Origin of the sequence: Micromonospora sp. WMMD1155, assembly GCF_029581275.1 — a bacterium.
Classification (GTDB): Bacteria; Actinomycetota; Actinomycetes; order Mycobacteriales; family Micromonosporaceae; genus Micromonospora.
This window is the reverse complement of the sequence record NZ_CP120742.1, coordinates 1706061-1763731: the sequence shown is the minus strand read 5'-3', so window position 1 is coordinate 1763731 and position 57671 is coordinate 1706061. Positions and strand designations below refer to the sequence as shown.

49 protein-coding genes and 1 pseudogene (2 of these 50 cut by a window edge) are annotated in these 57671 nt (G+C 72.0%); 35 read left to right on the top strand and 15 right to left on the bottom strand.

Annotated elements, in window-relative coordinates; genetic code table 11:
• The 3 genes from O7617_RS07750 to purE form a co-directional block, all read left to right on the top strand.
• Positions 1-1593, top strand: partial view of a thioredoxin domain-containing protein gene (locus tag O7617_RS07750; protein WP_282262483.1) — the 3' portion only. 462 nt of this gene lie to the left of the window's left edge; 1593 of the gene's 2055 nt are visible here — the last part of the coding sequence; its start codon lies beyond the left edge, outside the window; it ends in the stop codon at positions 1591-1593.
• Between the two features lie 100 nt (positions 1594-1693).
• The gene (locus tag O7617_RS07745) at positions 1694-2869 is read left to right on the top strand and encodes a 5-(carboxyamino)imidazole ribonucleotide synthase (RefSeq protein ID WP_282262481.1); all 1176 of its coding nucleotides are present in this window, start codon (positions 1694-1696) and stop codon (positions 2867-2869) included.
• Positions 2870-2892: 23 nt separating this feature from the next.
• Complete coding sequence (purE, locus tag O7617_RS07740; protein ID WP_282262480.1) at positions 2893-3384, top strand: 5-(carboxyamino)imidazole ribonucleotide mutase; 492 nt, start codon at positions 2893-2895, stop codon at positions 3382-3384.
• A gap of 161 nt (positions 3385-3545) precedes the next feature.
• Here purE and O7617_RS07735 read toward each other — a convergent pair whose 3' ends face one another.
• Positions 3546-8438 carry a permease gene (locus tag O7617_RS07735; protein ID WP_282262479.1) on the bottom strand — a complete coding sequence of 1631 codons (4893 nt, stop codon included), beginning with the start codon at positions 8436-8438 and terminating at the stop codon, positions 3546-3548.
• Between the two features lie 148 nt (positions 8439-8586).
• Entirely contained in the window at positions 8587-10014 is a 1428-nt protein-coding gene (locus O7617_RS07730; protein WP_282262478.1) for a UDP-glucose/GDP-mannose dehydrogenase family protein, read from the bottom strand.
• A gap of 256 nt (positions 10015-10270) precedes the next feature.
• Between O7617_RS07730 and O7617_RS07725 the strand changes: the two genes are divergently transcribed.
• Positions 10271-11440, top strand: coding sequence for an acyl-CoA dehydrogenase family protein (locus O7617_RS07725; protein WP_282262477.1), 1170 nt, complete (start codon positions 10271-10273; stop codon positions 11438-11440).
• 156 nt (positions 11441-11596) lie between these two features.
• Here O7617_RS07725 and O7617_RS07720 read toward each other — a convergent pair whose 3' ends face one another.
• From O7617_RS07720 to O7617_RS07700, 5 genes are read right to left on the bottom strand one after another with little or no spacing between them, the layout of a single operon-like run.
• Complete coding sequence (locus tag O7617_RS07720) at positions 11597-12211, bottom strand: hypothetical protein (protein WP_282262476.1); 615 nt, start codon at positions 12209-12211, stop codon at positions 11597-11599.
• Positions 12208-13596, bottom strand: coding sequence for a hypothetical protein (locus O7617_RS07715; protein ID WP_282262475.1), 1389 nt, complete (start codon positions 13594-13596; stop codon positions 12208-12210). The genes O7617_RS07720 and O7617_RS07715 overlap by 4 nt, the downstream gene beginning before the upstream one ends.
• On the bottom strand, positions 13593-14393 hold the full coding sequence (locus O7617_RS07710) for an ABC transporter ATP-binding protein (protein ID WP_282264668.1): 801 nt from the start codon (positions 14391-14393) through the stop codon (positions 13593-13595). The genes O7617_RS07715 and O7617_RS07710 overlap by 4 nt, the downstream gene beginning before the upstream one ends.
• Before the next feature lie 20 nt (positions 14394-14413).
• Positions 14414-15211 carry a zf-HC2 domain-containing protein gene (locus O7617_RS07705; protein WP_282262474.1) on the bottom strand — a complete coding sequence of 266 codons (798 nt, stop codon included), beginning with the start codon at positions 15209-15211 and terminating at the stop codon, positions 14414-14416.
• Positions 15208-15762, bottom strand: coding sequence for an RNA polymerase sigma factor (locus tag O7617_RS07700; protein ID WP_282262473.1), 555 nt, complete (start codon positions 15760-15762; stop codon positions 15208-15210). The genes O7617_RS07705 and O7617_RS07700 overlap by 4 nt, the downstream gene beginning before the upstream one ends.
• 247 nt (positions 15763-16009) lie before the next feature.
• Here O7617_RS07700 and O7617_RS07695 point away from each other — a divergent pair, with 247 nt between their 5' ends.
• Positions 16010-17230, top strand: a complete 1221-nt coding sequence (locus tag O7617_RS07695; protein WP_282264667.1) for a multidrug effflux MFS transporter — start codon at positions 16010-16012, stop codon at positions 17228-17230.
• A gap of 48 nt (positions 17231-17278) precedes the next feature.
• On the opposite strand, the gene O7617_RS07690 is transcribed toward O7617_RS07695, so the two are convergent.
• Complete coding sequence (locus tag O7617_RS07690) at positions 17279-17950, bottom strand: hypothetical protein (RefSeq protein ID WP_282262472.1); 672 nt, start codon at positions 17948-17950, stop codon at positions 17279-17281.
• A gap of 23 nt (positions 17951-17973) precedes the next feature.
• On the opposite strand from O7617_RS07690, the gene O7617_RS07685 reads away from it, so the two are divergent.
• Positions 17974-18492: a hotdog domain-containing protein gene (locus O7617_RS07685; protein ID WP_088946282.1), complete on the top strand. Its 519-nt coding sequence runs from the start codon at positions 17974-17976 to the stop codon at positions 18490-18492.
• 142 nt (positions 18493-18634) lie between these two features.
• Positions 18635-20605, top strand: coding sequence for an acetoacetate--CoA ligase (locus O7617_RS07680; protein ID WP_282262471.1), 1971 nt, complete (start codon positions 18635-18637; stop codon positions 20603-20605).
• 572 nt (positions 20606-21177) lie between these two features.
• On the opposite strand, the gene O7617_RS07675 is transcribed toward O7617_RS07680, so the two are convergent.
• Positions 21178-21867 (bottom strand): TIGR03089 family protein, encoded by a 690-nt coding sequence (locus tag O7617_RS07675; protein ID WP_282262470.1) that lies wholly within the window; start codon positions 21865-21867, stop codon positions 21178-21180.
• 154 nt (positions 21868-22021) lie between these two features.
• Between O7617_RS07675 and O7617_RS07670 the strand changes: the two genes are divergently transcribed.
• Entirely contained in the window at positions 22022-23167 is a 1146-nt protein-coding gene (locus O7617_RS07670; protein ID WP_282262469.1) for a glycosyltransferase family 1 protein, read from the top strand.
• A gap of 61 nt (positions 23168-23228) precedes the next feature.
• Entirely contained in the window at positions 23229-24320 is a 1092-nt protein-coding gene (locus O7617_RS07665) for a sugar phosphate nucleotidyltransferase (RefSeq protein ID WP_282262468.1), read from the top strand.
• Here the strand turns inward: O7617_RS07665 and O7617_RS07660 are convergent.
• Positions 24289-24891, bottom strand: a complete 603-nt coding sequence (locus O7617_RS07660; protein WP_282264666.1) for an NUDIX domain-containing protein — start codon at positions 24889-24891, stop codon at positions 24289-24291. The two genes, O7617_RS07665 and O7617_RS07660, sit on opposite strands and share 32 nt — an antisense overlap.
• Before the next feature lie 373 nt (positions 24892-25264).
• Here O7617_RS07660 and O7617_RS07655 point away from each other — a divergent pair, with 373 nt between their 5' ends.
• Entirely contained in the window at positions 25265-26263 is a 999-nt protein-coding gene (locus O7617_RS07655; protein ID WP_282262467.1) for a winged helix-turn-helix domain-containing protein, read from the top strand.
• A 12-nt stretch (positions 26264-26275) separates the two neighbouring features.
• Here the strand turns inward: O7617_RS07655 and O7617_RS07650 are convergent, their stop codons facing one another.
• Both O7617_RS07650 and cofD read right to left on the bottom strand, forming a co-directional pair.
• Positions 26276-27361 carry a coenzyme F420-0:L-glutamate ligase gene (locus O7617_RS07650; protein WP_282262466.1) on the bottom strand — a complete coding sequence of 362 codons (1086 nt, stop codon included), beginning with the start codon at positions 27359-27361 and terminating at the stop codon, positions 26276-26278.
• Entirely contained in the window at positions 27358-28305 is a 948-nt protein-coding gene (gene cofD / locus O7617_RS07645; protein WP_282262465.1) for a 2-phospho-L-lactate transferase, read from the bottom strand. The genes O7617_RS07650 and cofD overlap by 4 nt, the downstream gene beginning before the upstream one ends.
• A gap of 98 nt (positions 28306-28403) precedes the next feature.
• Between cofD and O7617_RS07640 the strand changes: the two genes are divergently transcribed.
• The 6 genes and pseudogenes from O7617_RS07640 to O7617_RS07615 all read left to right on the top strand — a co-directional run bounded on the left by O7617_RS07640 (position 28404) and on the right by O7617_RS07615 (position 35325).
• Complete coding sequence (locus O7617_RS07640) at positions 28404-29501, top strand: hypothetical protein (RefSeq protein WP_282262464.1); 1098 nt, start codon at positions 28404-28406, stop codon at positions 29499-29501.
• A 226-nt stretch (positions 29502-29727) separates the two neighbouring features.
• Entirely contained in the window at positions 29728-32388 is a 2661-nt protein-coding gene (locus O7617_RS07635) for a bifunctional FO biosynthesis protein CofGH (RefSeq protein ID WP_282262463.1), read from the top strand.
• Positions 32389-32547: 159 nt separating this feature from the next.
• Entirely contained in the window at positions 32548-32826 is a 279-nt protein-coding gene (locus tag O7617_RS07630) for a hypothetical protein (RefSeq protein ID WP_282262462.1), read from the top strand.
• Between the two features lie 50 nt (positions 32827-32876).
• Positions 32877-34270 (top strand): annotated as a pseudogene (locus tag O7617_RS07625) (DUF4331 domain-containing protein).
• A 20-nt stretch (positions 34271-34290) separates the two neighbouring features.
• A complete protein-coding gene (locus O7617_RS07620) occupies positions 34291-34620 on the top strand; it encodes a phospholipase (protein WP_282262461.1) in 330 nt (109 codons plus the stop codon).
• Between the two features lie 447 nt (positions 34621-35067).
• Positions 35068-35325, top strand: coding sequence for a WhiB family transcriptional regulator (locus O7617_RS07615; protein ID WP_088986255.1), 258 nt, complete (start codon positions 35068-35070; stop codon positions 35323-35325).
• Positions 35326-35646: 321 nt separating this feature from the next.
• Here O7617_RS07615 and O7617_RS07610 read toward each other — a convergent pair whose 3' ends face one another.
• Entirely contained in the window at positions 35647-36096 is a 450-nt protein-coding gene (locus O7617_RS07610; RefSeq protein ID WP_074316962.1) for a metallopeptidase family protein, read from the bottom strand.
• Positions 36097-36248: 152 nt separating this feature from the next.
• Here O7617_RS07610 and O7617_RS07605 point away from each other — a divergent pair, with 152 nt between their 5' ends.
• The 14 genes from O7617_RS07605 to O7617_RS07540 all read left to right on the top strand — a co-directional run bounded on the left by O7617_RS07605 (position 36249) and on the right by O7617_RS07540 (position 49244).
• Entirely contained in the window at positions 36249-36623 is a 375-nt protein-coding gene (locus O7617_RS07605) for a DUF3499 domain-containing protein (RefSeq protein ID WP_282262460.1), read from the top strand.
• Between the two features lie 622 nt (positions 36624-37245).
• Entirely contained in the window at positions 37246-37989 is a 744-nt protein-coding gene (locus O7617_RS07600) for a DUF5753 domain-containing protein (protein ID WP_282264665.1), read from the top strand.
• Entirely contained in the window at positions 37980-38174 is a 195-nt protein-coding gene (locus O7617_RS07595; protein ID WP_282262459.1) for a DUF397 domain-containing protein, read from the top strand. Before O7617_RS07600 ends, O7617_RS07595 begins: the two co-directional genes overlap by 10 nt.
• 369 nt (positions 38175-38543) lie before the next feature.
• Complete coding sequence (locus O7617_RS07590) at positions 38544-39728, top strand: spermidine/putrescine ABC transporter substrate-binding protein (RefSeq protein WP_282262458.1); 1185 nt, start codon at positions 38544-38546, stop codon at positions 39726-39728.
• A gap of 5 nt (positions 39729-39733) precedes the next feature.
• On the top strand, positions 39734-40831 hold the full coding sequence (locus O7617_RS07585) for an ABC transporter ATP-binding protein (RefSeq protein ID WP_282262457.1): 1098 nt from the start codon (positions 39734-39736) through the stop codon (positions 40829-40831).
• The gene (locus tag O7617_RS07580) at positions 40828-41685 is read left to right on the top strand and encodes an ABC transporter permease (RefSeq protein WP_282262456.1); all 858 of its coding nucleotides are present in this window, start codon (positions 40828-40830) and stop codon (positions 41683-41685) included. The genes O7617_RS07585 and O7617_RS07580 overlap by 4 nt, the downstream gene beginning before the upstream one ends.
• Positions 41682-42488 carry an ABC transporter permease gene (locus O7617_RS07575; protein WP_282262455.1) on the top strand — a complete coding sequence of 269 codons (807 nt, stop codon included), beginning with the start codon at positions 41682-41684 and terminating at the stop codon, positions 42486-42488. Before O7617_RS07580 ends, O7617_RS07575 begins: the two co-directional genes overlap by 4 nt.
• A 396-nt stretch (positions 42489-42884) precedes the next feature.
• The gene (locus tag O7617_RS07570; RefSeq protein ID WP_282262453.1) at positions 42885-43538 is read left to right on the top strand and encodes a G5 domain-containing protein; all 654 of its coding nucleotides are present in this window, start codon (positions 42885-42887) and stop codon (positions 43536-43538) included.
• Between the two features lie 350 nt (positions 43539-43888).
• Positions 43889-44554: a response regulator transcription factor gene (locus tag O7617_RS07565; protein WP_282262452.1), complete on the top strand. Its 666-nt coding sequence runs from the start codon at positions 43889-43891 to the stop codon at positions 44552-44554.
• Entirely contained in the window at positions 44551-45615 is a 1065-nt protein-coding gene (locus O7617_RS07560; protein ID WP_282262450.1) for an ATP-binding protein, read from the top strand. The genes O7617_RS07565 and O7617_RS07560 overlap by 4 nt, the downstream gene beginning before the upstream one ends.
• Before the next feature lie 71 nt (positions 45616-45686).
• Complete coding sequence (locus tag O7617_RS07555) at positions 45687-46712, top strand: pyridoxal-phosphate dependent enzyme (RefSeq protein WP_282262449.1); 1026 nt, start codon at positions 45687-45689, stop codon at positions 46710-46712.
• Positions 46709-47839 carry a D-alanine--D-alanine ligase family protein gene (locus O7617_RS07550; RefSeq protein WP_282262448.1) on the top strand — a complete coding sequence of 377 codons (1131 nt, stop codon included), beginning with the start codon at positions 46709-46711 and terminating at the stop codon, positions 47837-47839. Before O7617_RS07555 ends, O7617_RS07550 begins: the two co-directional genes overlap by 4 nt.
• On the top strand, positions 47836-48513 hold the full coding sequence (locus O7617_RS07545) for a M15 family metallopeptidase (RefSeq protein WP_282262447.1): 678 nt from the start codon (positions 47836-47838) through the stop codon (positions 48511-48513). The genes O7617_RS07550 and O7617_RS07545 overlap by 4 nt, the downstream gene beginning before the upstream one ends.
• A gap of 56 nt (positions 48514-48569) precedes the next feature.
• The gene (locus O7617_RS07540) at positions 48570-49244 is read left to right on the top strand and encodes a hypothetical protein (protein WP_282262446.1); all 675 of its coding nucleotides are present in this window, start codon (positions 48570-48572) and stop codon (positions 49242-49244) included.
• Positions 49245-49346: 102 nt separating this feature from the next.
• Here O7617_RS07540 and O7617_RS07535 read toward each other — a convergent pair whose 3' ends face one another.
• Entirely contained in the window at positions 49347-50054 is a 708-nt protein-coding gene (locus O7617_RS07535) for a DUF899 family protein (RefSeq protein ID WP_282262444.1), read from the bottom strand.
• A 138-nt stretch (positions 50055-50192) separates the two neighbouring features.
• Here O7617_RS07535 and O7617_RS07530 point away from each other — a divergent pair, with 138 nt between their 5' ends.
• Positions 50193-51113, top strand: coding sequence for an RNA polymerase subunit sigma-70 (locus tag O7617_RS07530; protein ID WP_282262442.1), 921 nt, complete (start codon positions 50193-50195; stop codon positions 51111-51113).
• On the opposite strand, the gene O7617_RS07525 is transcribed toward O7617_RS07530, so the two are convergent.
• Entirely contained in the window at positions 51110-52351 is a 1242-nt protein-coding gene (locus O7617_RS07525; RefSeq protein ID WP_282262440.1) for an SUKH-3 domain-containing protein, read from the bottom strand. The genes O7617_RS07530 and O7617_RS07525 overlap by 4 nt on opposite strands.
• 79 nt (positions 52352-52430) lie before the next feature.
• On the opposite strand from O7617_RS07525, the gene O7617_RS07520 reads away from it, so the two are divergent.
• The 4 genes in view from O7617_RS07520 to O7617_RS07505 are tightly spaced (at most 50 nt apart) and all read left to right on the top strand, a layout consistent with a single transcriptional unit that may run on beyond the window.
• The gene (locus O7617_RS07520; RefSeq protein ID WP_282262439.1) at positions 52431-52853 is read left to right on the top strand and encodes a YbaB/EbfC family nucleoid-associated protein; all 423 of its coding nucleotides are present in this window, start codon (positions 52431-52433) and stop codon (positions 52851-52853) included.
• Positions 52850-53182, top strand: a complete 333-nt coding sequence (locus O7617_RS07515) for a hypothetical protein (RefSeq protein ID WP_282262437.1) — start codon at positions 52850-52852, stop codon at positions 53180-53182. Before O7617_RS07520 ends, O7617_RS07515 begins: the two co-directional genes overlap by 4 nt.
• 15 nt (positions 53183-53197) lie before the next feature.
• The gene (locus tag O7617_RS07510; protein WP_282262435.1) at positions 53198-57514 is read left to right on the top strand and encodes a toxin glutamine deamidase domain-containing protein; all 4317 of its coding nucleotides are present in this window, start codon (positions 53198-53200) and stop codon (positions 57512-57514) included.
• 50 nt (positions 57515-57564) lie between these two features.
• Positions 57565-57671, top strand: partial view of a hypothetical protein gene (locus tag O7617_RS07505; RefSeq protein WP_282262433.1) — the 5' portion only. Its footprint extends 277 nt past the window's final position; 107 of the gene's 384 nt are visible here — the first part of the coding sequence; its start codon is at positions 57565-57567; the stop codon falls past the right edge of the window.

Below are 57671 nucleotides of genomic sequence, written 5' to 3'. Positions count from 1 at the left end.
GCGATCGGCGGCGCGCAGGCCGTGGGCGGCCCCACCGCGTCGCTGGACGCGTCGCTGCTCGACGCCGCAGCCGGCCAACTGGCCAAGGAGTACGACGCGACGAACGGCGGCTTCGGCGGTGCCCCGAAGTTCCCACCGCACATGAACCTGCTCTTCCTGCTGCGCCACCACCAGCGCACCGGCGACCCGCAGAGCTTGGAGATCTGCCGGCACACCGCCGAGGCGATGGCCCGTGGCGGCATCTACGACCAGCTCGCCGGGGGCTTCGCCCGGTATTCGGTGGACGCGCACTGGACGGTGCCGCACTTCGAGAAGATGCTCTACGACAACGCGCTCCTGCTGCGCCTCTACACCCAGCTGTGGCGGCTCACCGGTGACCCGCTGGCCCGCCGGGTCGCCCGGGACACCGCCCGGTTCCTCGCCGACGAGCTGCACCGACCGGGCGAGGGGTTCGCCTCGGCGCTGGACGCCGACACCGAGGGCGTCGAGGGCCTCACCTACGCCTGGACGCCCGCACAGCTCGTGGAGGCGCTGGGCGAGGAGGACGGTAGGTGGGCCGCCGACCTCTTCACGGTGACGGATGAAGGCACCTTTGAGTACGGCACGAGCGTGCTGCGGCTCGCCCGGGACGTGGACGATGCCGCGCCCGAGGTCCGGGCCCGCTGGCAGCAGGTGGTGGGACGGCTCCTCGCGGCCCGGGACACCCGCCCGCAGCCGGCCCGCGACGACAAGGTGGTGGCCGCCTGGAACGGGCTGGCGATCACCGCTATCGCCGAGTTCCAGCAGGTCGCCGCCCTGTACGCGTCTCCGCAGGACGAGGACGCCAACCTGATGGACGGTGTGACGATCGTCGCCGACGGGGCGATGCGTCAGGCCGCCGAGCACCTGGCCACCGTGCACCTGGTCGACGGGCGGCTGCGCCGGGTCTCCCGGGACGGCACTGTCGGCGAACCGGCCGGTGTGCTGGAGGACTACGGCAACGTGGCCGAGGCCTTCTGCGCGCTGCACCAGCTCACCGGCGAGGGGCGCTGGCTCACACTGGCCGGCGAATTGCTGGACACCGCCCTGGCACGCTTCGCCGCACCCGGCGGTGCCTTCTACGACACCGCCGACGACGCGGAACGGCTGGTCGCCCGACCCGCCGACCCGACCGACAACGCCACCCCGTCCGGCCGGTCCGCGTTGGTCGCCGGGCTGGTCGCGTACTCGGCGCTGACCGGGCAGACCCGCTACCGGGAGGCCGCCGAGGCCGCGCTCGCCACCGTCGCGCCGATCGTCGGGCGGCACGCCCGGTTCACCGGGTACGCGGCCATGGCCGGCGAGGCGTTGCTCTCCGGGCCGTACGAGATCGCCGTGGCGACCGAGGACCCGGAGGGCGACCCCCTGGTGGCCGCGGCCCGTCGCCACGCCCCGCCCGGGGCGGTGGTCGTCGCCGGACGTCCGGACCAGCCGGGTGTGCCACTGCTCGCCGACCGCCCACTGGTCGACGGGCGGTCCGCCGCGTACGTCTGCCGGGGTTTCGTCTGTCAGCGGCCGGTCACCTCGGTCGAGGAACTGGTCGCCGAGCTGCGGGACGCCGGTAGCACCCAGTAGTCGTCGGTGGGCGGGGCCGGTGCTGCCACACGGTGCGCGGCCCGGGGTCACCGGCCCTCCCGGGGAGGCGCGCCGGGGGCCCGGATAGGCTGGCCGCGCTATGGATTCCCGTACCGGTCTGCCTGTTGTCGGCATGGTGGGTGGCGGCCAGTTGGCCCGGATGACCCACCAGGCCGCGATCGCCCTCGGCCAGTCACTGCGTGTGCTCGCCACCGCCCCCGACGACGGCGCGGCGCTGGTCGCCGCCGACGTCCAGTACGGCGACCACACCGACCTGGCCGCCCTGCGCACCTTCGCCAAGGGCTGCGACGTCGTCACCTTCGACCACGAGCATGTGCCCTCCGAGCACATCCGCACGCTGGCGGCGGAAGGGGTGACCCTCTACCCGCCGGCGGACGCGCTGCTGCACGCCCAGGACAAGCAGGTGATGCGGGAGCGCCTCACCGAGCTGGGTGCGCCCAACCCGGCGTGGCGGCCGGTCGGCGAGCCCGCCGACCTGGTCGGCTTCGGCGAGCAGGTCGGGTGGCCGGTGGTGCTCAAGGCGGCGCGTGGCGGCTACGACGGTCGGGGCGTCTGGATGGTCGACGACGCCGCCCAGGCAGCCGAGCTGGCGGCCACGCTGCTGGCCGGTGGCACCCGGCTGATCGTCGAGGAGCGGGTGCCGCTGCGTCGCGAGTTGGCCGTGCAGGTGGCCCGGTCGCCGTTCGGTCAGGTGGCCGCGTACCCGGTGGTCGAGACCGTGCAGCGCGACGGCATCAACGTCGAGGTGCTGGCACCGGCACCGGACCTGGACGAGGAGCTGGCGGTCTCCGCCCAGCAGCTCGCCATCGACCTGGCCACCGCGCTGGGTGTGATCGGCCTGCTGGCGGTGGAGCTGTTCGAGGTGCGTGACGACGCCGGTCGTCCCGCCATCGTCGTCAACGAGCTGGCGATGCGTCCGCACAACTCCGGGCACTGGACCATCGAGGGTGCCCGGACCTCCCAGTTCGAGCAGCACGTGCGGGCGGTGCTGGACTACCCGATGGGCGACACGGCGCTGACCGCGCCGGTGGTGGTGTCGGCGAACGTGCTCGGCGGCGAGCCCGGCGGGATGTCGATCGACGAGCGGCTGCACCACCTCTTCGCCGCCGAGCCGGGCGCCAAGGTGCACCTCTACGGCAAACAGGTGCGACCGGGCCGGAAGATCGGGCACGTCACGGTGCTCGGGGACGACCTGGACGACCTTCGGGCACGGGCGGCACGAGCCGCGCGCTGGTTGCGCGAGGGCCACGAGTGAGCGGGAACGAGGAGAGGGCCGCAGTGAGCACGGTCGGGTTGATCATGGGCAGCGACTCGGACTGGCCGACCATGCGGGCCGCCGCCGAGGTCCTGGACGACTTCGGTGTGTCGTACGAGGTGCGGGTGGTCTCGGCGCACCGGACTCCGGTCGCGATGATCGAGTACGGCCGCGACGCCGCCGACCGTGGCCTCAAGGTGATCATCGCCGGGGCGGGCGGGGCCGCCGCGCTGCCGGGCATGGTGGCCTCGGTGACACCGCTGCCGGTGATCGGTGTGCCGGTGCCGCTGAAGCACCTCGACGGCATGGACTCGCTGCTGTCCATCGTGCAGATGCCGGCCGGAGTCCCGGTCGCCACCGTGTCCATCGGCAACGCCCGCAACGCCGGCCTGCTGGCCGTACGAATCCTCGGCGCAACCGACGAAGGGCTGCGCACCAGGATGGTGGCCTACCAGCGGGATCTGGAGGAGCTGGTAGCCGCCAAGGAAGCCGCCCTCCACGAAACCCTCCGCTGACCCAACGGCCCCGCGAACCACGCCGGCCGACCGCAGCGGGCCCGCGAACCACGCCGGCCGACCGCAGCGGGCCCGCAAACCGTGCCCGCCGACCGCAGCGGGACCGCAAACCGTGCCCGCTCAGCCTGCGTCGTCGCCCACCCGGCCGTGACCCTCCGGTTTCACCTCATGCCGCGCAGCGCGGTCTGCAGGCGCTCCTGGGCGCGGCGGCGGCGTTCGTTGCTCGCCCCGAGCACGAGCAGCAGGATGCCGACCGGGATGAGTGCCAGCCAGGGGCCGAGGCTGACCAGTGCGTGGATGGCCGCGATCGCGGTGACCGACGCGCCGACGATCACCGGGGCCTGCTGCCTGGTGGACGAGCCGAAGATCAGCACCGCGACCGCGCCGAGCAGCAACAGCATCTGCCGTAAGGTGCTGGACTCAGTGGCCAGGACGATCGCCAGGGTCGGGACGAAGGCGGTGACCAGCGCCGGCCCGTACGCCACCCAGCTGCTCAGATCAGGTCGGTGACGCAGTTCGAGCACACCGACGAGGAGCGCCAGCGCGGCGAACGGCAGCGTGTACGCCTCGGGCAGCGCGACGTCGGCGACCCGCATCAGGATCCACCAGGCGGTGATCTCGCAGACCACCACCGCCCAGAACAGGATCCGGCGTTCCACCGGGCGTCGACCGGGCCGGGTCGCCGCCACCCCGAGGACCGCGCCCCAGGCGGCCAGCAGCGCGGCGATGTGTCGGGGCGAGTCGAAGGCGAGAGCCAGCGCGATGAGCGCCGCAGCGTACCCGGTCCATTCCACGGTGGAGGCTTCGCGTTGCGCCTCGGGGCGGCGTAGCCGGGGCAGGGTCGCGGCGAGGACCTGCAGGACCGCCCCGACGGCGAGCACACCGAACGCGGACCAGACCGCGGCCAGCCCGGCGACCAGGCCGAGGGTGAGCACGAAGAGCTGCGCCATGAGTGAGGCGAACAGCCAGCCGAGGATGCGCGCCCGCTGGGTGGCGCCGAACAGCGCCGCCACCGCGCCCACCCCGACCGCGCTGCCGAGCGTGAACAGGGTCATCTGCCGGTCGGCGAGACTGCCGGCGAGTCCGGCGCTGCCGCCGGCCAACCCGATGACGAATACCAGGACCCGGGCCAGTCGCAGCGAGCGGGCCCGTTCGACCAGCGGCGGCGGTGGGGTCAGCGCGAGGCCGAGCATCGCGATGGTGAAGACGGAGAGCGCCGCGACGGTGCTCGCCGGCCATCCGCTGCCCAGCGCGATGGGTGTGATCAACAGCGTGACGGCGGCCCCGGGCAGCACCACCGGCACGGCGCGGGAACGTCGGCCACCACTGAAGCCGGTGGCCGCGAGCGCCGCGGTCGCGGTGAGCAGGAGCGCCGTCAGCACGTGGGTGGGGTCGACCACGTCCGGGGGCGGGGTGAGCAGCTCCGGCGGCGGGCCCTCCCAGATCCGGGTCAGGGTGCGGTGCGGCTCGACCAGGGCGGCGACCAGCGCGGGGGCGATCGAGGCGAGTGCCAGGGCGGTCGGGAGGGCCGCTGCGGCCAGAGCACCGGCGGCGGGGTTGAACCGCCACCGCCGTCGCTCCGGGTCGTCCGGCAGCCGCCGTAGGGCGCCGTCGAGTCGTACCGCCCACCGCCGGACCGGCTGGGCGGCGCCGGTGGGCGGCACGGTGGCCGCTCGGATCAGCTCGGCCAGCACGCCGAGCAGGGCCGCCGCAGCGGCGTAGACGCCCGCGGCGAGGCCGGTGGGGATGGCGGCGAGGGCACTGATGGTGGCCCCGCCGACCACCGCGGCGCTGACCCAGGGCAGATATTGCGGCACCTCGCGGCGGACCGCGGCCACGGCGGCGAGGCCGAGGCTGGACGCGGCGAGCGCCGCGGTCAGCACCACCTGAGCCGAGTGTTGGAACTCGGCGGCCAACGCCGCCACCGCGCCGGGCAGGGCCAGCAGCGCTGCGCCCAGGGCAGCGCCGCCGATCTGCGCCAGGTGCGGTGGCATCCCCTCGGTGTCGATGTCGGTCACCTGCGGACCGGCCAGGACGCGGGCCAGCGTGGCCACCACCACGCCGATGAGCGCGATGCTGCCCAGGGCCAGCGCGGTGGTCCACGGTCGGACCAACCCGGCTCCGGCGGCGTGCAACGCGACCACCCCGGCCACGGTGGCGCGGGACAGCCCGGCGCGGGCCTCCTCGGTGGCGACCGCCGCGATGCCGTACACGGTGGCGACCATCCCGCCGATCAGGACCGGCGACCACCAGGCCAGGTCGAACGCCGCGGGCGCGCCGATCGTGGCGAGCACCGCCGCCGCACCTGACACGTCCCAGCGCCAGGGCGGGGGGAGCAGGATGGCGGCGGCGAGAGCCAACAGTGCCAACGCGACAGGTGCCTGCCAGGTGGAACCACCGACCGGGGCGGCGGGCCAGCCGCTCAGGTCGCCTCTCCAGATCGGGCCGGGGGTGGCGAGCACGCCGAGACCGCCGCGTACCGCCGACCAGCCGGCGAGCACCCCGATGAGCAGACCACCGACGGCGAGGCCGAGGACCGGCCCGCGTCGCCACTCCTCCGGCATGCTGCGGGCACCCACCGCGACGACCAGGACGAGAGCGGCGGCCACCGCCAACTGCCCGCCCGGCGCTAGCACCGCCCCGATCCGGACCAGCGTGGCGACCAGGGCGGTGGTGACCGCGGCGGCGGCCAGGTCCGAGCCGTCGAGGCTGAGGTCGGCGCGCCGCCCGGCGTCGATGGAGGGTGCCAGGAAGAGCAACACCGCCGCGACCAGCAGGAGCGCGCCGACCCAGGCGTCGGCGACGGTGGCGCCGGGCGCGCCGAACGCGGCGGCGGTGACCAGCAGCGCGCCCAACCCGGCGCCGACCGACAGCGGAACGGGGATGCGACGTTGGGAGACCTGCACGACGGCGGCGTACCCGAGGGTCACACAGACGGCCAGGAAGCTGGCGGCCAGGACCGGGACGGTCACCTCCCGCAGGCTGGCCGGGGTGGGGGTCGGATCTTTCGGCATGGTGGCGGTCACGAACGCGGCCACCGCCCCGGGCAGGGCGAACGCGGCACCACCGGCGGCCCAGGCGGTGACCGTGTCGGAGGCGGCCGAGGCGATCCGGATTCGGGGTGCCGACGCGACGAGCGCGCCGGCCACGAACAGGGCGATCAGGACCGCAGCGGTGAGGGTGGGGCGGGCCAGGCTCGCGCCGGCGCCGAAGAGGCCCACCACCGCCGCGCCGACGGCGTGCGCCACGGCGGCGCGGTCGCTGCGGGCGGAGAGCCCGATGACACCGATCCCGATCGCGGTGATCACCATCGGCCACGGTGCCGCCGCCCAGCCGAGACCGAACGAGGCCGGAACGGCGAGCGCGGTGAGCGCCGCGCCGGCGACCGCGAACTCGCGGCGGATCTCCGGGGGCAGAGCCAGCACCGCCGCGATGGTCAGCAGGAACGCGGCGGCCGCGAGCTGCCAGGTGGTCGGACCGACCGCCGCCGCCAACTCGGCCGGGTACCGGCTGAGGTCGGCACCCCAGGCGGGCAACGCCGCCCGAACCGGTGCGACCCCGGCGCGTAGTGCACCTCCGGCGACCACCAGACCGCTGACGGTCAGCGCCACCGCCGAGGCGATCTGCGGGCCACGGCGGGCGGTCTCGGGGACCGCGCGGACCGCCAGCCCGGTCACCGTGATCACCATCGCGATCACCAGCAACGCCTGGCCGGGCAGCGCCACCGAGGCGATTCGGCTGAGCGCACCGATCACGGCGAGGGTGACGATGCCGGCCGCGACGTCGGGCAACGGTGGTCGACGCAGCACCAGCGCACCGGCCAGCCCGACTGCGGCGGCCAGCAGCAGCACCGTTCCGGCACCGGTCGCCGTCGGCACGGTCTGCGCCCGCAGCAGGGCGGTGACCGCGTACGCCAGGGCGCCGGCGACCGCCACCGCGTGCAGCAACCAGGTCAGCTCGCGTAGCCCGGGCACCGGGCGGGCCGGTCGCGGGTCGGGGGAACCCGCACCGGCGTCGACCAGCTCGGCGGCCTCCTCCGGATCACCCTCCGGCCGGCTCTCGGCGCTGCGTTGGCGGGGCGCCGACGAGGTGCCCGGCAGGGGCAGGTCCTGCCGGACGGGGCGTTCCATGACCACGACGGAGCGGACCAGCCAGAGGTCGACCAGGGCGACCAGGGCCAACACCAGTGCCCAACCGCCCGGTCCGGTGATCCGGTCGTACGCGAGCAGCGGCAGCACCGGCTGTGCGGCGAGCACGGTGGCGAAACGGGGCGCGCGCAGACCCGTCCAGCCGGCGTACCCGAACGCGACGCCCGCCGTGAGCGCGAAGATCACGCCACTGAAGAGGGTGGCGGAGACACCGCCGGTGCCGATGCGGTCCACCGCCCAGAGGGCGTTGCCGGCGAGCGGCACCAGGAGGAGGCCGACCGCGGCGATGGTCTCGGCGGTCGAGGTGAGCCCGCGCCGGGCCAGCACCGGAGGGGCGAGCAGCATCAGCACGGTGGCCAGGAGCAGAATGCCCAGCCGGGCCACCGCGTCCATCGAGCTGGTCGCCACCGCGGCGAAGACCACCGCGGCCACGCCGAGCAGCAGCGCGCCCAGCCCGAGCGGGATGTTCTGCACCTCGCGTGACGAGGCCTCCGGCGGGTGCGCCGGGTCGTCCGGGCCGAGCCAGCTCCCCCGGGGAGGTGGCGGCGGGTCCTCCGGGGCGGGTGGGGTGTTCTGCCGGGGCACCCGGGGCGGCGCTCCGGTGGTGGCGGTCGGTGGCCGCCGGCCGGGGCGGCGCCGCAGCACCCGACGGGGCCGGGTGGCCTGCTTGACGCGCTCCTCGCCCGCGTGGGCCAGGATGTCCCGCTGGAAGAGGGCGGCCTGCATCTTGGCGGCGATCTGCCGCTGCTCACGGGCGATGGCGGCGTCGCGCGCCTTCATCTCCGCGATGGAACGTTCGATGTCCGCCAGGTGCTCGACCCACTGTGGCTGGTCAGCCCCACAGTGCGGGCATCGCACGGCCGGCTTGATCTCCCGGCCGCACGAGGAGCATTGAAAGGTCGCCACGACACCCCTCCACCCGCACTGTGGACTCCCACTGTCGCAGCATGCCCAAAGCCGGCGCGGATTTCGACTCTTGTCGGCGGGTCCGGGGCAAACAACGACACCGGCCGGCCCCGAGACGCTCGGTGGCCGGCCGGTGGAGGTCGTCCGGTCAGGGGCGGCCCATGCCCCGGTACTCCCAGCCGGCCTGGGTCCACAGTGCCGAATCGAGGCAGTTGCGGCCGTCGACCACCTTGCGGCCGCTGACCAGTTCACCGAGGGCGACCGGGTCGGCGTTACGGAAGTCGGCCCACTCGGTGAGAACGCAGACCAGGTCGGCGTCGGTGACCGCCTCGTTGATGCCCGTCTCGTAGGTCAGCTCGGGGACCGCGCGGCGGGCGTTGTCGGTGCCCTGCGGGTCGTACACGTGCACGTCGGCCCCGGCCTTGTGCAGCAGCGCGGCGACGGCGAGCGCCGGGGCGTCGCGGACGTCGTCGGTGTTGGGCTTGAAGGTGGCGCCGAGCACGGCGATGCGGGTGCCGGAGAGGTCCGGCCCGGCCGGGCCGGAGCGGCGGCCGAGCAGATCCGCGGCGAGGTTCAGCACCCGGGTACGACGACGCAGGTTGATCAGGTCGACCTCGTGCAGGAAACGCAGCGCCTCACCGGCGCCCAACTCCTGGGCCCGGGCCTGGAACGCCCGGATGTCCTTGGGCAGGCAGGCGCCGCCGAAGCCGAGACCGGCCTGGAGGAACCGGTTGCCGATACGCGGGTCGTAGCCGATCGCGCGGGCCAGTTGGGTGACGTCGCCGCCGGACGCCTCGCAGACCTCGGCCATCGCGTTGATGAAGGAGATCTTGGTGGCCAGGAAGGCGTTCGCGGCGACCTTGACCAGCTCGGCGGTGGCGAAGTCGGTGACCACCAGGGGCACCTCGCGGTCCTCGGTGGCGGCCAGGTCGAACACGCCCTTGTGCGCGGCGTAGAGCATGCCGTTGGCCCACTCGCTCTTCACGCCCACCACGATCCGGTTGGGGCGCAGGACGTCGTCGACGGCGAAGCCCTCCTGGAGGAACTCGGGGCTCCAGGCCACCTCGACGCCGAGGTCGTCGGGAGTGTGCTTGCCGACGAGCTGCTCCACCCACTCGGCCGTGCCCACCGGCACGGTGGACTTGCCGACGATCAGTGCCTTGCGGGTCAGGTGCTGGGCGAGGCCGGTGACGGACGCCTCGACGTACGACAGGTCGGCGCCCATCCCGTCGGCCCGCTGGGGGGTGCCGACGCAGATGAAGTGCACGTCACCGAACTCGGCGGTCTCGGCGATGTCGGTGCTGAAGCGCAGGCGTCCGGCGGCGAGGTTGCGCCGGAGCAGCTCGTCCAGGCCGGGCTCGTGGATCGGCACCTGACCGGCGTTCAACATCGCGATCTTGTCCGCGTCGACGTCGAACCCGAGCACGTCGTAGCCCAGTTCGGCGTAGCAGATGGCGTACGTCGCACCGAGGTAGCCGGTCCCCAGGAACGTCACCCGCGGCCGAGGTGCGCCCGAGGGCGGTGTCACCGCGGCGATGGCGGGGGTCGGCTGGATGGTGGGATAGGGGATCGTCACGCCTGTCTTCTCCGCTCGCACTGGCGTCGCGTCGTCTCGTCGCGTCGCATTCTGCTGCGGCGCCTGGGCGGGGCACCGGAGGGGTGGCTCACTGTCTGGTCTCCATCATCGCCCAGCGGCGTGGGTGCACCCTCATGCCCATGCCTACGCGCCGGTAACATCTCCTGAACTGCAGTCGCTAGTCTTCAGTCTGCGCGGTCGGCGGTCAGGAGTCGTCACAGACTGCGCATGATAGCGGTGAAGGGGAGGGGCCGACATGGCCGCAGGGGAGTCGTTCGACGTCTACCGGTTGCCCGATGAGCATCTGGCGATCCGGGAGGCGGTCCGGGAGGTCTGCACGGCGAAGGTCGCCCCGCACGCCGCCGAGGCCGACGAGACCGGGGAGTTCCCCAAGGCGTCCTACGACGCGCTGCGCGCGGCCGACTTCCACGCTCCCCACATCCCCGAGGAGTACGGCGGCGCGGGCGCTGACGCGCTGGCCACCGCCATCGTGATCGAGGAGGTCGCCCGTGCCTGCGCGTCCTCCTCGCTGATCCCGGCGGTGAACAAGCTCGGCACGATGCCGCTGCTGTTGTCCGGTTCCGAGGAGATCAAGCGCCGCTATCTGACGCCGGTGGCGGCGGGCGAGGCCATGTTCTCGTACTGCCTCTCCGAGCCCGAGGCTGGTAGCGACGCGGCGTCGATGACCACCCGGGCGGTGCGTGACGGGGATCACTGGGTGCTCAACGGGGTGAAGCGTTGGATCACCAACGCCGGGGTGTCCGAGTTCTACACCGTCTTCGCCGTCACCGACCCGTCCGCGCGGTCCCGGGGCATCTCGGCCTTCGTGGTCGAGAAGTCCGACGCCGGGGTGAGCTTCGGCGCGCCGGAGAAGAAGCTCGGCATCAAGGGCTCGCCGACCCGCGAGGTCTACCTCGACAACGTGCGGATCCCGGCCGACCGGATGATCGGCGCCGAGGGCACCGGCTTCGCCACCGCGATGAAGACTCTGGACCACACCCGCGTCACCATCGCCGCCCAGGCCGTCGGGATCGCCCAGGGCGCGCTCGACTACGCCAAGGGGTACGTGACGGAGCGCCGGCAGTTCGGTAAGGCGGTCGCCGAGTTCCAGGGCGTCCAGTTCATGCTCGCCGACATGGGCATGAAGCTGGAGGCGGCCCGCCAGCTCACGTACGCGGCTGCCGGCAAGTCCGAGCGGGGCGACGCGGACCTCACCTACTTCGGCGCGGCGGCCAAGTGCTTCGCCTCGGACGCCGCCATGGAGATCACCACCGACGCGGTGCAGCTGCTCGGTGGCTACGGCTACACCCGGGACTACCCGGTCGAGCGGATGATGCGGGACGCCAAGATCACGCAGATCTACGAGGGCACCAACCAGGTGCAGCGGATCGTGATGGCCCGGCAGTTGCTGGCCGGAGTCGTCTAGGGCGTTCCCCGCGCCCAGGTGCCCCGCCCCGCCCAAGATCCGAGCAACCTCTCGGATGTTGCTGCCTCGGCAACGCTGGAGGCAGCGATATCCCTGCTGTTGCGCGGATCTCGGGGCGAGCATGCGGCGCGGGCGGCCGCTACGTGCGGTGTTCCGTCACCGGTCGGAGGTCGTCTCGGCAGCGGGTCGTAGCGGGCCGCCACGCAGCGCGTACGCCAGCAGACCGGTCACCGCCAGCACGGTGGCGCAGACGGTGGCGGACGTGGTGCCGGCGGGCTGGACCAGCCAGCTGGCGACCTGCACCCGTACGTCCCCGCTGGGCCCCAGCAACGGCAGGACCGCGACGAGGGTCCAGACGAGCGGGGCGATCCAGGACGAGGCGGCCCCGAACAGGGCGGTGCCGAGCGCGGTCAGCCCGAACAGACCGGCGGTGTTGCGCAGCATGAGGGCCAGTGGTTCGTAGCGCGCGTCGGTGAGTGTGCTGAGCGACAGTAGGGCGGTGATCACGGCGGGGGCGAGGAGCAGGTGCCCGGCTCGCCGCAGCGGCCAGTTGACCGACGCGGTGCGGTCGAGGGCGTCGTCGGCGCCGTTGAGGGTGGCCCCGAGCGCGACCACCGCCAGCATGATGGTGAGGCTGGCCGTACGCGCGTTGATCGTCGTCGAGGTCGTGTAGGTCGACGACAGCACCCACGCCAGCACGATCACCGCGGTGGCGACGCCCAGGGCGAGTGGCACCCGACGGGAGCGCAGGTAGAGCTGAAGCCATCTCACGGCTTGTCCTCGGGCAGGAGCGCCAGCAGGGCGTCGGTCCGGCAGTCCAGGGCCGCCTCGCGTGCCGCTGCCATCCGTTGCCGCTGCTCGGCCTGCGGCAGGCTCACCAGCGCCTGGTAGGCGCGCTGCGCCCGTTCGGCGTCCGCGCGATCCCACCAGGACTCCAGGGACGGTGGTCGGTCGGTCAGCCAGGCGGCGGCGAGCATCCGGGCGAGGGGCTCGTCGTCCTCCGACCCTTCGCCGCACTCCTGCTCCCAGACGGCCCGCAGCAGCGACGGCACGAAGTAACCGTCGGACAGGTCGGCACCTCCGCTGCGGTTGATCGTCGGGGTCTCGAAGACGAGGGTGTCGCCGGGGTGCCGGGGCGGTGACAGGTCGGGTTCGAGTTGCGCCCAGTAGGCGACCTGTCGGGTCTCCACCGCCCGGACCGGGGCGTCGGGTAGCTTCGCCGCGATCACTGCCAGGGCCTCCCGGGCCGGGCCGACGATGTCGGGCAGCACCCCGGCGTGTGCGCGGGTCACGCAGACCTGCGGGCCGTCGTTGGCGCAGACCAGCTCGACGGCGACCGGGTCGGCGACGACCGCGCCGCGGGTTCCGCCCACCGGCAGCAGCGGCACGGTGACCGCGGCGCCGAGCACCGCGGGGAGCACTGCCAACGCGACGGCCCGACGCCGGACCGCGCCCAGGAGCAGCAGCCCGGTGGCGGCGAGGGACACCAGCCACACCATCTGGAGCAGGCTGACCCGGTTGGTGACGGTCTGGAAGTCGTCCACGCCGCCGGTGAAGACCGGAACGAGCAGCACCGCCGACGGTTCCGGCCGGAACCTGGCGAGAGTGGACGCGGCGTCGGCCATCATGACCCACTCCGGGACCAGGCCCACCAGGACGAAGCCGAGCACGGCGACGAGGGGGGCGGTGACCAGGCGGGGCACGGCCCGACCGGCGGCCATGCCCAGCCAGGCCGCGGCGATCAAGGCCGGCACGCCGACGGCGAACACGACGATCGTGTTGGCCGGGAAGTAGCCCGACGTCCGCACCACCCATCCGGCCGCGACGAGGAACATCAGGAGGTACGCGGTCACCACCGCGACGGCGAGCGCGCCGGCGGTCGGACCGACGCGCTGCCACCGTGGCCGGACGGTGCTGGCGAACAACTCGCCGACCCGGCAACGGGCGTCCCGGCGACCCAGCAACGCTCCGCCGGCCAGCGCCAGGGGCAGCAGCACCATCAGCATCATCCGGGCGGTGATCGCCAGTTGCATCCACCGCCCCGCGTAGAACTCGGTGGACGTGAGCACCAGCGCCGCGCCGATGACCAGCGACAGGAGGGCGACACCGAGAGCCGCCGACCGGCGGAGTTCGATGCGGAGGATTCGTCCGGTCACGCCGACACCCGGCCACGGTAGGCGCGCAGCACCGACGAGTAGCCGCGCTCGGTGGCGCTGTCACCGGCGTCGTCGGCGCCGCCCTGCTCGGCCAGCTCACCGGTGCTGCCCTGCCACACCAACCGGCCCTCGCTGACCAGCACCACGTCGGTGCAGGCCACCGCCACGTCCTCGACCAGGTGGGTGGAGACGAGCACGCAGCTGTCCAGGCCGATCTCGCGCAGCAGCTCACGGAAGTCGAGACGCTGCTCCGGGTCCAGGCCGACGGTCGGCTCGTCGAGCAGCAGCACCTGCGGGTCGTTGACGATCGCCTGGGCGATGCCGGCGCGGCGCAGCATCCCGCCGGACAGCGTCTTCATCCGGAAGTCGGCGCGATCCGCCAGCCCGACCCGTTCGATGGCCCGTTGCACCGCACCGGGGATGACCGATTTCGGCATCTCCTTGAGCCAGGCCAGGTACTCGACGAACTCCCGGACCGTGAAACGCGGGTAGAAACCGAAGTGCTGCGGCAGGTAGCCCAGGCCACGTCGTACCCGGCGCAGGTCCGCCCCGGCGGTGACCTCCGCGCCCAGCAGGGTGAGCCGACCAGCGGCCGGCTTCACCACGGTGGCCAGGGCCCGCATCAACGTCGTCTTGCCGGCGCCGTTGGGGCCGAGCAGCCCGTGCACGCCGATGCCCAACGACAGGTCCAGACCGTTGACCGCCAGGTGTCGACCGGCCTTGACCTGCAACGTCTCGGCGTGCACCGCCCACGGGTACGTCGACGGCGCGGTCTCCGCCACGCTGACCGTACGCATCATCATCTCTCCGTATCTCGTCATCGGAAGGTGCTGGTGGGTAACTGCGACCGCCATCGGGCCTGGACGAGGACCACGGCCAGCAACAGCACTGTGGCGAGCGTCCAACCGGTCGGACTGCCGCCCGCGAGGACGGCCGGGAGTCGCCCGCCGACCAGGCTCGGCGCCACCACGCCCGCGGACCAGGTCAGCGCCAGGATGAGCGCGGCGCGGTCGATCCCCACCACCGTGCCGAGCGCCAACGCCCCGGCGGTGAAGCCCAGCGCCGGCAGCAACCAGAGGCCGGGGGAGTGCCCGGTGCCCCAACCGGCGACCGCCAGGACCGGCAGGACCGCGACCAGCACCCCCAACGTGCGGCGCATGAGCAGCGGCAGGCCGGTACGGGGGGTGGTGGCCGCCAACTCCCAGGCCGGGTCGACTCGTCGACTCCACACGGCGGCCACCGGTAGCAGTGGCGCGACCGGAGCGACCAGCAGCACCAGCGACGGCAGGCTGGCGAAGGTCTTCTCGAACAGGACCGCGGCGAGCATCAGCCCGGCGGCGGTGGCGAGCCAGGGCAGCATCCGAGCGGCGACCCCGGTACGTGGTAACCGTCGCCGACGCACCGGTCCGGGGCCGCCGGCGATCCCGGCGGCGACCGCGCCGGCCACCCGGTCCAGCAGTTCACGCGTGCCGGGGTCGACCGCGTCGGCCAGTAGCCCCCGGCAGTCGGCGCAGGTCTCCAGGTGCGCCTCCACCGCCCAGATGGTCGCGTCGTCGACGCCGACACCGCCCGAGGCGTAGTGGGAGATGAGAGCGGGTGTGGGGTGAGTGGTCATGACAGCGCCTCCCGGAGTGCGATTCGGGCCCGTCGCGCACGGGTCTTCACGGTGCCCTCGGGCATGCCGAGCAGCAGCGACGTCTCCCGGGCGGTCAGACCGTCGAGGACCATCGCGCGGAGCACCTGTCGTAACTCCGGAGGTAGCGCGTGCAGGGCCTTTTCGAGGTTCGCGTCCATCCCCCCGGCCAACGCCTCCTCCTCGGCGGCCGGGGCCACCGTCTCGAAGGTCTGCACCGCCGGGATCCGCTCGCGCCGAGCCCGGTGGCGGAACGCGTCGACCAGCCGGTGGGCGGCGATCGTCCACAACCAGCCCACCGCGCTGCCGGAGGTGGAGGACGACCGCGCCTGGCTTCCGGCCGACCGCCACACCGCCAGGTACGTCTCCTGCAACACCTCGGCCACCACGTCCTCGTCGGCGCAGCGCCGCCGCAGGCGCGCGGTCAACCAGGGGGCGGTACGCCGGTACAGCGCGTCGAACGCGCTCCGGTCGCCCCGAGCGACTCGGCGGAGCAGTTCGCCCTCGTCGAGCCCGTCCAGACTTCGTCTCACGAAAGGCAAGACGACGCGTACCCCTGCTTGGGTTCTCTCTGGAGCGTGACCGCCGTCACACCCGGCATCGGTGACTCTCCACACACCGGGAACGCCGCACGCCCTCCGCGCGTTCACCTCCACCACGACCCCCGCTCGTCACATCCGCAGAGAGAACGAGACGATGAAGCAGTCCGTGGAAGAGACCGGAGCGGGCACCCGCACGGCAGATCCGACGACCACCGCGAGCGTCCTGCCCGGCGATCTGATGACCAACCGTCAGCGGGCGCAACTCGTCCTCGTCCTGGGTGCGTTGATCGCGATCGGGCCGCTGACCATCGACATGTACCTGCCCGCGCTCCCCGCCATCACGGCGGGTCTTGAGACCACCGAGACCGCTGTGCAGTTGACGCTCACCGGCACGCTCGTCGGCCTCGCCCTGGGCCAGTTGCTGATCGGCCCGCTCTCCGATGTGGTCGGACGGCGCACTCCGCTGCTGGCCGGGTTGGCCGCGCACATCGTGGCCTCCGTGCTGTGCGTCTTCGCGCCCAACATCGCGGTGCTCGGCACGCTGCGGGTCCTCCAGGGGCTCGGTGTCGCGGCCGCCACCGTGGTCGCCACCGCGGTCGTCCGCGACCTGTTCAGCGGGGCCTCCTTCGCGCGGATCTTCTCGCGGTTGATGCTCGTCATGGGTCTGGCGCCCATCCTCGCGCCGACCCTCGGCAGCGGCCTGCTGCGCTGGACCGACTGGCGGGGCGTCTTCGCCGCCCTGGCGGTGCTGGGCGTGCTGCTGATCGTCGTGGCCGCACTCCGGCTCCAGGAGACCCTTCCGGTGGCGCGTCGACGGCACGGAGGGGTGGCTGCCACCCTGCGCGACTACCGGGGACTCTTCAACGACCGGGCGTTCGTCGGGCTGGTGCTGGTCGCCGGGCTGGCGATGGCCGCCCTGTTCGCGTACGTCTCCGGGTCGTCGTTCGTCCTCCAGCGGGAGTACGGCCTCGACGAGCAGGAGTTCGGTGTGGCCTTCGGGGCCGGTGCGGTGGGTCTGATCGCGGCCACCCAGTTCAACGTGCGGCTGCTGCGTCGCTACACCCCGCAGCAGATCCTGGTCAGCGCCCTGATCGCCGGCACGGCGGCCGGGCTGTTGCTGATCCTGTTCGCGGCCACCGGCTTCGGCGGTCTGGGCACCCTGCTCGCCGCGCTGTGGCTCGTGCTGGCCGCCGCCGGGCTTGCCCTGCCGAACGCCCCGGCGCTGGCGATGAGCCGGCACAGCGAGGCCGCGGGCACCGCCGCGGCGCTGCTCGGCGCTGTGCAGTTCGGCATCGGTGCGTTGTCCGCGCCGCTGGCGGGTCTGTTCGGCACCGGAAGCGTGCCGATGGCGATCGTCATCGCGGGCGGGATGGCCGCCTCGCTGGCCGTCATGCTCGTCGTGGTTCCCCGGGCCGGTCTCGGCACCGTCGACCCGGACCTCGCGGTCGCGGCGCACTAGCCGGGCGAGACAGCGGGCGGGCCGGGTGAACCCGACCCGCCCGACGGTTCAGCGGATCTCGGTGGTGTCCTCGGGGCGCGTCTGGCCGCGCGGTGGTGCCGACCAGGGCGACTCGCCGCCGACCCGGCGCGGCAGCGGCTCGGTCGGCGTCGGATCGGCCGGGTAACCCAGAGTGAGGGGCGGGGTGTCCCGCTCCGCCGGCGTGGCCGGCGGCCAGTCGGTGAGCGTGAAGTCGTCGTTGCGGGGGCCTCCGTCCGGCGCGGGGGCCGGCGTCGCGGCCGGCTCGGTCGCCGGGCTGGGCCACTGCCGCCACCGCTGCATGCTGAACGTCGCCATCAGCAGCAGCAGACCGATCAGGAAGAGCGTGCCGTTCTCCACCGGCAGCCGCAGCGGCAGCGGATCGCCGAACACCTTCCACTCGTGCGGGATCGCGTCCCGCACCGTGAACGGCGCCACGAACATCCCGATGTACGGGGTGACCAGCAGCAATCCGGCCACCAGCGGGCCCAGCGGTGAGAAACGCAGCGTGCCGAGCAGGCCCAGCAGGACACCGCCGACACCGAGGTACACGGCCGGCTCGATCAGGTTGGCGGTGTTGAACGTGCCGATCTCCACCCAGCGGTCGACCGTCCGGCTCGACCCGTCCTGCCCGAGTGTGACCAGCACCCAGGTGATGGGCGCCACCACCAGCCCGGCGAGGAAGCTCCAGAGATGTCGCATCCGCGCACCGTACCGTTTTCGACATGACTGAGCACCTCTCCGCCGCTCCGATCGGCAAGCCGACGTCGTACTCGCGGGTCACGCTAAGCAAGATCATGACCGCGGTGGACGTGAACCTGTACGGCACCGTGCACGGCGGGGTCCTGATGAAGTTCGTCGACGACGTGGCGGGTGCCGCCGCGGCCCGGCACAGTGGCGGCACGGCGGTCACCGCGGCGATCGACGAGATCGTCTTCTCCGAGGCGGTCCGGGTCGGTGACCTGGTGCACGCGCACGCGCAGGTCAACTGGACCGGCCAGACCTCGATGGAGGTCGGCGTGCGGGTGGTGGCCGAACGGTGGGACTCGGCCGAGGACGCCGCGGTCCGGGTGGCCACCGCGTACCTGGTCTTCGTCGGGGTGGACGTCGGCGGGGCGCCGCGGGTGGTCCGCCCGGTGCTGCCGGAGACGGCGGAGGACGAGCGCCGGTACAAGGAGGCGGAGATCCGCCGGGCGCACCGCCTCGCCCGCCGCCGCGCCATCCAGGCCCATCGCGCCGGCTGACCCACACAGGTCGGCCGGGTGGAGTGTGGGACGGGCACGCGTCGGTCGGCGTACCCGCTGCGCAGAATGGCGCTTCGAGGTAGGGCAAGATGGCGCCACGGCCCAAACACAGTGTCGTGCCGGGCCAGGGGAGGGTGGACCAGTGGGTGACATGCTGTGGGCGCCGCCGACGGACGTACGCGAGCGGTCCCGGATCGGCGACTACCTGCGCTGGCTGCGGGAGCACCGGGGGCTGGACTTCGCCGACTACGACGCGCTGTGGCGCTGGTCCACCACCGACCTGGACGGGTTCTGGCGCTCCATCTGGGACCACTTCGAGGTGATCGCGCACACCCCGCCCACCGCCACGCTCGCCGAGCGGAGCATGCCCGGGGCCCGCTGGTTCCCCGGGGCCACGCTCAACTACGCGGAGAACGTGCTGCGGATGCCGGGGCGTGCCGACGACGACCCGGTGGTGATCGCGCACGGGCAGACCCGACCGCCGGTCACGCTGACCGCCGGAGAGTTGCGTGAGCAGGTCCGCCGGGTGTCGGCCGGGCTGCGTCGCCTCGGCGTCACCGCCGGTGACCGGGTGGCGGCGTACGCCCCCAACATCGGTGAGACGTACGTCCTCCTGCTGGCCGCCGCCAGCCTGGGCGCGGTCTTCTCGTCCTGCGCGCCCGAGTTCGGCACCCGCAGTGTCACCGACCGGTGGCAGCAGATCGAGCCGACGGTGCTCGTCGCCGTGGACGGCTACCGCTACGGCGACAAGCCGGTGGACCGCCGCGCCGAGGTGGCCGCGATCCGGGCCGCCCTGCCGTCGCTGCGGCACACCGTGAGCATCTCCTACCTCGACCGGCAGGGCACACCGCCGGACGGGGCGCTGGGCTGGGCCGAGCTGGCCGCGCCGACCGACGAGCCGTTGACGTTCACGCCGGTGCCGTTCGACCACCCGCTCTACGTCCTCTACTCCTCGGGCACCACCGGGCTGCCCAAGCCGATCGTGCACGGCCACGGTGGCATCCTGCTGGAACACCTGAAGATGCTCGCCCTGCACCACGACCTGGGCCCGGCGGACCGGTTCTTCTGGTTCACCACCACCGGCTGGATGATGTGGAACTTCCTGGTCTCCGGCCCGGCGGTGGGCGCGACCATCGTGCTCTTCGACGGCAACCCGGGTCACCCCGACCTCGGCGGGCTGTGGCGGTTGGCGGCGGAGACCGGCACCACGTACTTCGGCACCTCGGCACCGTTCCTGTTGGCCTGCCGCAAGGCCGGGTTGGTCCCCCGGGAGATCGCCGACCTGTCCGCGCTGCGCGGGGTGGGTTCCACCGGTGCGCCGTTGCCCGCCGAGGGCTTCCGCTGGGTGTACGAGACCGTCGGCGACCACCTTCAACTCCAGTCGCTCTCCGGCGGCACCGACGTGTGCACCGGCTTCGTCGGTGGGGTGCCGTTGCTGCCGGTGTACGCCGGTGAGATCGCCTGCCGTGCCCTGGGCGCCAAGGTGGAGGCCCGCTCCGCCGACGGCACCCCGGTCATCGGCGAGTTGGGCGAGTTGGTGATCACCGAGCCGATGCCGAGCATGCCGGTGGGCTTCTGGAACGACCCGGACGGCGTCCGTTACGCCGAGGCGTACTTCGACGTCTACCCGGGCGTGTGGCGGCACGGGGACTGGATCACCATCAACGAGCGGGGCGGCTGCGTGATCACCGGACGCTCCGACGCCACCCTGAACCGGGGCGGGGTGCGGCTGGGCACCGCCGAGTTCTACTCCGTGGTCGAGGGGCTGGACGAGGTGCTCGACTCCGTCGTCGTGCACCTGGAGGACGACGAGGGCGGCGCCGGCGAGCTACTGCTCTTCGTGGTGCTCGCCGACGGCCTGACGTTGGACGACCCGATGCGCGCGGCGATCTGCCGCGAACTGCGCTCCGCGCTCTCGCCCCGACACGTGCCCGACGAGATCCACCAGGTGCGTTCGGTGCCCCGCACCCTGTCGGCGAAGAAGCTGGAGGTGCCGGTCAAGAAGATCCTCACCGGCACCCCGGTCGACCAGGCGGCCGCCAAGGGCGCACTGGCCAACCCGGAGTCCCTGACCGCGTTCGCCACCTTCGCCCAGTCGAGAACCCCCGCCTAGGGCGGCTGCCCCCGGCCCCCGGCCCCCGGCCCCGTCCCCCGTCCCCGGCCCCGTCCCCGGCCCCGGCCCCGTCCCCGGCCCCCGGCCCTGGCCCCCGGCCCCGGCCCTGGCCCCCGGCCCCGGCCCTGGCCCCCGGCCCCGGCCCCCGGCCCTTGCCCCCGGCCCCTGGCCCCCGTCCCTGTCCCCGGCCCCGGCCCTTGCCCGAGGCCCCTGGCCCCCGTCCCCGTCCCCGGCCCTTGCCCCCGTCCCCGGCCCGCACAGCCGTCGGGGCGCGCCGGTAGATGATCCACTCCACATCGGCGACCTTGGGGTATCCGGGCCACGGGATACCGCCAGATCGCCGACATGGAGTGGATCTTGCCGTAAGCCCCGCCGCCCTATTGGTCGATGATGGGGTGTGGTGTTCACAAAAGGGGCGTAGTCGCAGGAGTCCCTCACCACAACTCCATGATCGACGGGGCTGAGGGCGGGGCTGAGGGCGGGGCTGAACGCTGGGGCTCGGGCGGGGCTGAGGGCTGGGGCTCGGGCGGGGCTGGGCTGGGGGCTGGGGGCTGGGGGCGGGTGGGGTGGGGTTACGGGAGGGGGTGGGTGATCTTTTCCGTGGTTACTCGGGTGGTCAGGCGGGCTGGGTCCGGGTTGGCGCAGAGGACCACTGTGGCGGCCCGGGTCAGCGGGGCCAGCAGCCAGTCGATCGGGTCCGGGTAGCGGGTGGCGTCGACCAGGACCCGTGCCCCACGCTCGATGCCCAGCTCGTCGGCGCGGGCCCCGGCCCGGGTCAGCAGGCGCGCGTCGGCGGGGCCCGGACCAGGCTGCGGCGTGAAGTGGTCGCCGTGTCCGCGTACCTCTACGACGTAGTCGGCGAACCCGGGCGGCACCTGCCGCAGCGGGGCGGCGAGCGGGGCCAACCCGAGGGCGTACCGCTCGTCGGCCGCCCACGACTGTGCCTCGTCGAGCTGGTCGACGGCGGCGAAGAGCACGTCCACGTCTCCCGGCGTGTCGACGACGTTCAGCTTGGCCGACCAACAGCCCAGCAGCACCGCCGCGGCCTGCCAGTGCGGCGGCAACAACACGCCGACCGGGGCGGCCGGGGCGAGGCCGACCTCGTCGACGAGAAGATTGGCGGTCTTCGCCACCCAGTTCGCCAGGGTGGCGCCGGAAAGTTCGGTGCGGTCCCCGCTGGCATCGTCGTACCAGGTGAGCAACGGTCTGGTCGGGTCGGTAGCGATCGCGTCGGCGAAGACCCGGGCAATGTTGTCGGCCATCGGCGCGAACGATACGCCCCTGCCGCCCGTACTCGATGACGATGACAAGTCGGCGTACCGTCGGGTCGCAGTCAGCGCCGCCCCCGCGCTCCGGCGTAGGCTTGGCCCCCGGAGTGTTTTTCCCCACAGACCCGCCAGTGCAAGGAGTCGCCCCGTGACCGCCGGTCGCCCGCCCCGCGTGCTCATCGACGCCACGAGTGTCCCCGCCGACCGTGGTGGTGTCGGTCGCTACGTCGACGGTCTGCTCGGTGCCCTCGGCAAGGTGTGCGGGTCGGGGGTGGAGCTGGCGGTGGTCAGCCTCCGCACCGACCTCGAGCGCTACACCCGGATGCTGCCCGGCGCGGAGATCATCCCGGCCCCGGCCGCCGTGGCCCACCGTCCGGCCCGGCTCGCCTGGGAGCAGACCGGCCTGCCCCTGCTCGCCCAGCAGGTCGGCGCACAGGTGCTGCATTCGCCCTTCTACACCTGCCCGCTGCGGGCCGGCTGTCCGGTGACCGTCACCGTGCACGACGCGACGTTCTTCACCGAGCCGGAGCACTACGACAAGTCCCGCCGCACGTTCTTCCGCAGCGCCATCAAGACCTCGCTGCGCCGCGCCGACCGGGTGATCGTGCCCAGCAAGGCCACCCGGGACGAGCTGATCCGGCTGCTCGACGCCGACCCGACGCGGATCGACGTGGCCTACCACGGTGTCGACCAGGCGGCCTTCCACGCTCCCACCGAGGAGGAGAAGGCCCGCGTCCGCGCCCGGCTGGGGCTCGGCAACAGCAGCTACGTCGCGTTCCTCGGGGCCAAGGAGCCGCGCAAGAACGTACCCAATCTGATCCGTGGTTGGGCGCGGGCGGTGGCCGACCGGTCCGACCCGCCGGCCCTGGTGATCGCCGGTGGGCAGGGGCACGACGACGACATCGACCGGGCCGTCGCCGAGGTCCCGTCGCACCTGCGTCTGCTGCGTCCCGGCTACCTGCGCTACGGGGACCTGCCGGGCTTCCTCGGTGGTGCGCTGGTCGCCGCCTACCCCTCCTACGGCGAGGGGTTCGGTCTGCCGATCCTGGAGGCGATGGCGTGCGCCGCCCCGGTGCTGACGACGCCGCGGCTGTCACTGCCGGAGGTGGGTGGCGACGCCGTCGCGTACACCTCTGAGGACCCGGACCAGATCGCCACCGACCTGGCCGCCCTCTTGGACGACGAGCAACGACGGTTGTCACTGGCGAAGGCGGGTTTCGACCGGGCGAAGGAGTTCACCTGGGGGTCCAGCGCCGAGGTGCACATCGCCGCCTGGAGTCGGGCTCGTTCCTGACCCTCCGGCCCGGGTGGTGACCCGTGCCACTTCGTGCAGGTTCGTCGGGCATGATGTGCGGATGCTTTATGCGGTCATCCCGGCAGGTGGCAGCGGTACGCGGCTGTGGCCGTTGTCCCGCGCCGGCCACCCCAAGTTCCTCCATCCGCTGACCGGCACCAGCGCCTCGCTGCTGCAGGCGACCGTGGAGCGGCTCGCGCCGCTGACCACACCGGATCGGACCCTTGTGGTCACCGGTGCCGCGCACGTCGCGGCGGTGGCCCGGCAGCTGACCGGTCTGCCCGAGGAGAACATCCTGGTCGAGCCCTCGCCTCGGGACTCCTGCGCGGCCATCGCGCTGGCGGCGGCGGTCATCGCGGTGCGCGACCCGAACGCGGTGATGGGCAGCTTCGCGGCCGACCACCTGATCCGCGACCCGGACAGCTGGGTTCGCACGGTCCAGGAGGCCGTCCGCGGGGCCGAGCAGGGCATGCTGATGACCGTCGGCATCACCCCGACCCGACCGGAGACCGGCTACGGCTACCTGGAGACCGGCGAGGAGACCGACGGTTCGCCGTGGCGGCCGGTGGCTGAGTTCAAGGAGAAGCCGGCCGCCGAGGTCGCCGAGGCGTACGTCCGTTCGGGCCGGCACCTGTGGAACGCGAGCATGTTCGTGTGGCGGGTGGACGTCTTCCTCGCCGAGTTGGCCCGCCAGCAGCCGGCGTTGCACGCGGGGGTCGCCGCGATCGCCGCCGCCTGGGGCACCCCCGAGCAGGACGAGGTCCTCGGCGCGATCTGGCCGACCCTGCCGAAGATCTCGGTGGACTACGCCGTGATGGAGGGCGCCGCCACCGCCGGTCGGGTCGCGACCGTGCCGGGTGACTTCGGCTGGAACGACGTCGGCGACTTCCACACCCTCGGCGACGTGCTGCCGAGCGACGATGCGGGCAACGTGGTGCTCGGCACCGACGCGAAGCCGGGTGTGCTGCTGCGCGACAGCGCCAACCTGGTGGTCGTGCCGCAGTCGGGGCGGTTGGTGGCCGTCCTCGGGGTGCGTGACCTGATCGTGGTGGACACGTCGGACGCGGTGCTGGTCTGCCCGCGCGACCGGGCGCAGGACGTCAAAGCCCTGGTCGACGAGCTCAAGGAGCGAGGCGAAGAGGGCTACGTCTGAGGGCGGCGAGGGCCGGCGCGACCAGTTGCACGGTCCCGCCGGCCAGCGGCTCGGGCAGGTGGTCCGGCGGGAACCAGCCCAACTCCTCGGCCTCGTCGCTGACCTGCTCCACCGCACCGGGCGGGGCGAGTACGGCGAACCGGACGTCGTGGTGCAGGGAGCCGCCCTGGCACTGCACCGGGTGCACGTCCACGTCGATCGGCACCGGGTCGATGCGGAGGCCGGCGATCCCGGACTCCTCGGTGGCCTCCCGGAGGGCGGCGGCCACCAGCGTCTGGTCGACCGGCTCGCAGTGCCCGCCGAGTTGCACCCAACGCCCGAACTTGCCGTGCAGGCAGAGCAGCACACGCGAGCCGGTGGCGTCGAGGACCAGGGCGCTGGCGGTGACGTGCCCGGGACGGTGCTGCCTGCTCATCGCGACCGGGCCGGCGTCGAGCAGGCGGAGGGTGCGGTCCCGTGCGCGGGCCGCGTCCGGGCTGGTGGGCTGCCAGCCGTCGAGCAGCGCGGTGGCGTCGGCGTGCAATGTGGCGTACGTCGCGGCATCGGCCGGGTGGACGGTCGGTCCGGGGATCGCGGTGTCGGGCACCCCGACACTGTACGAGGGTGTGCTCCGTAGGCCGGCTCGGTGACGCGGCGACTCGTCGAATTCGTCGGCCGACAACGGGTGGGTGCGTGTATTCGGGTGACCGGGCGGCACCTCTGCGGAGCAAGGGGCCGCAGACCCTCGTGGTGCCGCCCGATCACCGGGGCCTCCCCGGTCCCGGTGCCCAAGGGCCGGAAGCGTCGAGGACGCGCCGGCACCTGTTCGAGCACTGGAAGCATGCCGAACCGGCCGGGAGCGCGTCGAGGTTTTTCAGCTCAGGCTTAAAGATGGAGATTAGTGCCGTCCAGGTAGAGTCGAACGGTCACCCGGTATCCCCCTGCCGGCGACACGGGAGCGCACCATGCTGAAGATCTACTTTTCTGGGGAGGACATCCTCCGGACCCGGGTGGCACCGGCTGCGGACCCGATCTGGGAGCTGGTCCTCAGCCTGCACGTGCTCCAGGGCCGCAACCGTGATCCGTTGACGGCGCACTGGCGGCGCACCGTGTCCCGGGGGTTGCGTCAGAACGTCGCGTCCGAGCAGCTCCGACTGCTGTTCGCGCTCAACCCGCCACGCGGCTACTTCCCCGACTTCCTCACCCCGTACGCCAGCGTGGAAGGTTTCGAGGCCGGGCTGGACGCGCTTCGCCGTACCCCCACCGAGCTGCTGCACCGGGACCTGAGCGTGCTGGCCGCTGAGAACCAGCTGCCCTCCTCGGCCGCCGCGCTGGCCCGCGGCGAGGTGGCGGTGCTGCACCACCTCGCCGAGTCGATGCATCAGTACCGGTCGTTGGCGATCAGCCCGTACTGGAGTCGGATCCAGGCCGCGGTGGCGGCCGACCGGGCCCGCCGAGCCCGCGCGCTGCTCGACGGCGGTGTCGAAGGGCTCCTCACCAGCCTCCGGCCGGCCATGCGCTGGGAGAATGGGGTGCTGGAGGTCCGGCACTACCCGCACAGCCGGGAGATGCACCTGGACGGTCGAGGGCTGCTGCTGGTGCCGTCGTTCTTCTGTGCGAGCACTCCGGTCGCGTTGCTCGACCCGGCGTTGCCGCCGGTGCTGGTCTACCCGGTGGACCGGCTGGGTGGGCTGGCACCGGCCAACGGCATCGGTGCTGCCCCGTCCGGTGCCACCCGCGACTCACTCGCCGCGCTGCTCGGGCGCACCCGGGCCGCGGTTCTGCAGGCCAGCGACGAGGGCTGCACCACCGGCGAGGTGGCCCGTCAGCTCAACATCTCGCCCGCCGCGGCGAGCCAGCACGCCACCGTGCTGCGCAACGCGGGCCTGCTGGTCAGTCACCGGGAGCGCAACAGCGTGCTGCACACGTTGACGCCGCTCGGCCGAGCCATGCTGGACGCCTGACCCGGCCGTCGCTCACAGGGCGAGCGCGGCGCTCGCCGGGCTGCCCGGCGGCGGCGGCAACAGGGTCGACTGGACACCCTCGGCGGCCAGGGCGACGCGTAGTCGGTGCAGGTCGGCGCCGAAGCGGACCAGACCGAGCGGCTCGACGGGCGTCGGAGCCTCACCCAACACCAGCGCGGCACCCTCGGGCCAGCCCGGCATCTCGGCGACCAGTCCGGCGCGTACCTCCGCCTCGTCCACCAGGGTGAAGACCGTGCCGGGGGCGACGACGTCGGCGATCGCGTCGATCGCCCGCCGTACCGCGCCCAGGTCGGCCGGCGTCGAGCCGAGAGCGTCGGTCAGCGCGGCGGCGTCGGCGAGCCCGGCGGCCCGGGCCTCGGCGGTGCCGAGCGAGAACAGGTCCTGTGCGGCGTCGCGGACCAGGACCCGCGCACCGGCGGCGTCATCCGGGTCGGTGGCGGACAGGTAGCCCCGCACCACCGCGACCGGAACCTGGTCGCACTTCCCCTTGATCAGTTCGCCGGCACCTGCCAGCTCGTCCACCACTGCCATCTGGGTCAACTGAAGCTCGTTGCCGTACGGGTCCACCTCGCCCCGGTGGTCGCGGATGGCCGGCATTCCCGCCACCCCGAGCGCCACATCGGTCAGCCCGTTGCGCCAGGGTCGACCCATCGTGTCGCTGATGATCACCGCGACGTCCAGGTCGTAGCGTTCCCGCAGCGCCTCGCGCAGGGCCCGTGCCGAAGCGTCCGGATCGACCGGCAGCAGCACCAGTCGGGTCTTGTCCACGTTCGACGCGTCGATACCCGCCGACGCCATCACGAAGCCGTGATGGGTCTGCACGATCCGGGTCGGCCCTCGGCTGGCGACCACCCGGGCGGTCTCACCGGCCAGGATCTCGTCCCGCGCCACCAGCCGCTCCGGCCCGTCCGCCGGGACGTCGACCAGACGCCCCTCCGCCTTGGAAACGATCTTGCTGGTCACCACCAGCACATCACCGTTGCGTAGCCACGGCGCCGCCGTCGCGATCACCGCCGGCAGGTCGTCACCCTCGGTCACGTGGCCGATGCCGAGCACCGGCAGGATCTCCAACCTCACGTCAACTCCACCGCGGCGCGGACCATCGCCGCCGTCGCCGCCTCGTCGGTCATCCGCAGCGGCACCGCCCGGACCGTCATCTCGGGCACCACAGTGCCCGCGTCCTCCTCGGCCACCAGCCACCCGTCCAGCAGGCCACCGTCCGACCGGCCTCCGTACAGGCGGCCCACCCCGGCGGCGCTGCACTCGACGCCGAGCACAGCGAGGCAGCGGTCGGCCATCCCGCGCACCGGAGCGCCGCCGATGATCGGCGAGACACCCACCACCGGCGCCGGGCCGTCCACGACTGCCTCGCGCAGCCCCGGTACGGCCAGCACCGGCGCGACGCTCACCACCGGGTTGCTCGGCGCGACGAGCACCAGGTCGGCCGAACCGATCGCCTCCAGCACCCCGGGTGCCGGCTTCGCCGTCTCCGCGCCGACGAACACGAAGCGCCGGGTATTGATGTCCGCCCGGTACCGCACCCACCACTCCTGGAAGTGGATCGCCCGCTGCCCCTGCTCGTCCTCGACGACGGCGTGCGTCTCGAGCCGGTCGTCGGTGGCCGGCAACAGGCGTACCCCCGGCTCCCAGCGGCTGGACAGCGCCTCGGTGACCGCGCTCAGCGGGTAACCGCCGTTGAGCATGGTGGAACGCACCAGGTGCGTGGCGATGTCCTTGTCGCCGAGGCCGAACCAGGTCGGCTGTGCCCCGTACGCGGCCAGCTCGTCCTTGACCGTCCAGCTCTCGCCGACCCGACCCCAGCCCCGCTCCGGGTCGGCGCCGCCGCCGAGCGTGTACATGACGCTGTCCAGGTCGGGGCAGATCTTCAACCCGTGCAGCCACAGGTCGTCGCCGACGTTGACAACGGCGGTCACCTCCGCGCCGACGTCCCGGGCGTACGCCCGGACGCCGAGCAGGAACCGGGCGCCACCGATGCCGCCGGCCAGAACCACGATGCGCATGTCGACCATCCTCGCGCACGTGACGCCTCCGGTCCGCCGGTGACCCGGGAGACTAGGCTCACGTGCGCCCTGTCCGTTCCTGCCCCGAGGGGGAGTTCGTGACCAGCCCCGCCGAGCCCGCGTCGACCGACGCGTCGCAGGCCCGTCAGCTGACCAAGCCACTACGCGAGCTCGCCGCGCTCGCGCTGCTCGGCGCCAACGCCGTGTTCCTCTTCGTGGGCCTGCTCCGGCTGATCGCTCCGAGCGACTACGGCACCTTCACCGACCGGTCGGGCAGCGCCTTCTACTCGTTCATCGGGGTGGAGGCGGTGGGTCTGCCGCTGTTGGCCGTGCTGCTCGCCACGCACATCTCGCCGGTGCTGCCGAAGGCGAAGCTGATCACGCAGGTCGCCCTCGTCGAGTACGCGGTCAGTGCGTTCTTCGGAACGTTGACCATGCTGATCTGGACCGTCGGCCGCCTGGCTCAGGCCGAGATCCTCGACGCGCTGCTCGGCGTGCTCACCCGGTTCGCCTGGATGGTCGTCTTCGCGGTCGCCGCGTGGGTCGTCTACACCGTCTGGCGTGCCCACTACTACGTGCCGCGGCCCAAGCCCCAGCCCGGCGTCTACGGTCAGCCGCAGCCCGGTCAGCCGCACAGCGGCTGGCCGCAGCAGCAGGGTGGTTGGCCAGGTCAGCCCGGTGGGCAGCCGCAGGGCGGTTGGCCCACTCCCGGTCAGCCGGGCGGGTACCCGTCGGCGCAGTTCCCGGGCCAGTTCGGTCAGCCGTCCCCGCCCTTCCAGGCCCCGCAGTCGGCGCCGCCGCACCCGCAGTCCGCGCCGCCGTTCCAGTCCGCGCCGCAGTCGGCACCGCCGCACCCGCAGTCCGCGCCGCCGTTCCAGTCCGCGCCGCAGTCGGCGCCGCCGCACCCGCAGTCCGCCCCGCCGGTCAACCAGGCACCGCCGTCTCCTGCCGCGCCGCCGTTCGGGCAGCCGCCGTCGGCCGATCCCACGCAGGCCATCCCGCGTCAGCCCGCCGACTCAGCCGCCGCCGACCCGACCCAGGCGATCACCCGCCCCGCCGACGCGACCGCCGCCGACCCGACCCAGGCGATTCCCCGCCCTGCCGACCCGACGCAGGCGATCACCCGCCCCGCCGACTCGGACGACGACCGCACCCAGCACATCAAGCCCGGCGAGCACCCCGACCAGCCCCGCTGAGTCGGACTCCATGATCAAGTGATGAAAAGTAGGTCCACAGACGCTCTGGGACCTACTTTTCATCATTTGATCACCAGGTAGGTGGATCGCCGGCGCCCGGCGCGGCGAGATCAGCGGGCACCGTCACCGCGCCGGTGCCGAGCCGGGCGGGAGCCGGGGTGGGCCGTTTCTCACGGTGCGGGCACTGGCCGATCGAGCGGGCTCGCGCTGCGCATAGGCTGAGCGGATGGTTGATCGCATCCACTCCGGTCTGAGCGGCGACTCCAGCCCGGGCAGCGGCTCCGGTCTGAGCGGCGACTCCAGCCCGGGCAGCGGCTCCGGTCTGAGCGGCGGCTCCGGTCTGAGCGGCGGCTCCGGTCTGAGCGGCGACCCCGGCCCGAGCGACGCGAGTGTGCGGCGGGCGCTGGGCCGAGCCGCGACCGGGCGGGCGCTGGATGTCGACGAGGCGACCGCGTTGCTGTCCGCCCGAGGTGACGCGCTCGACGAGTTGCTGCGGGTGGCCGGGGGGATCCGGGACGCGGGGCTGCGCGACGCCGGGCGGCCGGGTGTGGTCACGTACTCCAAGAAGGTTTTCATCCCGCTGACCCGGCTGTGCCGGGACCGCTGCCACTACTGCACGTTCGCGACGGTTCCGCACCGGCTGCCGGCGCCGTTCCTGGACCGCGACGAGGTCCTCGCGATCGCCCGGGAGGGTGCCGCGCAGGGCTGCAAGGAGGCCCTGTTCACCCTGGGTGACCGGCCGGAGGAGCGGTGGCCGGCGGCCCGGAGTTGGTTGGACGAGCGGGGCTACGACTCCACGCTGGACTACCTGCGTGCCTGCGCGGTGGCGGTGTTGGAGGAGACCGGATTGTTGCCGCACCTCAACCCGGGGGTGCTGTCCTGGTCGGAGTTGCAGCGGCTCAAGCCGGTCGCGCCGAGCATGGGCATGATGTTGGAGACGACGGCTACCCGGCTGTGGTCCGAGCCGGGAGGCCCGCACTTCGGCTCACCGGACAAGGAGCCCGCGGTCCGGTTGCGGGTGCTCGACGACGCGGGCCGGGTGGGGGTGCCGTTCACCACGGGCATCCTGATCGGCATCGGGGAGACCCCGGCGGAGCGGGTGGACGCGCTGTTCGCGATCCGCCGTGCGCACCGGGAATACGGCCACCTCCAGGAGGTGATCGTGCAGAACTTCCGCGCCAAGCCGGACACGGCGATGCGCGGCATGCCCGACGCGGAGTTGCACGACCTGGCCGCCACGGTGGCGGTGGCCCGGCTGCTGCTCGGCCCGAAGGCCCGGATCCAGGCTCCGCCGAACCTCATCGCGGGCGAGTACGACCTGTTGTTGCGGGCCGGCATCGACGACTGGGGTGGCGTCTCGCCGCTCACCCCGGACCACGTCAACCCGGAGCGTCCGTGGCCGCAGATCGAGGAGTTGGCCCGGCACACCGAGCTGGCCGGGTTCACGCTGCGGGAGCGGTTGACGATCTACCCGGAGTACGTGCGCGCGGGCGACCCGTGGCTCGATCCTCGGCTGCTGCCGCACGTGAGCGCGCTGGCCGATCCGGCGACCGGCATGGCTGTCGAGTCGGCTCGGCCGCAGGGTCTGCTGTGGCAGGAGCCGGAGGAGACGTTCGGCGGGCGGGTCGACCTGCACGCCACGATCGACACCACCGGTCGGACCGACGACCGGCGGGGTGACTTCGACAGCGTCTACGGGGACTGGTCCGAGGTGGCCGGCAAGGTCGCCCCGGAGGCGGTCGCGCGTCGCGCGGGCGTACCCCCGATGGTGGCCGCGGACCGTGACCTGTCGACCGGGCTGCGGCTCGCCGCGGACGATCCGGCGGCGCTGCTCGACCCCCGGCACGCCGACGCGGCGTTGGCGTTGTTCGGCGCGGACGGGCGGGCGCTCGACGAGCTGTGCCGTCTGGCCGACGACGTGCGCCGAGACGTGGTCGGCGACGACGTGACCTACGTGGTCAACCGCAACATCAACTTCAGCAACGTCTGCTACGTGGGCTGCCGGTTCTGTGCCTTCGCGCAGCGTGAACGGGACGCCGACGCGTACCGGCTCTCCGTCGACCAGGTCGCCGACCGGGCCGAGGAGGCGTGGGCCGCCGGGGCCGGCGAAGTCTGCCTGCAGGGCGGCATCGACCCGAAGATGCCGGTCACCGGGTACGCCGACATCGTGCGCGCGATCAAGGCCCGGGTGCCCGAGATGCACGTGCACGCGTTCTCACCCATGGAGATCGTCACCGCCGCCGCGAAGGCCGGTGTGCCGGTCCGCGAGTGGTTGACCCAGTTGCGCGAGGCCGGGCTGGACACCATCCCGGGCACCGCCGCCGAGATCCTCGACGACGACGTGCGTTGGGTGCTGACCAAGGGCAAACTGCCCGCCGCCGCCTGGGTCGAGGTGGTCAGCACGGCCCACGAGCTGGGCATCCGGTCCAGCTCCACGATGATGTACGGCCACGTCGACCATCCTGGGCAGTGGCTGGCGCACTTCCGGGTGCTGGCCGGGGTGCAGGACCGCACCGGCGGGTTCACCGAGTTCGTGGCGTTGCCGTTCGTGCACACCAACGCCCCGATCTACCTGGCCGGGATCGCCCGACCCGGGCCCACCTGGCGGGAGAACCGGGTGGTGCACGCCATGTCCCGGCTGCTGTTGCACGGCCGGATCGACAACATCCAGTGCTCCTGGGTGAAGCTGGGCGACGAGGGCACCGTGGCGATGCTCCAGGGCGGTTGCAACGACCTGGGCGGCACGTTGATCGAGGAGACCATCTCCCGGATGGCCGGCTCCGGCAACGGTTCGGCGCGTACCGAGGAGCAGTTGCGGGCCATCGCCACCGCGGCCGGGCGTCCGGCGCGCAAGCGGACGACTGCGTACGGTCACGCCCGGCGCTGACGTCGAACCTTTCCCCGCCCCCGGCCGTACCACGCGATGCCGGTGGCGGTCGCGGCGAGGACCGCCGCCGATGTCCCCCTCGGGGCCCGGCGTCGTTGGACGGCACCGGACCCGTCCGTTCTCGCGGGCGCGTTCGCGCCGCCGCCGGAAAGGTTGCCCATGACCAGTGATCAGCGGAAGCGGCAGTGGCCGCGACTGACCCGCCGGCAGACGTTGACCGCCGCGGCCACCGCCACCCTGGGCGCCGCCGCGCTCACCGTGCCGGGTCTGTCGGCCGCCCAGAACGCCCCCGGTGCGGCCAAGCGGGCCGACGAGCCGATCATCGTGCACCTGCGGGACGCCGCCTCCGGGACGATGGACGTCTTCGTCGGTGAGACCCGGATCGAGGTACGCGACCGCGGCCTGGCGGATCGACTGCGACGCGCCGCCCGGCGCTGACCCGACACCCCGCCCCGCTCCCCGATCCCGCCCAGTGAGGTTGGTCCGCCATGTCTTCCCACCGCGAGGCCCCGGAGATCGCCAAGGATCCGGTCGCCGACAGCTCCGACCTGTACGCGTTCGTCAGCCGGACAAGCGCGACACGGTCACGTTGATCGCCAACTACGTTCCGTTGCAGCTGCCCTCCGGGGGCCCGAACTTCTTCGAGTTCGGCGACGACGTGCGCTACGAGATCCATATCGACAACGACGGCGACGGCCGCCCGGATGTCACCTACCGGTTCGAATTCACCACCGAGATCACCAACCCGAACAGCTTTCTCTACAACACCGGCCCGATCGACTCGCTCGACAGCAAGACCTGGAACCGGCGGCAGTTCTACAGCCTGACCCGGGTGGCCGACGGCCGGGAGCAGCGGCTGGCGCACCGCCTGCCCTGCCCGCCGTGCAATGTCGGTCCGCTGTCCACCCCGAAGTACGCCGACCTGGTGCGGCAGGCGACCTACTCGCTGTCCACCGGGGAGCGGGTCTTCGCCGGGCAGCGCGCGGACGGGTTCTTCGTCGACCTCGGGGCGATCTTCGATCTCGGCACGCTGCGGCCGTTCCAGCAGCTGCACGTCGCCGGGAAGAAGATCTTCAAGGCCGAGGGGGAGCCGGTCAACGCCACCGACCGGATGAACGTGCACAGCATCGCCGTCCAGGTGCCACTGGACCGGGTGCGTCGGCGCGCCAGCCGGTACGGCGTCGGTGACCCGGCTTCGGTGATCGGGGTGTGGACGTCGGCGTCGCGTCGGCAGGTGCGGGTGCTCGGCGACCGGGGCGCGGCGGACACCGCCACCGGCCCGTTCACCCAGGTCTCCCGGCTGGGCAATCCACTGTTCAACGAGGTCATCGTGCCGATGTCCAAGAAGGACCTGTGGAACTCGCTGCCGCCGTCGGAGGACAAGCGGTTCGCCCGGTTCGTCGAGCAGCCGGAGTTGGCCGCGTTGCTGCCGGCGCTCTACCCGGACGTGTTCCCGAACCTGGACAAGCTCACCAAGGCGAAGAAGGCTCGCGCCGACCTGGTGGCGATCCTGCTCACGGGCGTACCGGCCGGGCTGATCGACGGCTTCACCAACGCCACCGGCGACGTGCAGGCGGACATGCTGCGGCTGAACACCGCGATCCGGCCCACGGCCCGCCCGGACCGGTTCGGGGTGCTCGGCGGTGACCTGGCCGGCTTCCCGAACGGGCGGCGGGTCGGCGACGACGTGGTGAGCATCGCGCTGCGGGCGATCGCGGGGCTGACCGTCCCGCTGGTGGACAAGACGTTCCGCCCGGACGCGGCGGCCGCCGCGGTGACCCCGGGGTTGAGCGCCGCCGACGTGACAGCGCCGTTCCTCGCCACCTTCCCCTACCTGGGTACGCCGTACGACGGGTTCAACAACCCGTCGGCGGGGTCCTGATCGGCGCGGGGGAGCAGCGGGTGCACGAGCACGCGTACGGGCCGTCCGAGACCGGGAGTGTCGTTCTCGAACTGGGCGGCGACACCGGTGCCCTGATCGTCTACACGAGCCGGGACCTGCACGGCCGGGAGATCGAGATCAGCCGGGACGAGGACCGTCGGGTCCACTCGGCGGTTCGTGAGCGCCGGGTGCGGGACGGCTCGTTCCACAGTGCGGTCTACCCGGATCTACCGGCCGGAATTTATACCGTCTGGTGGGACGAGAAGACGTCCGCCGGGACGGTTTCTGTCCATGGTGGAGGGATAGCCGAGTTCGTGTGGCCGAGCAGCGGTTTCGGGGCCGCCGGCTGACCTCTCCGCACCGATTTTCGCGTCTCGCCCCGTCCACAATGTGGACGGGGCGTACGTGCTGTCCACTGCTTGGCGGGCGGTCTGTGCCGTGCCGCGTTAACCTGTCCCCCACCAAGATCAGCTTGAGGGTGGAGGTGCCTGGTGGCGACCCGTCAGGGGAGCGCCACGGCAGAAAAGTCGGGCGACTCGCCGGGGAGGGCGTTACTCGGCCGGGGTCTGAATCGATAGGGCAGGTTGCGAGGCTGGACGGCCTGGAAGGCTGGCCGGGGGTGTCGGGAGGGCGACTCCATTATCAAGTTTGGCTTGACGGCGCACGTATTACACGCGTGTAATTTGAATGGGGTTGTTCGCACGGAACGCAACAAAACGGGACCGGACGGACAAGCACGCCTTTCGCGTGGGGGGTTGCAGCGGCGATGACGCCGGTGCGCGACAAGGAGGCATTTGATGGACGGCCAGCTTGAGGTGGCCGACCTGCTCGGAAACGCGCCGGAGTGGCAGGAGCGAGCACTGTGCTCGCAGACCGACCCCGAGGCGTTCTTTCCCGAGAAGGGCGGTTCGACCCGCGAGGCGAAGAGGATCTGTGGGCGCTGCGAGGTCAAGACCGAATGCCTTGAATACGCTCTCGGCCACGACGAGCGGTTCGGCATCTGGGGTGGGCTCTCCGAGCGGGAGCGGCGCAAGTTGAAGCGGCGGGCCGCCTGAGTGGTGTGCGGTCGTCGGCGGTGGGGGCCGCCCGACAGCACACCCGGAAGGCAGCTCGACCGGAGCGGAGTCCGGCCCGCGGGGGGTCGCTCGGCGCAGCGCGCGGCTCAGGCCGCTCAGCGCGGCGCACGGCCGGACCGCTCCGCTCGGATGGATCGCCCAGCCCGGCGCAGTGTGGCGCCGGATCGCTCGGTGCGGTGCTCGGTGCGGCGCGGTGCTCGGTCTGCTCGCTCGGTGCGGTGCTCGGCCCTCGGTCTGCTCGCTCGGCCCGGTGCCGTGTGGCGCTCGGCCGGCTGATCGCGCGGCGCACGGCCGGGCTGCTCAGGCCAGCTCGTCGGGGTCAACCCCGAGGAGGTTCGCCACCTGCTCGATGATCACGTCGTGGACGAGGTCGGCGAGATCCTCACGGTCCATCGCCCGGAACTCCAGGGGTCGCCGATACAGCACGATCCGCGGAGGCACCTCCTGTCGGCCCGGGCGACCGGGCAGCAGTCGGGCCAGCGGAACCTCGCCGTCCTCCAGGACGTCGGAGTCGTAGACGTTGAGGTCCGGTGGGACGTCCTCGACAGCGAACTCGACTCCGGCCAACTCCTTGGCGAACCGGCGCTCCAGCGTCTCCACCGTGTCCAGGACCAGGTCGTCGAAGACCTCGGCCTTGGTCCGCGCCAACGGCACGGTCGCCGGCACCAGCCGCCCGCGCAGGCCGCGCCCGTGCCGGTCGCGGTGCGCACGCCGGCCGGAGCCGGGGCGGCGGTGTTCCGGGCTTGTCATGAGGCAAAGGGTAGCGCCCGTGCCGGACTGGTCAGCGGTAGCGCCGCTCCTGTGGCGCGGCGCGCCCAGAACGGTCAACTGTGATCACCATGACGGGCGTGTCGCAACGCGAAGCGGTGCGCCGGACCCGGTAATGGAGATACCCTGCCGCCGTGAGGTCACCACGGCGCTGCTCCCGTAACGGCTGCCCCCGGCAAGCGGTCGCCACATTGACCTATGTCTACAACGAGTCGACAGCGGTGGTGGGGCCGCTGGCGGCGTTCGCCGAACCGCACACGTACGACCTGTGTGAGCCGCACGCCCGCAGCCTGACCGCACCGCGGGGCTGGGACGTGGTCCGGCACGAGGGCGAGTTCGAGCCGCCGCCCCCCACCACCGACGACCTGGTCGCGCTCGCCGAGGCGGTCCGCGAAGCCGCCCGCCCGGCCCCCCGCCCTCCGGAGGAGGCCCACGACCGGTCGCACCCCGACCAGTCCCACTCCACCGGCCGCCGAGGCCACCTCCGGGTGATCCCCCCGAACCACTAACCCCCCCCGGCGCGCGCCATCCCCCTCCGGGCGCCCCGCTCCTTGTCCCCGCCCGTGGCTGCCCCCCGCCCGTGGCTGCCCCCCGCCCGTGGCTGCCCCCGCCCCCCGGGCTGCCCCCGCCCCCCGGGCTGCTCCCACCCTCCTTGGTGTTGATCAAGAGGTTTGCGTCAAGAGTGCGCCGGTCTTTGACCGAAACCTCTTGATCAACAGGTGTGGGCGGGGTGTGGGGTGGGCGCGGGGGTGTGGCGTTGGGTGGCCTACAGCAGATCGGCGATGTGGCGGTGTTGGGGCTGGTTGATACCGCCTTATCGGCGATGTGGAGTGGATCAGTCGCCGCGGGGGGGTGATGTGGAGTGGATCAGTCGCCGCGGGGGGCGGCGATGTGGACTTGGTCCGTCGCCACGGGCGCGCTGGCTGGTCGAGGGGCGTTGGTGGGGCGGCTTGGGGGCGTTCCGGGGGCGTTCTGAAAGTGCGCCGAAACGTCCGACCGCCACACGCCGGTAGGCCGCAGACACCACCACGCAGCGTGGTTACCATGCGCCGCAACGTACATCGAACGAGGTCACGGTGTGCGCCTGGCGGGCGGGAGGCTCCGGTGGCGAACGAGGCGTTGCGGGTGGCGATGGCTGAGGCGGGGGAGACTGTCGAGTCGCTGGCGGAGAAGGTTCGCGTCCACCCGAAGACGACCGCGCGGTGGCTTGCCGTGGGGCACATCCCGCATCCGCGTACCCGGGTGGCGGTGGCCCAGGTCCTCGGCCGGGACGCGGCCGACCTCTGGCCGGAGCCGTTCCGCCGCCGTGACCTGCCGTGGTTCCGGCCGTGGGCCGACCTCGAACAGGACGCCATCTCGATCCGGTCCTACCAGCCGCTGCTCGTGCCGGGCCTGCTGCAGACCGAGGGGTACGCTCGCGCGGTGCTGGGCACCGGCGGCCTCGTCGCACCGTCCGAGGTGGACCTGATCGTCGCGAGCCGTCTCGAACGGCAGGCGGTCCTCGGCCGCGATGCCCCGCCGCAGCTCGTCGTGGTGATCGACGAGGTGGTGCTGCGCCGCCTGGTCGGCGACCGCGCGGTGATGTTCGGGCAGTTGGCTCACCTGGCGGCGGTCGCCGAGTGGGAGCACGTGCAGGTTCGGGTCATCCCGGCCGACAGTCCGTGGCACACCGGTCTGGCCGGCCCCTTCGTGTTGGGCCGTCTGCCCGACGGGACGGAATTGGCGTATCTCGACAACCAGCTCCGTGGCCAGATCGTGACCGATCCCGTCGATGTCGCTAGCCTGGGACGCAGGTGGGAGAGCGTCACCGGTGAGGCGTTACCCCAACGCCGGTCGACCGAGCTGATCAGGGAAGTGGCCACGACATGGAGATGACCGACGCCCGTTGGCGCACCGCGACCCGCAGCAGCAACAACGGTGGCGACTGCGTCGAGGTGGCCGACAACCTGCCCGGTCGGGTGCTGGTGCGGGACAGCAAGGACCGCGAGGGCGGCACCCTGACCTTCGCACCGACCGCCTGGTCGGCGTTCGTCGAGGGCGTCCGTCGGCCCGACCGCTGAGCCCTGGCCGCCTGCCCGGCTGCTGATCGCTGGCCGCCTGCCCGCCCGTTGATCGCTGGGCGGCTGAAGGACTGCTGTTGCCTGGTCGACCGCTGTTCGCTGGCCGCGCCGACCGCTGATCCACTCGGGTTCACGGAAAGCGCGGTATCCCGGCGCACGGATAGCCCGGTTTCCCGGAAGGCGAGTCGATCAAGCCCTCGGAAGGCGACTCGATCAAGCCGCGGCCGGGAAGGCGCGCGGAGGCGAGCGGATCGAGCTGAGTGTGACGGCCGCCTGTACCGGCGGTGACACGCTGGCCCCGATGCTCTTTCGGCGCTGCGGGTTTGTCATCGTGTCAGGCGTCCACCGCACCGACCCTGAGGAAAACTGATGCGCGCGCCCCTCCGGCCCCTCTCCCGGCGTGGACTACTCACCGGCACTCTGGGCGCGGTCGCCCTGCTCACCACGGGCGGAAGCCTGGCCGGCTGCGGCACCGAGGGCGCCCAGCAGACCGAGGCCGGCTGCGTCAGCGAGGACCTGTCCGGCACCGAGAAGAAGCTCGCGTTCTCCAACTGGCCGCAGTACCTGGACGTGGACGAGAATGACGAGTCCAAGCGGCCCAGTCTGGACGAGTTCGTCGCGAAGACCGGCATCGAGGTCACGTACACCGAGGATATCAACGACAACAACGAGTTCTTCGGCAAGGTACGGAACCAGCTCGCCGCCTGCCAGAGCATCGACCGGGACATCATCGTGTTGAGTGACTGGATGGCGGCCCGAGTGAGTCGGCTCGGCTGGGTGCAGAAGCTCGACCCGGCGAGGATCCCGAACGTACGGGCCAACCTGCTCCCGTCGCTGCTCGACCGCTCCTTCGACCCCGAGAACCGCATCTCCATCCCGTGGCAGTCCGGGCTCGCCGGGTTGGCGTACAACGGCAACGTCACGAAGGAACTGCGGACTGTCGACGAGCTGCTCACCCGCCCCGACCTCAAGGGCCGGGTCACCGCGCTCAGCGAGATGCGCGACACCATGGGCCTGCTGCTCTCCTCGAACGGGCACGACCCGGCGAACTTCACCCCCGCCCAGTTCGACGACGCGCTGAGCAAGCTCAGGAAGGCCGTCGACTCCGGGCAGATCCGCCGGTTCACCGGCAACGACTACGCGCCGGAGCTGGCCAAGGGTGACATCGCCGCGTGCATCGGCTGGTCCGGCGACGTCATCCAACTCGCTGGTGCGGACGACAAGATCAGGTTCGTCGCCCCCGACTCCGGCGCGATGCTCTACAGCGACGACATGTTGGTGCCCAACAAGGCCACCCACAAGGCCAACGCCGAGCAGCTCGTCAACTACTACTACGAGCCGGCGGTCGCCGCGAAGGTCGCCGCGTACGTCAACTACATCTGCCCGGTCCGGGGAGCCCAGGCCGAAATGGAGAAGATCGACCCGGAGTCGGCGGCCAACCCGCTGATCTTCCCCGACGAGGCGTTGCTGTCGCGGGCCACGGTGTTCATGACCCTGGACGAGAAGCAGGAGAGGGAGTACGAGGGCAAGTTCCAGCAGGTCATCGGAGCGTGACGCGGATGGCGCGCGAGACGCCGGCCGGCGATCTGCGGCTGGCCGACCTGACCAAGCGGTTCGGCACCCGTACCGCTGTCGACGCCCTCAGCCTGACGGTCCCCCAGGGCTCCTTCTTCGCGCTGCTCGGTGCCTCCGGCTGCGGCAAGACCACCACCCTGCGGATGATCGCCGGTCTGGAGCAGCCGACAAGCGGTCAGGTGCTGCTCGGCGACCGGGACATCGGCCGGTTGCGCCCGCACCAGCGACCGGTCAACACGGTCTTCCAGAGCTACGCCCTCTTCCCGCACCTCGACGTCTTCGAGAACGTGGCCTTCGGGTTGCGTCGACGCGGCATCCGCTCGGTGGACGACGAGGTCGACCGGATGCTCTCGCTGGTACAGCTCGACGGTTACGGCAGCCGTCGCCCCGCCGAACTCTCCGGCGGCCAGCAGCAACGGGTCGCGCTGGTCCGTGCGCTGGTCAACAGGCCGCAGGTGCTGCTCCTGGACGAGCCGCTGGGCGCGCTCGACCTGAAGCTGCGGCGGCAGATGCAGATCGAGCTGAAGCGCATCCAGACCGAGGTCGGCATCACCTTCGTGCACGTCACCCACGACCAGGAGGAGGCCATGACCATGGCGGACACGGTCGCGGTGATGAACGCCGGCCGGATCGAGCAACTCGGCGCGCCCGCCGACATCTACGAGTTCCCCGCCACCGCGTTCGTCGCGAACTTCCTCGGCCAGTCCAACCTGCTCGCCGGGGAGGCCACCGGCGTCAGCGGCGGCGACGTCACGGTGACGGCGCACGGCGCGCGCTTCTCGGTGCCCGTCGGCCGCTGCCGGGCCGACCACGGGCCGGTCCACCTGGGGGTACGCCCGGAGAAACTGATTCTGGTCGGCTCCGCCGACCAGGTGCCCGGGGGGCATCAACACGTCAGCGGGGTGGTCACCGACGCCTCCTACGTGGGGGTCAGCACGCAGTACCTGCTGCGTACCGGCTGGGGCGCCGAGCTGTCGGTGTTCGCGGCCAACAGTGGAACGTCGACGCGGGTGGCGGTCGGCAGTACGGCGGTGGCGCACTGGGATCCACGGCACGCGTTCCTGCTGAGCGCGTCGTCGTGACCCGGCGGGCGCGGCTGCGGCTCCTGCCGTACCTCCTGGTGTTCCCCGGCGCGGCCTGGCTGCTGCTCTTCTTCGGTGTGCCGCTGGCGCAGCTCGCGGCGGCCAGCCTCTACGATCCCAGCGGTTCGCTCACCACCGGTTACGCGATGACGTGGGCGTTCGGCAACTACCCGGACGTGGTGCAGGCGTACTGGCCGCAGTTCCTCCGCTCGTTCGGTTACGCCGGATCGGCCCTGGTGGTGGCGTTGCTGCTGGGCTACCCGCTGGCCTACGCGATCGCGGTGAAGGCCGGTCGGTGGAGGAACCTGCTGCTGGTGTGCGTGGTCGCACCGATGTTCACCAGCTTCCTGGTCCGGACGCTGGCCTGGAAGACGGTCCTGTCGGACAACGGGGCGCTCGTCGGTGTGCTGCGTGACGTGCACCTGCTCGCACCGGAGGGCCGGCTGCTGGCGACCCCGTTCGCGGTGGTGCTCGGCCTGACGTACACCTTTCTGCCGTTCCTGGTGCTGCCGCTGTACGCGAGCCTGGAGCGGCTGGATCCCCGGTTGTTGGAGGCGGCCGGTGACCTGTACGCGAGCCCGGTGCGGGCGTTCCGTCGGGTGACGCTGCCGCTGTCGATGCCCGGTCTGGTCGCCGGAACGCTGCTGTTCTTCATCCCGGCCAGCGGCGACTACATCAACGCGGAGCTGCTCGGCACCCCGAACGAATACATGATCGGCAACGTGGTCGACTCGGCCTTCCTGGTCCGGCTGGACTACCCGCAGGGCGCCGTGCTGTCGGTCCTCCTGATGGCGGCGATCCTCGCTGTGGTCTACGGATATCTCCGCACGGTCGGCCGGGAGGAGGTGCGGTGAGGATCGCGCGGTGGCTGGCCGACCGCTGGGTGCTGATCATGGCGCTGCTGGTGCTCGGTTACCTGGCGTTGCCGAATCTGGTGGTGGCGGCGCTGTCGTTCAACCGCCCGTCGAACCGGCTGTCGTACGACTTCCACGAGTTCACTCTGGACAACTGGCGGCGGCCGTGCGCCACCTCGGACATGTGCGACGCCGTGGTCCGTAGCGTGCAGATCGGGTTCCTCGCCACCGTCGTGGCCACCGTGCTCGGCACCCTGATGGCGTTCGCGCTGGTCCGGCACCGCTTCCGCGGGCGGACCGGGATCAACCTGCTGGTCTTCCTGTCGTTGGCCACCCCGGAGCTGGTGATGGGCACGTCGCTCCTGGCCCTGTTCGTGTCCGCCGGGGTGCCGCAGGGCTTCTGGACCGTCGTGATCTCACACGTGGTGTTCTGCGTGTCGTTCGTGGTGGTCACCGTGAAGGCGCGGCTGGCCGGGATGGACCGGCGGCTGGAGGAGGCGGCGATGGACCTCTACGCCAGCGAGTGGCAGACCTTCCGGAGGATCACCCTGCCGTTGGTGCTGCCCGGAATCGTGGCCGCCGCGTTGCTGGCCTTCTCGCTGAGTTTCGACGACTTCATCGTCACGAACTTCAACGCCGGCACCACTGTCACCTTCCCGATGTACGTCTGGGGCGCTGCCCAGCGGGGCATCCCACCGCAGGTCAACGTCATCGGCACCGCGATGTTCGCGATCGCGCTGCTGCTGGTCGGGCTCAGCTCGTTGCGGGGTCGGCGGGATCGCCGGGTCGGCTCGGGCCGCTGAGCCCGTCTGCTGACGACATCGCGACACATCCCCGGTCCTCCTCCGCTGGTGGACCGCCCGGTGGCTCGCGTAAGGGTGTGGTGGATGCGGATTTGCGAAGCTTGTCGGCGAATGCAGCCGCACGATCGGCCGTGGCCGACCGGCCTGGAGGGCTGCCCCGGGTGACGTCTCGTCGTCCGAGGACGCGCCCACGGATCATCGGTGCGAAGCGAACGGCGCAGGTGACGAGCGCGACGGATGATATTGCGGACGGTGTTTGCGACGACACTCATCGCCGTGACGATGCAACCACCACAGAATCCGGGCCCGCCGTACCCGTCGTCTGGTCAGGCGGCCCGCCCGAACTGGTTCCGTCGGGCCAGTCCCGCCAGCCGTACCGCCGTGATCCTTGGCTCGGTGACCCTGTCGATCCTGCTGCTCTGCTGTACCGGCACCGCCATCATCGGCGCGTTGACCGGCGATTCGGAGCCGACCAAGACCGGCACCGCCGCCGACCAGGCGCAGCAGCCCATCGTGGCGGCGTCCGTCGAGCCCACCGAAGAGACGTCGACTCCGGCCGCCGCGCCGACTGCCACACCCGACGCCCTCGCACCGTCGGCAACGGCCTCGCCCAGCCCGTCGGATGCCGCGCCCGCGCCGGTCGGCAAGGTGACGACCGAGACCGAGCAGGCCACCATCCGGTACGCCGAGAAGACCGTCAAGGACTCGTCCCTGGCCGAGGGCAAACGGGTCGTCCGGACCAAGGGCGTCAACGGGGTACGAACCCTGACCTACGAGGTGACCACCACCGACGGGGTGCGGACGGCCCGGAAGCTGGTCAAGTCCACGGTGACGAAGCAGCCCGTGACCCAGGTCGTCGCCGTCGGCACCAAGAAGCCGCAGTCGTCGAAGTGCGACCCGAACTACAGCGGTTGCGTCCCGATCGCCAGCGACGTCGACTGCCTGCCCAAGAGGGGCGACGGACCCGCCTACGTCAGCGGCCCCATCCGCGTCATCGGGTCCGACATCTACGACCTGGACCGCGACGGCGACGGCACGGCCTGCGACTGACCCGCCCGGCGACCCGTGCTCACGCGGCGTCACCTCCCCGGAGGAAGGAAGGGCAGAGAGCGATATACCTCTGAGTCATATTTATGACTCAGAGGTATATCGCTTGTCGGGTCGAACGGCCCCCCGGTGCTTGGGTGACGCGGCTCACTCTCCGTTACGTGCCGTCGGGGCGGGCGGGACTCGGGGCGTGGGCGGTGCGGGAATGGGACGAATCCGGCGGCCACCTGGGTCGCGGCTACTTGTCCCTGGGGCAATGCCGTGGACGATGGCTGTCGGCGGGTGCTTACAGAACCCTTAACCCGGGCCTGCCACGGTATGCCGGGTAAGCGGAACTCGGGGGAGCGGACGACGTGCGGGTGCTGGTGGCGGACGACGAGCGGTTGTTGGCGGACACGGTGGCCGAAGGGCTGCGCCGCCTGTCGATGGCCGTGGACGTGTGCTACGACGGTGACGGTGCGTTGGAGCGGATCGGGGTGAACCGGTACGACGTCGCGGTGCTGGACCGGGACATGCCCGGGCACACCGGCGACGAGGTGTGCCGCAGCATCACCGACGCCCAGGTCGGCACGCGGGTGCTGCTGCTCACCGCCGCCGCCGGCATCCGCGACCGGGTGGAGGGTCTCGGCCTCGGCGCGGACGACTACCTCACCAAGCCGTTCGCCTTCGCCGAACTGGTCGCCCGGGTGCAGGCTCTCGGCCGCCGGTCCACGCCCGCGCTGCCGCCGGTGCTCGCCCAGGACGGCGTGGTGCTGGACGTGGGTCGGCACACGGCCACCCGGGACGGCCGCCCGCTCCCGCTCAGCCCGAAGGAGTTCGCGGTGCTGCACGTGCTGCTGCGCGCGGACGGCCAGGTCGTCAGTGCCGAGGATCTGTTGGAACAGGCCTGGGACGAGTTCGCGGACCCGTTCACCAACGCCGTACGGGTCACCGTGATGACCCTGCGCAAGAAGCTCGGCGATCCGGCGATCATCCACACCGTTCCGAAGGCCGGCTACCGCATCGGCGGGACGGCGTGACCTGGACGCCCCGACGTCGGGTGTTGCTCGTGGGTCTGCTGGCCCTGCTGGCCGGGCCCGCGCTGCCGACACTGGGCACATGGCTGACGGGGGTGACCTGGACCTGGGGGCAGCAGTTCTGCGACCTGCCGATACCCGGGCTGTACACGGTCTGCGCGGACGTACGCCCGGGGGCGTTCGTGCTGCCCCTGGCGGCCGTCCTGCTCGTGACGGTGGCCGCGCTGGTGGGGGTCTGGCTCGGCGCGGTGTGGTGCCTACGTCCGGTCCGTGACCTGACCGGGCCCATCGAGCACGTCGGCCCGCAGAACCTCGGTCACCGGATCCGGCCCCGGGGTCGCGACGAGTTGGCCCAGCTGTCCCGGGCGATCGACGCGATGATGGAACGCATCTCCGCCGGGTACGACGGGCAGCGGCGCTTCGCCGCCAACGCCTCGCACGAGTTGCGCACGCCCCTCGCCGTGCAGCGGACCCTCATCGAGGTCGGGATGGCCCGAGCGCTCAGCGGCGAACAGCTGGAGTTGCTGACCAGCCAACTACTGGAGACCAACGAGCGCAACGAGCGGCTGATCGAGGGTCTGCTCGCGCTCAGCGAGAGCGACCAGGGCCTGCGGTCACGGATACCGCAGCGCCTCGACACCATCGTCGAGGCGGTGCTAGCCGGCTATCAGGACCGGGCCCGGGAGGCCGACGTCACGATCGACACCCACCTCGCGCCCCGGATCGTCGTCGGTGAACGGGTGCTGTTGGAGCGCCTGGTCACCAACCTGGTGGAGAACGGGATCAAGTACAACCGGCGCGGCGGCTCGCTCACCGTCGTGGTGAGCGGCGAACCGGCGCTGTCCGTGGTCAACACCGGCCAGCCCGTACCCGCCGAAGCGGTGGCCGGTCTCTTCGAGCCGTTCCGCCGACTGGCCCGGGACCGCACCGCGCAGGGTGGGGGCGCCGGCCTGGGCCTGGCCATCGCCCGCTCGATCACCCAGGCACACGACGGCACCATCGCGGCCCGGCCCGCCGAGCACGGCGGCCTGAGAGTCGACGTCCGACTACCCGACACGCACTGACGCTTCCACCACACCGCTCGGGGTCCGCGTACCGCTGGACCCCACCTGCGGCGTGCCCGAAAGGAGAAACGATGTCACGCACCGTTGGCCGGGTCCGGGTCGATGTCGGGGAGGCCGCCGACTGGCTCGCCGGACGGGTGGTCCGCACCCCCGTGCTGCGGTCCCCGGTGATCGACGATCTGGCCGGGGCGCGCATCCTGCTGAAGGCCGAGAACCTCCAGAACGGCGGCTCGTACAAGATGCGGGGCGCGCTGCGGGCGGTGGGTCGGCTCGCCGCTGACGGCCATTCCGGCGTGATCGCGCAGAGCACCGGGAACCACGCGATCGCGGTGGCGTTGGCCGCCCGGGAACACGGGCTCGCCGCGACCGTGGTGCTGCCTGTCGACGCGGCACCGACGAAGGTCGACCGGGCCCGCGTGGCGGGGGCGCGCGTCGTCCTCGCGGGGACCGACGTGCAGGAGCGGGTGGCGACGGCCGACAAGCTCAGCGACGAGACCGGTCATCCGGTCGTCGACGCGTACGACCACCCGGACGTCATCGCCGGGCAGGGGACGGCCAGCCTGGAGCTGATCGAGGAGGCCGAGCGCGCGGGCACACCGCTGGACGCGCTCGTCGTACCCGTCGGTGGTGGTGGTGGGGTGGCCGGCGCGTGCCTGGCCGCGGCCGGGAAAGGCATCGAGGTGTACGGCGTGGAGCCGATGGGTTGCGACTCGCTCGCCCGCAGCCTGGCGGCCGGTGAGCGCGTGCCGGTCGCGCCCGCGCCCACGATCGCGGACGGGCTGCGGCCGACCTGCGTGGGTGAGCTGCCGTTCGCCATCGTGCGCGATGTGCTGCGCGGAGTCGTCCGGGTCGACGACGACGAGATCAGTGCGGCTTTCCGGCTGATCCTGATGGAGTTCAGGGTGCTCGCCGAGCCGTCCGGTGCGGCGGGGCTGGCCGGTGCGCTCCGGCTCTCCGGCGACGCGGGCGTGGGCCGCGGTCGGCGGCGGACGGTCGGTGTGGTGCTGACCGGCGGAAACGTCGAGGCGTCGCTGCTGGCCCGGTTGGTGGTCCAGCGGCCCATCGTGGTGACGGCGGCGGAGGGGGTGGCGGCGTGAGCGCACCCGTTCGGATCGGCATCCTGTTCGGCGGCCCGTCGGCCGAGCACGAGGTGTCCTGCGCGTCGGCGCTCGGAGTCGCCCGGGCGCTCACCGGCAGCGGTTACCGCACGGTCGCCATCGGTGTCACCCGCAGTGGCGGGTTCCGGCTGATGCCCGACGCGGTCCTGGCCGAGTTGCGCGACCGGCCGGCCGGCGAGCGGGCCATCGACGACCAACTGACGGTCACCGGCCCGGCCGTCGAGCTGCGTCGCGGCCCGCGCCCCGGAGTCGTGCAGGTGGCCGCCGCCAACGCACCCGGGGCGGTGCACGCCGAGCTGGACGTGGTCTTCCCGGTGCTGCACGGCCCGTTCGGTGAGGACGGTGTGGTCCAGGGGCTGTTGGAGTCGTTGAACGTGCCGTACGTCGGCTGCGGCATCCTCGCCTCCGCGGTGGGCATGAACAAGGTGGCGATGAAGCGGGCGCTGCGGGCCGAGGGCATTCCGGTCACCCCGTACGTCGCCTTCGACTCGCACACCTTCCGGACGGTCGACGACCCGGAGGAACTGGTCGCCGGGCTGCGCCGACCCCTCTTCGTCAAACCGGCCGGTATGGGGTCCTCGATCGGCATCACCCGGGTCGGGGAGGGCGACGACCTGGCCGCCGCCGTGGCGGAGGCGCTCCGCCACGACCAGGTGGTCATGGTCGAGCAGGGGGTCACCGGTCGCGAGTTGGAGTGCGCGGTGCTCGGCGGCTCGCGCCCCGAGGCGTCGGCGGTCGGTGAGGTGCAGGTCGTCGGCGGCTGGTTCGACTACCAGCAGAAGTACTTCGGCGACGCCGACCCGATGATCGTCCCCGCCGTCCTGCCGGACGAGGTGACCGAGCGGATCCGTGACCTGTCGCTGCGCGCGTTCGCCGCGATCGGCGGTTGGGGCCTGGCCCGCGTCGACTTCTTCTACGAGGAGGAGACCGGCGCGGTGTACGTCAACGAGCTGAACACCATGCCCGGCTTCACCGCGCACTCGATGTACCCGAAGGTGTGGGCTGCCGTCGGTGTCGGTTACCGGGAGGTGGTGGACCGACTCGTCGAGCTGGCCCGCGTCCGGCACAGCGGACGGCCCGCGATGACGGCGGGGAGCGTCCGATGATCCTGCTCTCCGATCCCCGGGTGGCGGCCGTGCCCAGCTCCGACGACGGCGACCCGCTGGTGGACCTGCGGGCCCTGCCCGAGCTGCGCCTCGACGGCCGCGCCGCCGACCCCGCCGGGGCGTACGCCCGGTTGCGCGCCGGGGTCGTGGACCGCCTGCTGGCCGCGCAGCGTGCCCTGCCCGCCGGGCTGCGCCTGCTGGTGGTCGAGGGTTACCGGCCGTACCAGGCGCAGTCGGCCATCTTCACCGGCTACCGCGACGAGCTGCGTCGTCGGCACCCGGACTGGTCCGCCGAGCGGCTGCACCGGGAGACCACCAAGTTCGTCTCACCGGTCGAGGTGGCCCCGCACAGCACGGGCGGGGCCGTCGACCTGACCCTGTGCACCGACGACGGCGTGGAACTCGACCTCGGTACGGCCATCGACGCGACCCCGGAGGACAGCGCCGACGCCTGCTTCACCGACGCGCCGACGATCAGCGCGACCGCCCGCCGGCACCGGCAGATCATGGTGGACGCCCTCGGCGGCGTCGGGATGGTCAACTACCCGACCGAGTGGTGGCACTGGTCGTACGGGGACCGTTACTGGGCGCTGATCACCGGCGCGCCACGCACCAGGTACGGGCCGGTGGACCTGACCGTCGCCCGATCGATTCCCGTGCCGGCTGAACGGTAGGGCGCTCCCGTCCGTACCAGGCGGTGACGGAAACACCGAGGACGGGAGTGACGGCGATGAGGGTGCAGCGCAAGCACGTGCTGGCGGCGAGCGTGGCGGTGCTCGCCGCAGCGGGTGTAGCGGTCGGTACCAACCTGGGGTTCGCCGGCACCTCCCCGACACGGTCGTCCGTCTGCTCCGGTTCGGTCACCTTCTCCGCGGAGGGCGGGGCGCCTGCGGCGACCAGCGATCGCTTCCCGGTGGGTACCCGGCTGCGGGTGACCAACCTGGACAACAACCGGGCGGCCACCGTCACGGTGACCGGCCCGTCGGGCAGTTGCGTCCTGCTCAACGCCGCCGCCATGGAACTGGTCCGGGAGCCCGGGAAGAACGTGATCCGCCGCAACGTGGTGGAACGCCTCGACGGTGCCGCGCCGCCCGCCGCCGCGCCGGCACCCGGAACGGTACGCCCCGGCGCCGCCTCACCCGGCGCGTCCGGCCCGGCACCCCGTTCGGCCTGCTCCGGTGCGATCACCTTCTTCGAGGAGGCCGCCGGTCCGGCGGCCACCAGCGGGCAGTTCCCGGTGGGCACCCGGCTGCGGGTGACCAACCTGGACAACAACCGGGCGACCACCGTCACGGTGACCGGCCCGTCGGGCAGTTGTGTGTTGCTCAACTCGGCCGCGATGGAGCAGATCCGCGAGCCGGGCAAGAACCTGGTCCGCCGCAACACCGTCGAGGTGCTTCGCTGATCGTGGAGTACCAGGGGCCCGTGCACCGGGCCCCTGGTACTCCACCGTCATTCGATCTGCCGACTGGCCGACAAGAGCATGATCACCCCGATCATCAGGACGTCATCGCGGTGCGACGCCGGGGCGTGACCACTGCGCGGTGGGGCGGCCGTCGAGACGCCACGGGTGCCCGGTGAGCCGCGGCCAGCCCTCAGGCGAGTTCTCCCAGTCTTCCTGCCGGCCGTACACGGTGAGGTCCAGGGCGTGGTAGGTGGTCATCAACGCCTCCACGCCCCGTCCGGTGGTCCAGTAGGTCTCGTAGACCTCGTCGCCGTCGCGCAGGTAGCACGCGATGAACCCGAAGCCGCGACCGTCGACCAGAGCCGGGTCGGAGTCCGTCGCCGAGTACCAGGGGAACCGGTAGCCCATGAATTCCGCGAACGGGGCACTGTCGTCGTAGGGACCCTGGCAGAACACGGCGTAGGTGACGTCCCGAGCATGCAGGTAGTCCAGTGTCTGCATGTGACAGGTCGAGAAGGTGCATCCCTCACACTGATGCTCGTACGGGTTGCCGTCGTGCCACATGTGGAAGTAGGCGATGAGCATCCGGCGGCCCTCGAACACCTCCACCAGCGGGGTGTCCCCGCCCGGGCCTCGCACCGTCACCGTCGGCATCAAGGTCATCGGCAGTTGACGGCGAGCGGCTGCGATCGCGTCTCCTTCGCGGGTGTGGGCCTTCTCCCGGGCCAGCAGTTCGTTGCGCTCACGCAGCCAGGTCTCCCGGTCGACGACCGGGGGCGCGGCGGCGCTGGACACGGGGGTTGACGTCATGGCTGCCTCCATTCGTGGAGTGTGGATCGGTCACAGGTACAGACGACAGAGTCGGCGATCGTCATCGGTGACCGATGACGTATGTGGGCCGCGGTCGTCAGTACGGTTGTGAGAACCAGTCGATCCCGGGGAGATCACATGTCCGACTCGCCTGATGAGCAGGCGGTCTGGCTGCAGCGCGCCTTCGACGAGCACCGGCGTGAGCTACACGTGCACTGCTACCGCCTCGCCGGGAACGTCACCGACGCGGACGACCTGGTGCAGGAGACCTTCCTGCGTGCCTGGCGGGCTCGCGACCGCTTCGAGGGTCGCGCGTCGGCGCGCACCTGGTTCTATCGGATCGCCACGAACGTCTTCCTCGACAGCCGCAAGGCGGCCGGTCACCGGACCGTACCGTACGGTGATCCGCTGGAGTGGTCCACCGCGCTCGGTCCCTATCCCGACGCCCTGCTGGCCGACGATCCGCAGACCGGTCTCGCCGCCCGGGAAACCGTCGAGCTGGCCGTGATCGCAGCGCTCATGTACCTGCCGCCGCGGCAGCGGGCGGCCTTCGTGCTGCGCGACGTCCACGGCTGGACGCCGCAGGAGATCGCCGCCGCGCTCGACACCGCCGTAGTGGCCGTCAACAGCCTCCTCCAGCGGGCCCGCCACACCCTCCGGGGGCGCGCTCCGTCGGATCCGAAGGACTGGCGCCGCCCGCAGCTCACCGGTGAGGACGAAGAGATCCTGCGCCGCTACGCCAACGCGAAGGACCCGGAGACGATCAGGGAACTGCTCGCCGAGGACGTACGGATCACGATGCCGCCCGAGCCGCCGGTCGTCGGGATCGACGCGGCTGCGGAGTTCCTCGGCCGACCGCTCGACTGGCGTACGTTCCCCACGTCGGCCAACGGGCGCCCGGCACTGATCAACTATCTCCGCCGGCCCGGCAGCCCGCACTACGAGGCGTTGGTCGTCGACGTACTCCGGATCGAGAACGGGAAGATCGTAGAGAGCAACGCCTTCATCGGTGCCCGTCACGTCGCCGCCTTCGGCATGCCCGCCACGCTCGAGCCCTAGACCGCCGGCCAGGTGCCGTCGTCGCGGATGCGAGCCGGGGCGCGGCCGAGCAGCAGAGTCGTCAGCGCGGCGTCGATGGTGTCGCCGAGGAACCACTCCCCGGCCTGGTCGAGCGCGAAGACCCGACCCCGCTCGTCGACCGCCAGGATGCTGTCCTGCTGCTCGGTGCCGATCGGAAAGAGGCGTACGCCGAGCACCGCACCGAAGTCCGCGAGCGTGTCGGCGGTGTGCGCGATCGTGTGCGGGCGGATGTCGAAACGGGAGATCCACACCTGCTCGCCCCGGCCGCGCCGGGCGCCGACCAGGCTGGGAAACGCGGTCAGCGCCTCCACGGCGGCCGGGAAGACCGAGTGTCGATGGGTCGCCCCCGGCACCGCGGTCACGTCCCGTACCGCCGCGGCGGCCATGATCTGGTCGCCGATGTGCGGTCGCCAGCCGGCCGCGACCAGCGCGTTGGCCACCTCCGCCGGGAAGCGCCCGGGGTCGGGGTCGGTCGCCGCCGGAGCGCGCCAGGTCTCGGTGTACGCCCGAGCCGTCTCCGGTAGGACGTTGGCGCGCACCAGGAAGCTGATGCACGAGTCGCAGGGCAGCTCCGCCGGGCCACCGGCCGGATCGCCGGGCTCCCGGATTCGGAAGATCTCGAACCGGGCGCCCTCCAACAACGCCGCCGCCTCGGCCCGACCCATCGGCGCGATGCCCTCGGCGGCCCGGCGGTGGTCGTACTCGTGCAGCACGTCGGAGACCACGATCAGCTCGGCGTGGGCGTCCCCGCCCCGGACCAGCTCACCCGGAGGCAACTGGTCCAGATAGGTGCGGACCAGCGGGTGATGATTCAGCGGCACGTCGCCCTTCGCGCCCTCCGCCGTCCAGATCCGCCCGTCGATCGTCAGGTGCGCCGACGTGTTCGGGGTGGGCACCCGGTGGATCTCCCGGACCAGCAGCCTCGACGGGTCGACGGTGCGGGGAGCGGTCGGCCCGGCCGGCTGACTGCGCCGGTACAACTCCGCCACCACATCGCTCGGCACCCGTGGCCAGGTGGTGACCGTGCCGGTCTGCTTGTCGATGACCGTCGTCGGCAGGTCCCCGGGGACCGTGCGCACCTCGGTGGGCACGACGGACGTGATGACGTACCCGAGGTCGAACTCGTCCACCATCGCTGTGCACTCGTGGCCCAGGCGCTGCGAGTCGCGGCGGGCCCACGTGGCGGCGAGCTGCTCGGCCTGCTGACGGTCGATCACGCTCTGAAACTACCGGACTACACGGATCGATGGCAGCCGGTATGGTGCTGCTCTACCGACGGTGACGGGAGGAACGGCGGTGAGCGAACACGTGGACCGGCACGCCAACCGCGAGCTGCGGGCCCGATTCGACGACGTGTACGGGCAGTATCAGCAGCTCAGGTCCGGTTTGGACAATCTGCAGACACGGCTTGCCGAGCTGCGGGTCACCCGACGATCGGCCGACGGTCAGGTCACCGCGACAGTTGGCGCCCGCGGCGAGTTGATCCAGGTGGAGCTGGCGTCGACCGTCTACCGCGAGCGCGACGCCGCAGCGCTCGGCCGAAAAATCACCGAAACGGTCCACGCCGCCGCGACCGCCGCCGTCGACGCCACTCGCGACCTCGTCGCGGAGAGCATGCCGGCCGGGTCCGGCTCGGTGGAGTTCCTGCGTACCGGCGACTACGCGGCCCTGCTCGGTCGAGCCGACGCGGTGCTCGGCAGGCGCGAGGGGCAGCCATGACCGACGGGCGACTCTGGCTCGATCCGTCCCGGGCGTGTCGAGGCGGCGCCGACCTGGCGCTCGCCGGGGAGGCGGTGACGGCCCGTCGAGCGGCCGAGGGTGGTGCGATCGAGGCCGCGAGCGGTGCCAGGCCGTGGGGTCGCGACGACATCGGCGCGGCGTTCGAGCGTAACTACCGCGAGATCGAGCAGATCGTCATGCGGGCCTGGGCCGGGGTCGGGCACCGACTCACCGAGTTGGGCGGCGACGTGGTTCGCGCGGTCGACGCGAGCGTGCAGACCGACGCTGCCAACGCCGGCCGGCTCGCTCGGATCACCGACCGGCACTGACGGCCGGGGATCGCGATGACCGTGCTGCCCAGCCCGATTCCGCACCCACTGGACCTCGCACCCTGGGACGTTCCAGGGTGGATCTACGAGGCCCTCGACTGGGTGGTCGGTGTGCAGTGGCCGGAGGGCGACGAGCGGGCCGTCTGGGATCTCGCCGACCAGTGGTACGACGTCGCCGCCGTGCTCGCCGGTCCGCACGCCGACGCCGCCGCGGCCGCCGTCGAGGTGCGCAACGGGTATGGCGGCGTCGGGGCGGTCGACGCGGCGTTCGAGGCCGCCTGGCGGGGCATCGCCGAAGGCGCGGACGCGCCGCTGCCCGTGCTGCTCGCGGTGACCGCCGATCTCGGCCGACTGGTCGAGGAGTGCGGCTGCGACATCGAGGGCGCCAAGCTGGAAGTCTGGATCGAGCTGGGCATCCTCGTCATCGAGCTGCTCTCGGTGGCGGTCGCGGCGGTGCTGACCGCCGGTGCCGCCACCCCGGCCGCCGGGGCGGCGATCACCGCCACGAGGCTGCTGGTCCAACAGATCATCAAGCGGCTGATGGGTCAACTGGCCGGCAAGTCCCTCAAGCACGGGCTCCGGGAGGCCGGCGAGCGAGCCGCCAAGGAGGTCGCCCGAGACGGGGTGCGCGGGCTCGCCAAGCGGGCCGCCCGGGAAGGGCTGGAGGAGGCCGCGGAGGAGAGCGGCGTCACGCTGGCCACCCAGGCGTACCAGAACTCCACCGGCCGGGCCCACGGCCTGGACCTGACCGACCTCGGTGCGTCGGCGGTCGGTGGGCTCGCCGGTGGGGCGGTCGCGCCGCTCGCCGGCCTCGGCCGGCACGCGACCGGGCGAGCGGCCCGGGTCGGTGAGCACCTGGGGCGGGAGATGACCGGCGAGGTGCTCGCCGACAGCGCTGCCAGCCTGGCCACCGGCCACGGCCTGACCTCGATGGAGGACGTGGCCCGGGCCGCCGCGTCCGGGGCCACCGGCTCGGTGACCGGCCAGACCGACCACGCCCTACGCGCCCGGCTCGACGCCCAGGCCGACGCCCTCGCCGGGGCGTCACTCGTCGGCCCCACGCTGCCGTCCGTGGCGGCACCAGTCTCCTTCCCGCCTCCCGAGGCGGATTCGGCCGGGGTGTCCCCGGTCGTTCCGACGCAGGCCACGCCACCGGACCAGGTGACCCCGCTCCGCGCCGACCGGCCACCCGCCGCCGACGTGCACGTCTCGGCGTCACCATCGGTGGACGTCGGGTCCGACGTGGACGGCATCGACAGTCCGCTGCGTGCCCCCGAGCCGAACACACTTTCTTCGACGGACGTGAGCGCCACACAGCAGATCGCCGCCGACCCGACGCTGTCGTCGGTGGATGCGGGTCGGGTGTTGCCGTCGGTGGCTGCGGATCCGGCGTCGTCGTCGGTGGATGCGGGTCGGGTGTTGCCGTCGGTCGCCGCTGATCCGGCTCTGCCGCCGGTGATCGGTGATCCGGCCGTGTCGTCGGTAGACGCTGGTCGGAGTGTGCCGACGGTGGCTGCCGATCCGACGTTGTCGTCGGTGGCCCCGGATCCGAGGATGTCGGCGGTGACCACGCCCGGGGCCGTTGAGCCGGTCACCGGTCTCGCGCCGGGCCAGCTGGGAAGCCCGCCACACACCGCCGGCCCGGTCGCCTGGTCTCCCTCGACCGGCGCGCCCGCACCGACAACGGCGCCCGGCGCGATGCCGCCGGGCACCGTCGCTACCCCCCTGATCGGTACGAACCCGACAGTGGTCGGCCGGTCCACCGTGCCGTCCCGCCCAGCGACACGAGGCGTGCGCGCACCGGCACCAGCAGCCGAGCATCCAGCCCGGGGCAGGGCGTCGATCCCCGTCGAGCTGGTCTTCGGTGACCCGGTGGTGCCGGCGACCGAGACCGACGACTCCTACGCGGCGCAATGGGCCGCCGAGGCCGAAGCCGCCGAGCGGCGGCGCTATCAGGGCCACTACGAATCACAGCGGACCGGTTTCGAACGCAACCGCCGCCAGGCGGAGGCGATCCGTCTGCGCGCCCGGGCGGCGGAGCACGATCGTCGGGCCGTCGAGTACGCCACCTATGCCCGACAGTTGCACCGGGCGGGTAACCGGCAGTGGGCCGACGGCTGGCAGCGAGCCGCGAACGACGAGGCACGCGCGTACGCCCAGTGGCGTGACCTGGCCGACGCGGTGCTGGCCGGCACCACGGCACCGCAGGTCGTGGACCTCGGTGCGGCCACCTTCGAGCATGCCAACCGGGACGTGGGCGCCCTCGCGCTCGGCGCGGTGGAGACCGGCGGCCCGTCCCGGCTCACCGGCGACGACCATCCGCCACCGATCGACGACTCCCGACCGTACGGAAAGCCCGGCGGACTACGTCCGCCGCTCGCCCTGCACCAGGTGGACGTCGAACGGCAGATGCCCCGCGAGCCGGACGGCACCATCACCCGCACCGCTGACCCCCGACGTGGCGGCTGGTTCCGGCTCCTCAACGACGGAGGTCCCGCCGCCGACGCCACCCGGGGCATCAACTGCCTGGACTGCACCCTGTCGTTGTTCGAGACCTGGGTGCACGGGCGGCCACGGGTGTCGGCACCACGTACCTTCGACGGTTACCTCAACGGTGACATCCGCCGACCCATCCGGGGCGAGGCAGGCGGCCCAGGCCGGGTGGAGGACGTCACCGGCGGGCGCTTCCAACGACTCCTCGCCCCGTCCGGCCAACGCACCTATGCCGAGCAGAGCCGGGAGGCCGCCGACCGGGGGTACCGCAACCTGCACGACCAACTGCTCCTGGGAGGCCACGGCAGCTACGCGTTCCTGGTGACCGAGTGGGCACACGGCGGATCGCACGCCTGGGTGGCGCTCAACCAGAACGGCACAGTGCTCTACGTCGACCCGCAGACCGGTGTGGTCCGCGACCGGCCGTTGTACCCCGACGTGACCGGCATCGACGCCCTGGTGCTGGACGGGACCGGCCGACCGATGCCGCTCGGCGGGCTGCCCCGGGGCCGGTTCAGCGAGCGGCCGGACCTGCCGGACCACCCCTCGACGTACGACAACGGCGGCCACGGCGACCCGTACGTCAACCGGATGTACCTACTCCTGGACGGCCCTGGCTCGGCGTCGTCATCGCCCGGCGCGGAGCCCGTCGACGCCTCGTCCAATGCTGATCGGGGCCAACCCTCACCAAGCGTCGGCCCGGCCGGCGTCGTTTCCACTGCCGGCACCCTGGATGAGATCTTCACGGCTGGGGTGAGTCCGGTCGAGTTCGCAACAGCGGTCGACCCATCGGCGCTCCGTCGTCTGCATCCGGATCTGGACGAGGCTTCGGCTCGGGATGTCGCGCGGCTCTTTGCCGACAGCCGGGTCCGCGACATGCTCGACCGCGCCCAGCGGGAGCCGCCCGCGAACGAGCCGGAACTCGCCAGGCAGCTGACCAGGCAGTTGGTGCGGCACCCAGATCTGGCTCGGTTGATCCTGTCCACACCCGAACTGGCGAACTCGCTGACCGCGCGCCCGATGACCCTCTACCACCTGGCCGGCCATCAGCAGGCCATCGACGTCCTCGCAGAGGTGTTGGACGACGTCGCCCAGCAAGGTGCTGTGGGGCTGGAGGCGGAAATCGACAGTGATCCGGACCAGCCGCAGCCGACGCCGCTCACGGACGAGCAGCGGCGGATCAGCGCGAGCATCCAACTATCAGATGATTCGGTGACCCAGCCGGGATTCGACAAGCGTCGTCAGGCTGACCCTGCTTATCGCCAGCATTACCTGGACGGCCTCTACGCGGCTGCCGTCGTTGCCCAGGCGGAGCTGAACCAGTTGGCGGTGTCCCTGGCCCAGGTGGGTGATCACCGGGTCGGGGAGCCCGGCTGGCGTTCACAACCCAAGGACCGCCGTCGAGCCGAGGACAAGGTGGACAAACATCAGGGCGATGCGTCCAAGTTGCTTGACCTGGCGGCCGCCAAAGTTGAGTTCCGTAGCCTCGGAGACCTCTACGCGGCGCTCGAACGACTGCGTGACCACCCGGCTGCCGTGATCAGGGGCTATGACGATCGTTTCATCTCGCCGAGGGACAGCGGTTACCGCGATGTGCAGCTGGTGCTCCAGATGAGCAATGGGCATCTTGCTGAGTTCCGACTGCACCTGGAAGCCCTCGATGCGGTTGCGGTTTGGGAGCATGTTCTCTACGAGGTGCGTCGCGACGTGGAAGCCCTCGCTGGGATCGGGGGCCGAACCTTGACGGCAAGCGAACGAGCAATCACAGCGGGCATCCGCCGTCGCGAGCAGCAGCTGTTCTGGCAGGCATTGCAGTCAACTTTCGAGGGGAATTCCTGATGGTTGGGGGTCTTTTGCTTCCCTCCTATTACCTCTATTACCAGTCTCCTGTGAAGATCGTGGAAACGCCGGATGGGGGCGCCCGGGTGTGGCGCGTATGTATTGACACGGGTGGCTGGCAGGAGAAGAACGATATCTTCACCGAGATCACCCTCGG

Bases quoted from the DNA above. Each gene is read 5' to 3' on its own strand.
- O7617_RS07540 (WP_282262446.1), top strand. From the start codon at position 48,570: ATGAGGGTGCAGCGCAAGCACGTGCTGGCGGCGAGCGTGGCGGTGCTC.
- O7617_RS07665 (WP_282262468.1), top strand. From the start codon at position 23,229: ATGCTTTATGCGGTCATCCCGGCAGGTGGCAGCGGTACGCGGCTGTGG.
- O7617_RS07655 (WP_282262467.1), top strand. From the start codon at position 25,265: ATGCTGAAGATCTACTTTTCTGGGGAGGACATCCTCCGGACCCGGGTG.
- O7617_RS07610 (WP_074316962.1), bottom strand. From the start codon at position 36,096: ATGACAAGCCCGGAACACCGCCGCCCCGGCTCCGGCCGGCGTGCGCAC.
- O7617_RS07530 (WP_282262442.1), top strand. From the start codon at position 50,193: ATGTCCGACTCGCCTGATGAGCAGGCGGTCTGGCTGCAGCGCGCCTTC.
- O7617_RS07515 (WP_282262437.1), top strand. From the start codon at position 52,850: ATGACCGACGGGCGACTCTGGCTCGATCCGTCCCGGGCGTGTCGAGGC.
- O7617_RS07600 (WP_282264665.1), top strand. From the start codon at position 37,246: ATGGCTGAGGCGGGGGAGACTGTCGAGTCGCTGGCGGAGAAGGTTCGC.
- O7617_RS07595 (WP_282262459.1), top strand. From the start codon at position 37,980: ATGGAGATGACCGACGCCCGTTGGCGCACCGCGACCCGCAGCAGCAAC.
- O7617_RS07630 (WP_282262462.1), top strand. From the start codon at position 32,548: ATGACCAGTGATCAGCGGAAGCGGCAGTGGCCGCGACTGACCCGCCGG.
- O7617_RS07705 (WP_282262474.1), bottom strand. From the start codon at position 15,211: ATGACCACTCACCCCACACCCGCTCTCATCTCCCACTACGCCTCGGGC.
- O7617_RS07615 (WP_088986255.1), top strand. From the start codon at position 35,068: ATGGACGGCCAGCTTGAGGTGGCCGACCTGCTCGGAAACGCGCCGGAG.
- O7617_RS07590 (WP_282262458.1), top strand. From the start codon at position 38,544: ATGCGCGCGCCCCTCCGGCCCCTCTCCCGGCGTGGACTACTCACCGGC.
- O7617_RS07545 (WP_282262447.1), top strand. From the start codon at position 47,836: ATGATCCTGCTCTCCGATCCCCGGGTGGCGGCCGTGCCCAGCTCCGAC.
- O7617_RS07555 (WP_282262449.1), top strand. From the start codon at position 45,687: ATGTCACGCACCGTTGGCCGGGTCCGGGTCGATGTCGGGGAGGCCGCC.
- O7617_RS07695 (WP_282264667.1), top strand. From the start codon at position 16,010: ATGACCAACCGTCAGCGGGCGCAACTCGTCCTCGTCCTGGGTGCGTTG.
- O7617_RS07710 (WP_282264668.1), bottom strand. From the start codon at position 14,393: ATGCGTACGGTCAGCGTGGCGGAGACCGCGCCGTCGACGTACCCGTGG.
- O7617_RS07725 (WP_282262477.1), top strand. From the start codon at position 10,271: ATGGCCGCAGGGGAGTCGTTCGACGTCTACCGGTTGCCCGATGAGCAT.
- O7617_RS07745 (WP_282262481.1), top strand. From the start codon at position 1,694: ATGGATTCCCGTACCGGTCTGCCTGTTGTCGGCATGGTGGGTGGCGGC.
- O7617_RS07535 (WP_282262444.1), bottom strand. From the start codon at position 50,054: ATGACGTCAACCCCCGTGTCCAGCGCCGCCGCGCCCCCGGTCGTCGAC.
- O7617_RS07675 (WP_282262470.1), bottom strand. From the start codon at position 21,867: ATGGCCGACAACATTGCCCGGGTCTTCGCCGACGCGATCGCTACCGAC.
- O7617_RS07585 (WP_282262457.1), top strand. From the start codon at position 39,734: ATGGCGCGCGAGACGCCGGCCGGCGATCTGCGGCTGGCCGACCTGACC.
- O7617_RS07685 (WP_088946282.1), top strand. From the start codon at position 17,974: ATGACTGAGCACCTCTCCGCCGCTCCGATCGGCAAGCCGACGTCGTAC.
- O7617_RS07635 (WP_282262463.1), top strand. From the start codon at position 29,728: ATGGTTGATCGCATCCACTCCGGTCTGAGCGGCGACTCCAGCCCGGGC.
- cofD (WP_282262465.1), bottom strand. From the start codon at position 28,305: ATGCGCATCGTGGTTCTGGCCGGCGGCATCGGTGGCGCCCGGTTCCTG.
- O7617_RS07510 (WP_282262435.1), top strand. From the start codon at position 53,198: ATGACCGTGCTGCCCAGCCCGATTCCGCACCCACTGGACCTCGCACCC.
- O7617_RS07690 (WP_282262472.1), bottom strand. From the start codon at position 17,950: ATGCGACATCTCTGGAGCTTCCTCGCCGGGCTGGTGGTGGCGCCCATC.